We start from the raw sequence: 56,441 nt of genomic DNA, 5'->3' as shown, positions 1-56,441 counted from the left end.
GAAGGCGATGTCGTCGGGATTGTCGAGCGCATAGGCGGCGATCTGGGCAATGCGCTTGGGCAGGCTTTCGCGCCGATCGAGGATCGTGGCGCGCAGCGTCTCGAAGTCGCGAGGTACCCGTTCGTCCATCGTCGGCCCGTCCAAGCTCATCGGTGAAAGCGTCCTCTCTGCCTCATCATAGCGAGCCTGCGCAAGAACGCCATTAAAAATGAGGCAGACATTCCATTCCAGGACAAAATGGATTAATTCATCCACTCAGAATTCCAGGCAATGGAGAAAACGGAAGATGGTCGGCGTAGGTCTTATCGGCACGGGCTTCATGGGCAAATGCCACGCCATCGCGTGGAGCGCCGTCGGCGCCGTCTTTCCCGATGTCGCCAAGCCTCGGCTCGTCCATCTCGGCGAGGTCAACGAGGAATTGGCCCAGCGCAAGGCGGGTGAGTTCGGCTTCGCCAAGGCCTCCGGCGACTGGCGCGCCGTCGTCAACGACCCGGAGGTCGATATCGTCTCGCTGACCACGCCAAACCAGTTCCATCCGGAAATGGCCATCGCGATTCTCGAGGCCGGCAAGCATCTGTGGTGCGAAAAGCCGATGGCGCCGAGCTTTGCCGAAGCCGAGGCGATGGCCGCGGCGGCCAAAAAGTCCGGCAAGATCGCAGCACTTGGCTACAATTACATCCAGAGCCCGGCCATCCGTCACATTGGCGCGCTGCTCGACGAGAAGGTCATCGGCGAGGTCAACCATCTGCGCATCGAGATGGACGAGGATTTCATGGCCGATCCCGAGGCGCTGTTCTTCTGGAAGCACGAGGCCGCTTCCGGCTATGGTGCGCTCGACGATTTCGCCGTGCATCCGCTGTCGCTGGTCTCGGCGCTGTTCGGCCGCGTCGCCAGCGTCATCTGCGACATGGCCAAGCCCTATGCCGACCGCAAGGTGGCGAGCGGCGGACGCCGCGCGGTCGAGACCTATGATATCGCCAGCGTCTTGATGCATCTGGAAAACGGCATTGCCGGCACGCTGCTGGTCAACCGTTCGGCCTGGGGTCGCAAGGGCCGCATCGCCATCCAGATTTTCGGCTCGAAAGGGTCGATCCTGTTCGACCAGGAGCGGATGAACGAATTGCAGCTCTATCTCACATCCGATCGCCCGGCCGAACAGGGCTACCGCACCATCCTGATGGCGCCGCATCACCGGCCCTACGATGCCTTCCTGCCGGCGCCCGGCCACAATCTCGGCTTCAACGACCTCAAGATCATCGAGTGCCACGAACTGCTGGCGCGGCTTGCCGGCAGACCGGCGCGGCTCATCGAGTTCGCCGAGGGGCTGGAGATAGAGCGCACCGTGCACGCAATGGCGCGCTCCTTCGAGGACAAGCGCTGGGTGGATGTGCGGTAGCCGATCAAACCGCAAGGCAGTCATGGTCATCCATGCCCGGCATGTCCCTGAAGGACTGCCGCGGCCAATCGCCTGACACCTGGCGCCGCATCCTCGCTGTGAAGGGCGGAGAAGCCGAGAAGAAGACCGTGGCTGACATCAGGAGCCAGATGCATCGAAGAGATCGGCAGCACGGTGACGCCGGATCGGCGAGCGGCTTGCGCGATTGAGACATCGTTGAAGCCGGAAGGCAATCGGGCGAGGAGATGGACGCCTTGCATGGGCACTTCGATCCCGATTCCCGGCTGATCGATAAACTGTTCGCGCAACAGCGACACCAACATGTCACGCGACGCACGATATGTTTCCCGCAGCCGCCTGAGGTGGCTGGAAAATGCCCCTCGCTCAGGAAGTCGGCGACCACAAGCTGGTGAAATGGGGCGGGGAACCGGTCGAGCAGCACACGCATCGCACGGATGACCGGCACGAGCTCCGCCGGGACCACCAGATAGCCCAGCCGAAGGCCGGGCAGCAGCGCTTTGCTGAACGTGCCGAGATAGATGACCCTGTCGTACTCGTCTACACCTTGCAGCGCGGCCAGCGGGCGATCATCGTAGCGAAACTCGCTGTCATAATCGTCCTCGAGAATCCACGCGCCCTTCGCCGCGGCCCAATCGATCAAGGCCAGGCGGCGCGCCATCGAAAGCACCGTGCCTGTAGGATATTGGTGTGAAGGCGTCACATAGACGGCCCTGACGTTTTCCGTGCTTTCGGCCAGCACACCCACATTGATCCCGTGCGGATCGACCGGGATGGGAATGAGTTTGGCGCCGCCGGCCGTGAAGGCCAGCCGTGCCGGCGGGTAGCCCGGCTCTTCGATCGCAACATTGTCTCCCCGGTCTATCAGGGTGCGAATGGCAAGATCGATCGCCTGCTGCGAGCCGGAGGTGATGAAGACGCGGTCCGGATCGCAGCGTACGCCCCGAGCCGCCGCGAGATAGGTCACCACCTCGCTGCGCAGCCGTTCCTCGCCTTGCGGATCCCGATAGTGATCGCACAGAGCGTCAAGATGACGATGGCCTATGCGCTTGAGAATGGCACGCGTCCTGTCGTCCGGTGCGGCCCGTCCGGTGGCGAAAGGAACCTGGGGCTGCGGATCCAGCAACGCGCTGCCGATGACCGAGCGCGCGGCAGACGAGATGTCGCTTTTTGCGGTTGCACGTGCCGGAGCGGTTCGGCGCGCGCGCTCCGGCCGCCCCGGCACGTCAGCCGAAAACAAAGGTGCCGGACCCGTGCTGGCCGACGACATAGCTCTCGCTCAACAACGTATCATAGGCTTCGACCACGACACCGCGTGATACACCCCAAAGCCCGGCTGCCGCCCGCGTCGAGGGCAAGCGTGCGCCTGCTGGCATCCTGCCGGAGATGATCGCGTCGCGCAGAGCGAAATAGAGCTGCCGCCCGATCGAGGCCTGCGACGCGCGGTCGATGGCGATGTCGACCAGATGTGTGGCGCCTTCATGCCGGCGCGATGCCTTTTCGGCCATGGCGCTCCCTCCCAAGTGGTCCCCGAAGTCAGTTTCAAGAGGACCTGTAAGTCGATCGGAATTTGATAGATCGATATACCACATTGTCCGAAACATGCAGGACGCTATTTGGAAAGGTGCAGCTCCATGCGCACATTGCACGCCTATTTGCTCTTTATCGCCACCTTGCTCACATCGATGGGCTATGGCGCCACGTTCCTTCTCACCGAGCATTTTCGAGCACTAGGCGGCAGCGAGATCGAAACCGGCACGACGCTTGGAGGCGCCATGCTGGGCACGCTTGTCGGCGTTCCCCTCGTCGGCTGGTTTGCCTGGCGCCTCGGCGCGGGCCGCATGGCTGGGCTTGGCGCGGTGCTGGTTGCCTGCGGCTATCTCGGCCTGGCGGCGTTATCGACGCTGACGCCGTTGATCGGCGTCGCCGGCTTCTTCATCGGTCTTGGCTGGGGCATTTTCTTCCTGGCCGCGCCGATGGCGCTTTCGATGCGCGTGGCCGATCAGAATCGCGGCTTCTGGTTTACGCGCTATGGTGCGTTCCAGATGGGCGGAATTGGGCTGAGCCCGATCGTGGCGAGCGCGCTGATCAATGAGATCGGACTCACGACCGGGCAGGCATTTGGCGCCGTCACCTTGGTCTGCCTGCTGGCCGCATTGCTTTTGGCCGTGTTTGAAGCCATCGCGGTACGGCCGGTCGCGGCGGCGATCAAGGCAGCGGGCAACGCCTGGGTGCGGGCTCTGCCGGCCTTGCTGCGTACACGCGCAATGTACCCCATACTGATGGTCGGGCTTGGCGCCTGTGTGTTCAGCGGGCTGCTGACCTTTCAGACGTCGCTGGTCCGCGGCACCGGACTTCAGGCCAGCACATTCTTTGCCGTCTATGCAATCACTGTTGTCGCGTCCCGGTTCTTGCTTGCGCCGGTCATTGGCCGCGCCAAGGGCGATCATGTTGCTGTCATTCTGCTGGCGATCATGATCACCGGCGTCATTGTCGCCTTCGGCCTCGCCTATGGCGTGGTGGTCCAGATCGCCAGCGCGATCCTGCTGGGTGTTGGTTACGGCCTGGTCTATTCGGTCATCCAGACACAAGCGGTGAACGATGCTCCAGCCGAACACCGCAATGCCGCGCTGACATGGTTCGTCGTCGCCTATTTCCTGGGTATTTTTGGTTTCCCGATGCTCGGCGGTTGGCTGATCGTCCATGTCGGGACCGAGGGGTTCCTGGTCGCCGTTCTTCTGTTCGCGGTGGCCGAAATCGGACTGGCACTGCTGCGCGGCCAGCGTCTTGCCGCCGAAAGCGTCCAGGTGACATGAGACCCGCCCCTTCCTCAACCACCGGCAGCGGCGTTGATCTCCCAGCCGTTCACCCAGATCTGCCGCAGGCGATCGCCTTCGCCCTTGAAGCGTAGCCCAGTCGGCTGGCAATCCTCGATGCGGTCGCTGCGGAAATTGCGGATCGCCTGGCGCAGCTCGCACCAGGCGACGATGTTGGCGGTCTCGGCATAGTAGATCAGCGCGATCGGGCGGATGAGGCGCTCGGAGGCGCGGCCCATTTCGTCGCGATAGGAGAGGTCGAGCTTCTCCTCGTCGCGGATGGCGCGGCGCACCAGCGCCAGGTCGATCGTGCCGGCCGAAGGCGCGGCGAAACCCCAGGCATGCAGTGCATTGGCTTCGAATGTCTGACGCAAAGGCTGCGGCACCGCGCCGGCGATCTTGGCGCTGACGCGTTTGGCCGCCTGCTTGAGCTCGTCGTCGCCGGTGCGCTCCAGCAGCGCCAGCGACAGCACGATCGCCTCCATCTCCTCGATCGAAAACATCAGCGGCGGCAGGTCGAAGCCGGGGCGCAATATATAGCCGATGCCGCGTCCGCCTTCGATCGGCACGCGCATCGCCTGCAGGGCAGCAATATCGCGATAGATCGAACGAACAGTCACCTCCAGCTGCTCGGCGATCATTGCTGCCGTCACCGGCTGCCGCGCCAGCCGCAGGATCTGGATGATCTCGAACAGGCGTGACGCCTTGCGCATTTCCTCACCCGGCTCCGATCACAACTGACACTACACTGTCAGTTGGGTCGACCTATAGGACTGCCTATCGAATTGAAAATCAACAGGTTCCGCTGCGGCTTAGCGGAGCGAGGCGACAGGCAACTGACATGGGCTATGCCGAAAATCTCTGGCTTTTCTTTATCCTGCTGTTCGGCATCATCGTCGTTCCGGGCATGGACATGCTGTTCGTGCTGGCCAATGCGCTGACCGGCGGACGCGACAGGGGCCTGGCCGCAACCGGCGGCATCATGGTCGGCGGCATGGTGCATACGCTGAACGGCGCCATCGGCGTCGGCCTGCTGATGCATTTCGTGCCGATCCTGTTCACGCCGCTGCTGCTTGCCGGCGCCGCCTACATGGCCTTCATCGGCATCACACTGATGCGCAGCTCCATCACCGTCGGCAATGACGGGCCAGCCGGCAGCCGCTCCGCCTGGAAGGCATTTCGCCAGGGGCTGGTGACCTGCCTGATCAACCCGAAGGCCTATTTGTTCGTCCTTGCCGTCTATCCGCAGTTTCTGAAGTCGGACTACGGCCCGATCTGGGCGCAGGCGACAATCATGGGCCTGATGACGGTCATCACGCAGGCCGCGATCTACGGCGGGCTCGCAATCACTGCCGGCCGCAGCCGAAACCTTCTGATCGCCAATCCGCGGGCGACCATTCTTGCCGGCCGGGCGGCCGGGCTGCTGCTCTTTGCGGTCTCCGTGTTCACCGCTTGGGAAGGGTTGAGGGCGGCGTAATCTGCGTTAGATCAGGATGACGTTCGGTTGAATCGTCGTCCTAATCTAACTCTTTGTTGGAGCATGATCTCTGGACAAACGAAAACCGTTTGTCCGAGAAAACCGGTTCCCACTTTTCGGGATCATGCTCTAGCGCCGCCCTTCCCACATCGTCATTGTATCAGGCGGCGCCCTGCCGGTTTTCCAGCATGGCGCGGCGTGCCGACCGGCGCCACTCGACGGCACCGGCAAGGCCGTGCAGCACGGTCTCGGTGGTCGTCCAGTCGATGCAGCCATCGGTGATGCTCTGGCCGTAAACGAGCGGCTTGCCGGGCACCACGTCCTGCCGGCCGGCGACGAGATTGCTCTCGATCATCAGGCCGATGATGCGCTCGTCGCCTGCAGCGACCTGGCCCGCCACGTCGGCCGCGACCTTGGGCTGGTTCTCCGGCTTCTTGGCCGAGTTGGCGTGGCTGACATCGATCATCAGCCGGGGCGCGACGCCGATACGGGCGAGTTCGACGCTGGCCGCCTCGACGCTAGCCGCGTCATAGTTCGGCTGAACGCCGCCGCGCAGGATGACATGGCAGTCCTCATTGCCTGTGGTCGTCGCGATGCCGCTGCGTCCGCCCTTGGTCACCGCCATGAAATGGTGCGGCTGGGCGGCGGATTTCACCGCCTCGGCGGCAATCCTGAGATTGCCGTCTGTGCCGTTCTTGAAGCCGACCGGGCAGGACAGGCCGGATGCCAGTTCGCGGTGGATCTGGCTCTCGGTCGTGCGCGCGCCAATAGCGCCCCAGGCGACGAGGTCGGCAATGTATTGCGGCGTGGTCATGTCGAGGAATTCGGTCGCCGCCGGCAGGCCGAGATTGTTGACGGCCGACAGCACGTTGCGCGCCATCCGCAGCCCCTTGTCGATGTTGAAGCTGCCGTCGAGATCGGGATCGTTGATCAGGCCTTTCCAGCCGACCGTCGTGCGCGGCTTTTCAAAATACACACGCATCACAATCTCGAGCCGGTCGGACAGGGTCTCGCGCAGCGCCGCCAGACGGCTGGCATAGTCAACGGCCGCGACCGGATCGTGGATCGAACAGGGTCCGACGACGACAAGCAACCGGTCGTCGGTGCCGTTCAGGATGGCGTGGATGGCATTGCGTGAGGCGCTCACGGTGCGCGTCGCCGTCAGCGTGCGCGGAATCTCCCGCATCACCTGGTCCGGCGTACTCAGTTCTCGGATTTCCTTGACCCGAAGGTCATCTGTGGTGGTCAACACGGCTTTCTGCTCCTGGTTTAGGAGACCTGCCGGCTGAAACAAAAAAGCCGCCAGGTCTGGCGGCTGTTCGGATGTTGTTGCTGCAATCTTCAGATCGAGCGCAATCCTCCCGCCGCCAGCGAGCTCCTAAAGTACCAATACGTGGCGGACAGGTTGATCATGCGGCTCATATAGTCGATGCGGAGGCGTTTGTCACGTGCCCTTGACGACGGTCAATTCCGGGTAGGTCGAAGTCCCCGATTTCGTCATCCCAGGGCGAAGCAGGAGCGAAGCTCCGTCGCGGAGACCCTGGGATCCATGCCGCGACCTCTGCCGTCGAGTGAGCGGAGCAGAATTCTGGACCGTAGTGACGCTTCGGAGTCCCGGCATGGATCCTCGGGTCTGCGCCGCGTCGCTACGCTCCTTGCTCCGCCCGTGGATGACGAAGGGAAAGGCGCTGGGCTCGTCGCTGCTACTCGCCAACCACCCCGGCAATGTTCTGGTCGTAGTCGACCAGCGACCCGGTCATGACGCCGGCTTGCGGGCTGATCATGTAGGTGATCAGCCCGGCGAGCTGTGCCGGTTTCACCAGCTGGCCCATCGGTTGCGCGGCTTCGGCCTTTTCCAGCCAGTCATCCGGCGCGTCATGCCATTTCTTCTGCACGATCGCTTCGCCCTCGGTGTCCATCCAGCCGGGCAGCACCGCATTGCAGCGGATGCGGTTCTTTCGATAGGAGCTGGCGACATTCTTGGTCAGCGTCATCAGCGCGCCCTTGCTGGTCGAATAGGGCGTCAGGAAGGACTGGCCGGCATGCGCCGACATCGACAGCACGTTGACGATCGAGCCCGGTGCCTTGCGCTCCAGGAGATGTGCCACCAGGCCCTGCATCAGAAAGAAGGGTCCACGCACATTGGTGTCGAAGATCTGGTCGAAAAGCTCTTCCGACGTTTCGACCAGCGACCCGCGCGCCGACGTGGCGGCGGCATTGACCAGCGCGTTCAGCGTGCCGAAATGGGCGAGCGCGGTCGCGACCGCGCGCTTGCAGTCGGCCACCTTCGAGACGTCGGCGCTGATGAAGATGGCGTCGACGCCTGACTTCTTGAGGGTGGCGACCGCCTTGTCGCCCTTCTCCTGCGAGCGGCCGATGAGCGCCAGCGCCCGGCAGCCCTCGTCGGCCAGCGCCTCGGCGACGGCAAAGCCGATGCCTTGCGCGCCGCCGGTGACGATGGCGCGTGTTTTCGAATTGCGATCGGCTGATGCGCTCATCGCTTTGCTCCTGTGGCTTGGGTCCGGTTCTTACTTGTCGAGGCGCACGGTCTTGCCCGTGGTCGCCGACTTCAGCGCAGCATCCGCCAACTTCAATGCCACGAGGCCATCGGCGCCGCTCGGCGCCGCCTTCTTGCCCGAGGTCGCCGCGGCGATGAAGGCAGCAATCTCATTGGCGTAAGCGTCGAGGTAGCGGGTCATGAAAAAGTCGTGCAGCGGCGGGCGCGTATAGCCCTTCTCATTGGCCAGTTCGATCGACACCGGCCGCTGGTTTTCGGCAGCTATCATGCCTTTCGAGCCATGCACCTCGATGCGCTGGTCGTAGCCATAGGTGGCGCGGCGCGAGTTGGAGATGACGGCCTGCTTGCCGGAAGCGGTTTCCAGGATGACGCTGACGCTATCGAAATCGCCGGCAGCACCGATCTTCTTGTCGACCAGCACAGACGCATGCGCGCTGACCGCCACCGGCTCCTCGCCGAGCAGGAAGCGCGCCATGTCGAAATCATGGATGGTCATGTCGCGAAAAATGCCGCCCGAGCGGGCGATGTAGTCCAGCGGCGGCGGGCCGGGATCGCGCGAAGTGATGGTGACCATCTCGACGGTGCCGATGGCGCCGTCGTCGATCGCCTTGCGCACGGCGGCGAAATGCGGGTCGAAGCGCCTATTGAAACCGACCATCAGCGTTGCCTTGGCCTTCTCGACCACGGCCAGGCATTTTTCCACGCGCTTCACGCTGAGGTCGATCGGCTTCTCGCAGAAGATCGCCTTGCCGGCCTTGGCAAAGCGTTCGATCAGATCGGCATGGGTGTCGGTCGGCGTGCAGATGACGACGGCGTCGATATCCGCGGATTTTTCGATGGCGTCGATCGTACGCACCTCGGCGCCATAGGCCGATGCCAGTTCCTTTGCCGCCTTCTCGAAGGCGTCGGCGACGGCAACCAGTTTGGCCTGCGGATTGGAACCGACGGCGCGGGCATGGACCTTGCCGATGCGGCCGGCACCGAGGAGGGCGAAGCGGAGAGTCATGGAATGTCCTTTGAAGGTGGTTCGAAACTGTCGGCGCCGGTCATGGGCGCGGGTGATTTTCCGGTCAAGATGACATCGACAGGGAGGCGATGACCGCCGCCTCCACGCCCGGCTTTAGGCCGCGAGCTCCGCCTCTCCGGTCTTGGCGCCGGTGATGTAGGAGACGATATCCTGGCCGTCGGTGTTCTCCTTCCGCAGATTGGCGACGATGCGGCCGCGCCGGAAGACGACGATGCGGTCGCAAAGGTCGAACACCTGGCGCATATTGTGGCTGATCAGGATCAGCGGCTCGCCATTGTCCTTCAGCGTGCGGATGATGTTTTCGACCTGCGCCGTTTCCTGCACGCCAAGGGCTGCCGTCGGCTCGTCCATGATGATCAGCTTGGAGGCGAAGGTTGCCGTCCTGGCGATCGCCACGCACTGCCGCTGGCCGCCCGACATGTGGCGGATGGTGTTGGACAGATTGGGTATCTTCACCGCCGTGCGGATCAGCGCGGCTTCGGTTGCCTTGCGCATGTATTTGCGGTCAAGGATCGAGAACGGCCCGAGATTGAACAGCACCTTTTCGCGGCCGAGGAACAGGTTCGACGGCACGTCGAGGTCGTCGGCCAGCGCCAGGTTCTGGAACACGGTCTCGATGCCCGCCGTGCGGGCCTCGATCGGCCCGGCAAAATTCACTTCCTTGCCGTCGAACCAGATCTGGCCGCTGGTGCGTTGTTCGACAGCGGTGATCTGGCGCACGAAGGTCGACTTGCCGGCGCCGTTGTCGCCCATGATGGCGACATGCTCGCCCTTGCGCAACTCGAAGTTGGCGCCTTCCAGCGCATGCACGCCGCCGTAGCGCTTGGTCAGGTTTTCGGTCTTCAGGACGATGTCTGACATGGTCAAGCCCTCAATGCCCGCAGGCGTTGGCGCCACTGGTCGAGAACGACGGCACCGACGATGATCACGCCCTTGACCATCTCCTGGTAGTAGGCGTCGAGGCGCAGGAAGGTGAAGCCGGAGATGATGACGCCGAAGATCAGCGAGCCGATCACCGTGCCGACGATCGAACCACGACCGCCCGACAGCGAAACGCCGCCGATGACCGCCATGGCGATGGCGTCGAGTTCATACATCACGCCCATGCCGGACTGCGCGGTGAGGTTTTTCGAGCTCAGCACCACGGCGGCGAGCGCGGCAAGCACACCGGCGATGACGTAGACGAGGATCTTGTGGTTGGCGATCTTGATGCCGGACATGCGCGCGGCATCCTCGTTGGAGCCGATCGCATAACAGTGCTTGCCATACCTGGTGTAGGTCATGATCAGCTGGAAGAGGATCGCCAGCGACAGGAAGATGATCACCGGCATCAGGCCCTTGCCGATCGCCGCGAAACTGTCGGTGGGAAACGAGATCGGCTGGCCCTTGGACCACCATTTGGCGATGCCGCGCGCGGTCACCATCATGCCGAGTGTGGCGATGAATGGCGGAATGCGCGTGTAGGCGATCAAGGCGCCGTTGACCAGGCCGGCAAACAGGCCGCAGCCGATCGCCACCAGCACCGGCACGATGACCGGCAGGTCGGTCCAGCCTTGTGCCAGGAACATCGCCTTGGGGTTGGGATTGCCGTTGACGGTCGCCACCTGGGCGAAACTCATGGCGATCATCGCGGTCGCGCCGACGATCGAGCCGGAAGACAGGTCAATGCCGCCGCAAATGATCACTTGCGTCACGCCGATGGCGATGATGCCGACGATCGACACCTGCAGGATGATGATCTGCAGGCGGGCCTCGTTGAAGATCCCCGAGACGTCGCTGCGGGTGTTGAACAGGAAACTGTCGCCGAGAAAGAGGCGGCCGATCAGTTCGAAGATGACGACGAGGATGACAAGCGCCAGGAAGACGTTGAATTCGGCCGGCCATGTCCGCTTCTTCGCGTCATAGCTGACTCCGCCGACGCCATGGGATGTCTGTGACAATCTTCTATCCTCCGTCAGCCGCGGTCGTTCCTCAGCACCCGGAGGCGCTGAGGGAAGAGAAGCGGCGCTGTCTTTGCGCGAGAGCGCCGCTCCGTATGTCCGTGGCTCAGTTCTTCTTCATGAACTTGTCAATGTTCGCCGGCGTGACCAGCTGGAAGGGGATATAGACCTTGTGTTCGACCTTCTCGCCCTTGGCCAGCTTCAGCGCCGCGTCCAGGGCGCCTGCGCCCTGGCCAGCCGCATCCTGGAACACGGTCGCATCAAGGTCACCCGCCTTCATCGCCACAAGCGCGTCCTGGGTGGCGTCCACACCACCGACGACAACGGTCTTCATGTCGATATTGGCGGCCTTCATCGCCTGGATGGCGCCGATGGCGCTTTCGTCATTGTTGGCGATGACGCCATCGAACTTCTTGCCGGTCGACAGCCAGTTTGTCATCAGGTTCTGGGCTTCGTCGCGGTTCCAGTTCGACGTCTGCTTGTCGATGATCTTGATGAAGCTGCAATCCGGCGTCGCGATCACGTTGTCGATGTCCTTGGTGCGCTGCACGGCGGCCTGGTTGGAGAGCTCGCCCATGATCACATAGACATTGGCTTCCTTCTTGCCGGCTTCCTTGAACAGGCGGCAGACTTCCTTGGTCTCGAGCGTGCCGGAATCGGCCTCGTTCGAGGCGACGAAGGCCTGGTTGTCGGGCAGCGTGTTCACATTGACCGGCTCGCGGTTGACATAGACCAGCGGGATTTTCGCTGCGGCGGCAGCGTCGGACATGGCCTGCGTGGCCGAGGTGTCGACCGGGTTGACGATGATCGCGTCGACGCCCGAAGCGGCGAAGTTCTTGATCTGGTCCAGTTGCTTGGCGACGTCGTTCTGCGCGTCCTCGACCTGCAGCTCGACGCCGCTCATGCCCTTGGCCTGCGCGATCATGCCGTTGCGCAGCACGGTGAGGAAGTTGTCGTCGAACTTGGCCATCGATACGCCGATCTTGGCGGCCATGGCCGATGAACTCATCAGCGCCGCGAAGGCGACGCCCAAAAGCAGTTTCTTCATTGTATCTCTCCTCCACTTTTGGTGTCCGGTTGCACCGATCTATCCGGAATCCCCGATCTCCCCGGGGAAATCTCTCCCTGATATCGTTTCGTTCCGCATTCCCTGCTTCGGCTGGAACGCCAACCCTCTGTTTGAAACAGACGTTCCGGAACGAAAGAACCAAAATATACAGCTAGTGAAATATTTATTCCATTTCGCCACGAGGCGTCAAGGGCGATTCCAAAACCGGATGCGCGTTTTTGGTGTCGATGCGGGCAAGCTATGCGCGAAGCCGCCGGCCACGCGCCGATTGTCCGGCCGATCGCCGGACGATGCTGCCCCATCAGTGATGATGGATTCTTTCATCCGTAGACAGGGTAGGATCTGCGTGTGGGAAATCGCTAGATATTTTCGGGCAGGTAGATGTCGAACGGCAAGAAGGTCTGTCCTGGCGCGTTGGCAGCGCCCGCCTCGATGGCATGGGCCATCAGGTCGACCAGTTCGCGGCAAAGGGCCGCCAGCGGCGTGGAGATCACCATCGTCAGGATGCCGTCCGCCAGCGCCGAACGCGAGACCGCCGTGATCTCGTTGCAGATGACCGCTGGCATCTCGGCGGGCCTGGCCTGCCGCAGCGCCGCGACCGCGCCTTCCATGCCACCGCCGGCAACGTAACAGCCGACCAGATCCGGATGGCGGCCGAGAAGCTCGAGCAGCGTGTCCTGCGTGATCTGGTTGGCTTCCAGATTGACCAGCGTTTCGAGCAAGGTGAAGTCCGGCGCCTGTTCGCGGAAGAAGGAGCGGAAGCCGATCTCGCGCAGCTCATGCCCGTGGAAGCGGTGGCTGCCGACAAAAAGCGCGACCTTGCCCGGCCGCTTTGCCGCCTTCGAAATCATCCAGGCCGCGGTGCGGCCGACCTTGCGGTTGTCGAGGCCGACATAGCCCTCGCGAATGCCGGCGGCGAAATCGGACAGCAGGGAAAACACCGGCAATCCTTTTGCCTTCATCTCCTCGACCGCGACCGTCAGTGTCGGGTGATCCGGCCCGACCAGTGCCACGGCCCGGCACTTGGTCGCCAGTTTGCGCGCTCGCTCGACGATCTCGTCGGGCGCCAGCGAGTCGGCAAAGTCGATGATGGCGACGCCGCGAAAACGCGGCGATCGCGACATGGCCAGTTCAAGCTCGCGTGCGAACTCGCTGTAGAAGACATAATTGCCCCTCAGCAGCAGGAAGCCGAGCCGGTACTCCGGCAATTCATGGCGCATCCGCTGCTTGATCAGGCCGGCTGCGTGGTAGCCGATCTCGGTCGCTGCCTCGTAGACGCGGCGCGCCGTGTCCTCGCGGACCGGCAGGCGGCTGTTGAGAACGCGGTCCACCGTGGCAACACTGACGCCGGAGATGCGCGCCAGATCGGTGATGGTCGGCCGTTTCGCCATGCTCGCCTCAATGCAGTGGTCGAGCCTTCCTACATCATTCTGATAGGAAATGATAGAAACTATCTTTGTGATGTTGAGTCTATCATTCGCTCGCGCTATTTTTCAGCCTCAAGGTGAAGGGCTAGCGGGCATTTGCTCTGGCTGATGCTCTTGCCGAGGGAGGCAATCATGTCCACAGCGCCGTCCCGGCGTGACTACAGCCTGATCGGCCGCGACGCCAAGCTCGCCGTCGAGAACGGCCTGTCGGCGGCCGAGTGGTATCACACCGATATTCCCCGCAAGCAGATGAAGGAGCTGATGCAGCGCTCCGACGGGCCGGCGATCCGCGACACGGCGATCTGGATTGCCGCGTTGGTCGTCAGCGGCACCGGCGGCGCCTTGTTGTGGGGCACATGGTGGTGCGTGCCCTTCTTCTTCGTCTATGGCGTTCTCTACGGCTCATCCACGGATTCACGCTGGCACGAATGCGGTCACGGCACGGCGTTCCGGACGCAGTGGATGAATGATGCGGTCTATCAGATCGCCTGCTTCATGATCATGCGCAATCCGGTGACCTGGCGCTGGAGCCACACGCGCCATCATACCGACACCATCATCGTCGGCCGCGACCCGGAAATCTCGGTCATGCGGCCGCCGGATTTGGCTCGCGCCGCCCTCGGCTTTGTCGGCGTGCTCGATGCCTGGCATGCGATGTCGGACATGCTGCGCAACGCCGTCGGCAACATCAGTCCGGCCGAAAAGACCTTCATTCCCGAGCAGGAACAGGGCAAGGCGATCCGCATTGCCCGAATCTGGACCGCAATCTATGCCGCAACCATCGCGCTGGCACTGTATTTCGGTTCATTCCTACCCTTGATGCTGGTCGGCCTGCCCAGGCTCTATGGCGCCTGGCATCACGTCATGGTCGGCCTGTTGCAGCATGGTGGCCTTGCCGACAACGTCACCGATCATCGGCTGAACAGCCGCACCGTCTACATGAACCCGATCAGCCGTTTCATCTACTGGAACATGAATTATCATGTTGAGCATCACATGTTCCCGATGGTGCCGTATCATGCGCTGCCGAAGCTGCATGCGCTGATCAAGCATGATTTGCCGGCGCCGACGCCGTCGATCCTGGCCGGCTACCGCGAGATGATCCCGGTCTTCCTGCGCCAGCTGCGCAACGAGGATTATTTCCTCAAACGCGAACTGCCGCCGACCGCCAGGCCGTACCGCGAGGAATTCCACAACGACGCCGTCGCCGCCGCGGCCGAGTGATCGTGCAATCGAGATTTGCCGGGAGGACTGAATGAGCGACTGGGTCGAGGCCTGTGCTGCTGATGACATCGACGAAGAGGATGTGATGCGCTTCGATCATGGCGGGCGCACCTTCGCCATCTACCGCAGCCCCGACGACGAATTTTTCGCCACGGACGGGCTCTGCACGCATGAGAAGGTGCATCTCGCCGACGGTCTGGTGATGCACGACATCATCGAATGCCCCAAGCACAATGGCCGCTTCAACTACAAGACGGGCGCGGCCAGGGGCGCGCCCGTCTGCGTCAACCTGAAAACCTATCCGGTCAAGGTCGACGCCGGCAAAGTCCTCGTTCAGATCGGGTGATGGATATGGCGCGGGGCATGATCATCATCGGGGCCGGCGAATGCGGCGGGCGCGCAGCGCTCACGCTGCGCGATCTCGGCTATGACGGGCCGGTGACGCTGGTCGGCGACGAGCCGCATCTACCCTACGAGCGCCCGCCTCTGTCCAAGGACGCGATGATCAGCGATGCGCCTGAAATCAAGGCGATCGCCAGCGACGCGATCTTGGCCGAGAAATCGATCCGGCATATCCATTCCGTCCAGGCCGTGGCGATCGATCGCGCGGCGCATACGGTGCGCCTGGCGGATGGTTCGGTGCTTGCCTACGACAAGCTGCTGCTGGCCACCGGCTCGACCCCGCGCAAGCTGCCGATGCCTGGCCTCGGCGCGCGCTGCGTCTATCTCAGAACCTTTGCCGACGCGCTGGCCATCCGCGCCCATCTCAGCGCCGGCAACCGCATCGCCATCGTTGGCGGCGGCTTCATCGGTCTCGAACTCGCCGCCGCGGCCCGCAAGCTCGGCGCTGCCGTCACCGTCATCGAGGCACAGCCCCGCATCCTGATGCGCGGCGTCCCGGCCGAGATCGCCGAAATCATCCACAATGCGCATGTTGCCGAGGGTGTAGATATCCTGTGCGGCGACGGCATCGCGTCCATCGCCGATGACGGCAAAGAGGTGCGCGTGACGCTTGCCGGCGGGCGCGAAATATCAGCCGATCTCGCCATCATCGGCATCGGTGCCGTGCCGGTGGCCGGGCTCGCCGCCGAAGCCGGCCTGACTATCGACAATGGCATCGCGGTCGACGCCGAGCTGCGCAGCAGCGATCCCGACATCTTTGCCGCCGGCGACTGCTGTTCGTTCCCGCTTGCCGTCTATGGCGGCCGCCGCGTGCGGCTCGAAGCCTGGCGCAATGCACAGGAACAGGGCGCATTGGCGGCGAAAAACATGCTTGATGCCGGCGAGGCGCATGCGGCGGTGCCGTGGTTCTGGTCGGATCAGTGTGGCCTGTCGCTGCAGATCGCGGGGCTTTCCGATGAGGGCCGCAGCACCGTGCGCCGCGATCTCGGCGACGGCGCTTTCATCCTTTTCCATCTGGCTGAGGACGGCAGGCTGGTGGCGGCCAGCGGCATCGGTCCCGGCAATGCGGTTGCCCGCGACATCAGGCTGGCCGAAATGCTGATCGGCAAGCAGGCCAGGCCGGCGCCGGAGGCGCTGGGATCACAGGCCGTCAAGCTGAAGTCGTTGCTGGCGGCTTGAGGCCGTCGCGCCAATTATCGAGGTCTGCGCTGCCCCTCATCTGCCTGCCGGCATCTTCTCCCCGTGAAAGGGGAGAAGGGGGCGGGCGCAGCCTCGGCGCTCATCTTGCGGCGTTGAAAATTGGCGAAAACGTTGATGAAGGCATCTTTCTCCCCGTCACTATACGGGGAGAAATGCCCGGCAGGGCAATGAGGGGCGGCGCAAACCTTGGGAAGGGCCGGCTCGAGCTTCGGCTCGCGACGGGCCTGAACCTCAGCTCGTTAGAACAGCGCCTTCAACTCCGGCAGCTTGTCGTTGACCAGCCAGCCGTAATAATTCTCCTCCGGCAGTTTTTCCGGCTCACCGGCGGCGCGGCGCTTGTCGTTCTCCGCCTTCAGCGCATAGGCGCGCTGCTCCGGGTTGCCGACATTGTAGAGCGTGGCGGTCAGCCCCGGATTGCCGGAAATGTCGAAGCCGGCAATGCTCTTATAGGCATCGATCGATTTCCGGATCGTCGCCGCGACATAGGGCAAGGTCAGGTCCGGATCCATGATCGTCTTGTAGACCGAATTGGGATCGCCGACATCGAGCTTCGGCAGGCCCGACACCTTGTGCACGAGATCGCTCATCTGCAAGGCGGTCAAAGGGTTGAGCTGGCCGAGCCCAAAAGTCTGGCCGGCATAATAGGGCTGGAAGAAGGTGGCGCCGAAACGGTCGTCGGGAAAGTCCTCGCCGCCAACATTCTTGCCACGAAACGCATGGTTCCACACCTGCTCGCGGCATTCCCACAGATCATAGCTGTCGGACATTGCAGCGCATTTCTTGAATTCCGGCCGCTGCACGAAATCCGTGATGTCCTCGCCGTCATAGGCGAATGACAGCTTGCTGGAGAGATAGGAGATCGCCTTGACGTAGTAGGTCTGCAGCCGGTCATAGGCGTCGACATTGTAGGTGTGCTCGCCGACAATGGCGCCGACGATGTGCATGGGATCGATGCCGTAGGCGGAAGCGGCATTCTTGATCTTGGCACGCAGGTCGGCGTCGTTCTGCAGCAAGGCATAGACCTTGCGGTATTTCGCCTGGAAGGTGGTGTTGGTCGCCTGCGTGCGCCGGCTCGAGGCGCCCGGAATGTCGGGCTGCTCGGCATTGCGGTTTCCCGGCGGCACCAATGTCGCCGCATCGGCGGCGAACAGCGTCGCCGCCAGCGTCAAGCCGAGAATGACCAGGATCAGTTTTTTCATGCGCCGCCGCCTAAAGAATTGCCGCGCAAACTAGGTAAAGCTCTTGGTTGAGTCGAGAGCGCCTCTTCACCCGGCAAGACGAAAGATGGCCAGATGGTACCATCTGGCCACACATGGTTCTGTGCCGGAACACGTTGCCTGAACCGACGCCGGACCAAGCCGGCGCCGTGCTTTAAAGGATAAATCGCGACAAATCTGTGTTTCGCGACAGGTCGCCGACATGCTTTTCCACATAGGCGGCGTCGATGGTGACCGATGTGCCGTTACGGTCGGGTGCGTCATACGAAATCTCGTCCAGCACCCGCTCCATCACCGTCTGCAGCCGTCTGGCGCCGATATTCTCGACGCTGGCATTGAGGTCGACGGCGATGCCGGCCAGCGAATCGATGGCGTCGTCGGTGAAGGTCAGGTCGACGCCCTCGGTCTTCATCAGCGCGATATATTGCTTGATCAGGCTGGCCTCGGTCTCGGTCAGGATGCGGACGAAATCGTCCTTCTCCAACGCGCGCAGTTCGACGCGGATCGGCAGGCGGCCCTGCAATTCCGGCAACAGGTCGGACGGCTTCGAGACATGGAAGGCGCCGGAAGCGATGAACAGGATATGGTCCGTCTTCAACGGCCCGTATTTGGTCGCTACCGTCGTGCCTTCGATCAACGGCAGCAGGTCGCGCTGCACGCCTTCACGCGAAACGCCGGCGCCCATGCCGCCTTCACGCGACGCGATCTTGTCGATCTCGTCGAGGAAGACGATGCCGTCATTCTCCGTGGCATCGAGTGCTCGGCGCACCACCTCGTCCTGGTCGAGCAGCTTGTCGGACTCGTCATTGACCAGCAGCGCGTAGGATTCCTTGACGGTCGTCTTGCGCGACTTGGTCTTCTTGCCGCCCATCGCCTTCGACAGCATCTCGTTGATGTTCAGCACGCCGATATTGGCGCCCGGCATGCCGGGAATCTCGAAGCCGGGCATGCCGCCAGTGCCGGTGTCGGCCACTTCGATCTCGATTTCCTTGTCGTCGAGTTCGCCATCGCGCAATTTCTTGCGGAAGCTGTCGCGCGTCGCCGGGCTCGCCGTCTTGCCGACCAGCGCTTCCAGCACGCGTTCCTCGGCATTGATATGGGCACGCGCCTTGACGTCTTCGCGCATCTTCTCGCGCACCAGCCCGATGGCGATTTCGACCAGGTCGCGGATGATCTGCTCGACATCGCGGCCGACATAGCCGACCTCGGTGAACTTGGTGGCCTCGACCTTGACGAAAGGCGCACCGGCCAGACGCGCCAGGCGGCGCGAGATCTCGGTTTTGCCGACGCCCGTCGGCCCGATCATCAGGATGTTCTTCGGCATCACCTCTTCACGCATCTGGCCTTCCAGCTGCTGGCGGCGCCAACGGTTGCGCAAGGCGATGGCCACGGCGCGCTTGGCGTCCTTCTGGCCGATGATGAAGCGGTCGAGTTCCGAAACGATTTCGCGGGGAGAAAATGTCGTCATGTCACTAAATTCCACTTTGCCACTGCTTGATGGCCTCGAACGGATGCAGCAGCATGATCACGTTGAGTGTCAGATTGTCCCGGATGAGATAGCCGGTACCGAGTTCGAAAAGGATGGCGAGGCTGACGATCACCCATATAGGTAGCCTTCGCGCCATCACAAATCCCAGCACCATGGCCAGTGTGTCGGACACCGAATTGATGATGCTGTCGCCGTAATAATCGAGCGAGATGGTGCCGGCGCGGTAGCGGTCGATGATGAACGGGCTGTTTTCGAGCAGCTCCCAGCCACCTTCGATGAGGACGGCGAATGCCAGCCGCAAGCCGATCGGCGAACGCGGGAACAGAAACCGTGCCAGCGCATAGAACAGGAAGCCGTGGATGATGTGCGAGAAGGTGTACCAGTCGGTAATGTGCTGGGAATTCTCCGAACTGTTCACCACGCCATTCCATAGCTTGACGTAGCCGCAGGTGCAGATCGGCGTCCGGCCCATCAAATAGAGCGTCACCGCCTGGACGATGATCAGGCCGGCAACGATCAGCAGCCCCATCCGCCAGCTGTTTTCGTAGGCCGAGAGGTCCTTGTCCTCGCCGGATGCGTTCATGCTTTATTGCCCCTCTTCCCTGCCTTCTTCGGCATCGATCGCCATCAGAACGACGCCGCCATAGACCGACTGCCTGCGATCAATGGCCCGGAATCCCGCCTTTTCATAGGCACGAATGGCTCTGAGATTGGCCGGATCGGGGTCGATGATGACGCGCGGCACGCCTTCCTCGAACAGATCCTCGACGAACTGGCGCACGATTGCCGAACCGTGTCCGATGCCGACCAGTTCCGGCCGGCCGATCGACAGGTCAATGCCGAGCGTGCCGAACGGCTGGTCGGCATAGGGATGGTCGTCTTCCAGATGCGGGTCGTAGCTCTGCAGATAGGCGATCGGCTTGCCGTCGAGCTCGACGATCAGCGGCTCGACCGAAACCGAGTCGATATGACCGCGAATCTCGGCGATTTCCGTCTCCGGATCGTCCCACCACTGGGCCACATGCGGCTGGGCGAGCCAGCTGGCGATCATCGGCAGGTCTTTTTCAGTGACCGGCCGAAAATCGTAGAGCACCACCTTCTCAGGCGGCATCGAGCGTTTCGATGACGAAATTGTTGTTGGTGTAGACACAGATGTCGGAGGCGATCTGCATCGCCTTGCGGGCGATCTCCTCGGCATCCTTGTCGGTGTCCATCAGCGCGCGGGCAGCCGCCAGTGCGTAATTGCCGCCCGAGCCGATGGCCATGACGCCAAATTCGGGTTCGAGCACGTCGCCGGTGCCGGTCAGCGCCAATGAGACCGACTTGTCGGCGACCAGCATCATCGCCTCCAGCCGGCGCAGATAGCGGTCGGTGCGCCAGTCCTTGGCGAGCTCGACGCAGGCGCGCGTCAGCTGGTCGGGATATTGTTCGAGCTTGGCTTCCAGCCGCTCCAGCAGCGTGAAGGCGTCGGCGGTGGCGCCGGCGAAACCGGCGATCACATTGCCGCCCTTGCCGATCCGGCGGACCTTGCGGGCGTTGCCCTTCATGATGGTCTGGCCAAGGCTGACCTGGCCGTCGCCGGCGATCACCACCTTGTTGCCCTTGCGCACCGTCACGATGGTCGTGGCGTGCATGGTCAGTTCATTTGACATTCCTGGCTCCGATTCGCGCGATCCCAAGGAGGCGATTGGCGCGGTACGAGTAACTTTGATCGGCCATATGTATGCATGGGACCAATGATTGCAAACCGCTCGATAGCGGCCGGGATGGCAACTGGCAATCGCCGGATCATGCTGCTAGAAGGCTTTCGTTTTCAAGCCGGTGAATGCTCGAAGCTCGTCGCTCGAGCTTTGAACCCTGAGACAAGGACAAGGTCATGGCGCCCCGTTCCGCCGAAGCCAGCCGCAAGACCAAGGAAACCGACATCTCGGTGTCGGTCCATGTCGACGGTTCGGGCAAATCCGATATCGCCACGGGCGTCGGCTTCTTCGACCACATGCTGGACCAGCTTTCGCGTCATTCGCTGATCGACATGACGGTCAGGGCGAAGGGCGATCTGCATATCGACGACCACCACACGGTCGAGGACACCGGCATTGCGCTCGGCCAGGCCTTGACCAAGGCGTTGGGCGAGCGGCGCGGCATCATGCGCTATGCCTCGATCGACCTTGCCATGGACGAGACGCTGACGCGCGCGGCGATCGACGTGTCCGGCCGGCCATTCCTGGTCTGGAACGTGTCCTTCTCGTCGCCCAAGATCGGCACTTTCGACACCGAACTGGTGCGTGAATTTTTCCAGGCGCTGGCGCAGAACGCCGGCATCACGCTGCATGTCACCAACCATTATGGCGCCAACAACCACCATATCGCCGAGACCTGCTTCAAGGCGGTGGCGCGCGCGCTGCGCGCTGCACTCGAGCACGACCCGCGCCAGCCGGACGCGGTTCCTTCCACCAAGGGTTCGCTGAAGGGGTAACGCCATGGCCGCCTATGTCGTGATGGAACCGCCCGGCCGCAGCGAGAAGGTCGACACAACGGCCTTTGTCCGCGACGGCTTCACCTGGATCGGTCTGCTGGTGCCGCCGCTATGGTTCGCCTGGCACCGGTTGTGGATAGAAGGTGGGATCGCCTTCGTCGTCATGGCCGCGCTTTCGATGCTTGGCCAAAACCTTGGCCTTGGATTGGCCAGTTCGCTGCTGTCGCTGCTCGTCTCGCTCTATGTCGGCCTGGAAGGGCAGGGCTTGCGCATCGCGGCGCTTCGCCGGCGCGGCTGGCATGAATGGGGCGTGGTTCAGGCCGGCCGGCTCGACGACGCCGACATACGCTATGCCCGGGAGGTCGAGGAGCAGGCGGAAGAAGCGCTGCCCGCGCCGCGCATCGTCCCCGATGCAGCCCTGGCCCGCCCGACGCAGCCCGGCATGGCGCTGGGGCTGACCCACATCCCGGGACGGCCCTGACATGCGGGTAGCAATCATCGACTACGGTTCGGGCAATCTGCGCTCGGCCACCAAGGCCTTCGAGCGCGCCGCGCGCGAAGCCGGCATATCGGCTGAGATCGACCTGACGGCCGATGCCGACCGGGTGCGCACGGCCGACCGCATCGTCCTGCCCGGCGTCGGCGCCTATGCCGACTGCGCGGCCGGCCTGCGTGCCGTCGACGGCATGTGGGAAGCGGTCGAGGATGTGGCCATCGCCAAGGGCCGGCCGTTCCTCGGCATCTGCGTCGGCATGCAGCTGATGTCCGAGCGCGGCCTGGAAAAGACCGTCACCAACGGCTTTGGCTGGATATCAGGCGACGTCAAGGAGATCACGCCCACCGATCCGGCGCTGAAAATCCCGCAGATCGGCTGGAACACGATCGAGCTTCGGCGTGAGCACCCGCTGTTTGCCGGCATTCCGACCGGGGCGGCGGGGCTGCACGCCTATTTCGTCCATTCCTACCATCTCGACGCGAGGAAGCCGGACGAGGTTCTGGCTGAAGCCGACTATGGCGGCCCGGTGACGGCCACCGTCGCCCGCGACAATCTCGTCGGCACCCAGTTCCATCCGGAGAAGAGCCAGGCGCTGGGCCTGGCGCTGATCACCAATTTCCTGAAGTGGAGGCCCTAAATCATGAGCAAGAAGGGCTACTGGATGGCGATGATCGATGTTCGCGATCCCGAGGTTTATAAGCACTATATCGAGGCAAATGCTGTTGCCTTTGCCAAATACGGCGCCAAATTCATCGTGCGGGCCGGCCGCTACGAGAATCCGGAACAGCCGACGGGCAATCGCCATGTCGTGGTCGAGTTCGAATCCTACGACAAGACAGTGCAATGCTATCATTCATCAGAATATCAGCATGCCGCGAAATTCAGGCTGGCCGGATCGACGGGCCATTTCGTCATCGTTGAGGGCGCTTGAATCGTGATCCTGTTTCCAGCCATCGACCTCAAGGACGGCCAATGCGTGCGCCTGAAGCACGGCGACATGGCGACCGCGACCATCTACAATGATGACCCAGCCGCACAGGCAAAAGCCTTCGAGGACCAGGGCTTCGAATGGCTGCATGTCGTCGACCTCAACGGCGCCTTCAAGGGCCAGAGCGTCAACAGCGCGGCGGTTGGCGCCATCCTCAAGGCGACGAAAAACCCGGTGCAGCTCGGCGGCGGCATCCGCACGCTGGAACAGATCGAAGACTGGCTCGACCGTGGCCTCGCCCGCGTCATCCTCGGCACGGTGGCGGTGCGCGATCCCGATCTGGTCAGGCAGGCCTGCAAGGCTTTCCCAGGCAAGGTGGCCGTCGGCATCGACGCCAAGGGCGGCAAGGTGGCGGTCGAGGGCTGGGCCGAGGCGTCGAGCCTCGGCGTCATCGAACTGGCGCGGAAATTCGAGGGCGCCGGCGTTGCCGCCATCATCTACACCGACATCGATCGCGACGGCGTGCTGACCGGCATCAACTGGGACGCCACCATCGACCTCGCCGAAGCGGTGTCGATCCCGGTCATCGCTTCGGGTGGCCTTGCCTCGATCGCCGACATCGTGCGCATGACCATGCCCGACGCACAGAAGCTTGAAGGCGCCATCTCGGGCCGCGCGCTCTATGACGGCCGCATCGATCCGACTGAGGCGCTGGCGATCCTGCAGGGTCGGCCGGTGGCGGAGGCGAAATCGTGAAAATTACCATCATCCTCGCCTCCTATGACAGCGGCCACTATCACGGCGGCATGGGCCAGGGTCCGGATGCGCTGATTGCAGGCGGTCTCGTCGACGCCCTGACCATGGCTGGCCACGACGTGGCGGTCGAGGATATCGGCAGGGTCGGCCCCGACCAGGAGCGCGAGATCGCCACCGGCTTTGCCGTCTGCAACGCCGTCTCGGGCGAGGTCCGCATTGCCATCGACAGGGGACGGTTCCCCATCGTGCTGGCCGGAAACTGCCTGACGTCAGCCGGTGCGGTCGCCGGCGAGGGGGCCGATGCGATCATCTGGGCCGACCAGCATGGCGATCTCAACACGCCCGAGACGTCGGTATATGGCTTTCTCGACGGCATGGCGCTAGCGACCGTGCTCGGCCTGTGCTGGCGCCCGATGGCAGGGGCCATTCCAGGCTTCAAGCCGATCGATCCGTCGCGCTGCGTGCTTGTCAACGCCCGCGATCTCGATCCGGCGGAGAAAAAACTTCTCGAGACCTTGCCGGTGACCCGCACGGAATGTCCTGGCGTTGCGCAAGCGACGCAAAGGCTGCAGGCCGCAGGCGCCAAAAGCGTGCACATGCATCTCGATCTCGACGTGCACGACCCCAAGGAATTGCAGGCCAACCGCTATGTCACGTCAGGCGGGCCGAGCCCCGAACAATTGCGCGACGCGGCTTGCGCCATGGCGCTTGCGGTGCCGGTCGTCGGCATCACCGTTTCCGCTTACGATCCGGCTTTTGACGCGCAGTCCGACGTGCCGCCGGTGGTCGGCCAGCTGCTCAACGATCTCATCGCCACGATAGAGGGCCGCTGATGCTGAAAGCCCGCGTCATCCCCTGTCTCGACGTCAAGGACGGCCGTGTCGTCAAGGGGGTCAATTTCGTCGATCTCATCGACGCAGGCGATCCGGTCGAGGCAGCCAAGGCCTATGATGCCGCCGGTGCCGACGAGCTCTGCTTCCTCGACATCACGGCCTCGTCCGACAACCGTGAAACCATCTTCGATGTCATTGCCCGCACCGCCGAACAGTGCTTCATGCCGCTGACCGTCGGCGGCGGCGTGCGCCAGGTCGCCGACATCAGGAAGCTGCTTTTGGCCGGCGCCGACAAGGTGTCGATCAACACGGCGGCGGTGAAGAACCCGGATTTTGTCGCCGAAGCCGCCGACAAGTTCGGCAATCAGTGCATCGTCGTCGCCATCGACGCCAAGAAGGTCTCCGGTGCCGGCGAGGCCGACCGCTGGGAGATCTTCACCCATGGCGGACGCGAGAAGACCGGCATCGACGCGGTCGAATTCGCCCAAAAAATGGTCGATCGCGGCGCTGGCGAGATCCTCTTGACCTCGATGGACCGCGACGGCACCAAGGCCGGCTACGACATCGCGCTGACGCGCGCGATCGCTGATGCGGTGCGCGCCCCGGTCATCGCTTCGGGCGGCGTCGGCACGCTGGATCACCTGGTCGAAGGCATTCGCGATGGCCATGCCGGCGCGGTGCTGGCGGCCTCGATCTTCCATTTCGGCACCTACACCATAGCGCAGGCCAAGGCGCATATGGCTGAGGCCGGCCTGCCGATGCGGCTGGACTCCTCAGGTGATCGGCCCTAGAGGCTGTCCGGCTAAGAAAAAGGCTCTCAGGCGCCATGGCTGAATTTTCGCTGTCCGATCTGGAAAAAATCGTCCACGAGCGCGCCCATTCCGGTGATCCCGACTCTTGGACTGCCAAGCTGTTTGCGCGCGGCATCGACAAGGCGGCGCAAAAACTTGGCGAGGAGGCGGTCGAGACGGTGATTGCCGCCGTCAAGGGCGACACACAGGGCCTCGTTTCCGAAAGTGCCGATCTTATATATCATTGGCTTGTCGTTCTCGGCCTTTCGGGTGTTCCGTTGAGCGACGTGCTCGAGGAGCTCGAAAGCCGTACCGGGCGTTCGGGCATCGCCGAGAAGGCGTCACGGCCCAAGGGCTGACCGCGAGGGAGGGCAGGTATCTCGATGGATCAGCTCGCGCCAACCGAGAAATATTCCCCTTTTCGTTTTTTCTCGGCCGAGCAATGGTCGCGATTCCGCGCCGACACGCCGCTAACGCTGAGCGATGACGAATTCCGCCGCCTGCGTTCGCTCAACGACCCGGTCGACCTCGAAGAGGTCAAGCGCATCTATCTGTCGCTGTCGCGGCTTCTGTCGGCCCATGTCGAGGCGAGCCAGCTTCTGTTTAGGCAGCGTCAGGCCTTCTTCAATGCCGTCGATATCGTCAAGACGCCGTTCATCATCGGCATCGCCGGTTCGGTCGCGGTCGGCAAATCGACCACGGCGCGCGTGCTGAAGGAACTTCTGGCGCGCTGGCCGTCGAGCCCCAAGGTCGATCTCATCACCACCGACGGCTTCCTGCTGCCCAATGAGGTGCTGCGCCGCGAAAACCTGATGGAACGCAAGGGCTTCCCCGACAGCTACGATGTCGGCGCGCTGCTGCGTTTCCTGTCAGGCATCAAGTCGGCGCTGCCCGATGTCCGCGCGCCGGTTTACTCGCATCTCACCTATGACGTCATTCCGGGCGAGTTCGTCACCATCGACCGGCCCGATATCCTGATCTTCGAAGGCATCAATGTCCTGCAGCCGGGCAAGCTGCCGCAGGACGGCAAGATCGTGCCTTTCCTGTCCGACTTCTTCGACTTCGCCATCTACATCGATGCCGACGAGAAGCTGATCCACGAATGGTACATCTCGCGCTTCATGCGACTTCGCGAGACCGCCTTCCGCAATCCGGACTCCTTCTTCCACCGCTATTCGCAGCTGTCGGAGGATTCGGCGCGCGCCATCGCCGAAGGCCTGTGGACCAACATCAACCTGAAGAATTTGCGCGAGAACATCCTGCCGACGCGTGCCCGCGCCGACTTGATCCTGCGCAAGGGCGCCGACCACCTGATCGAGGAAGTAGCACTGCGCAAGCTCTGAGGCTCAGGCCGCGTTCAACTGGCAGTTAGAACGCCCTTAACTGCCTGTTTGCTAGATATCCTGCTCGACTGCTGCTTTGGTGGTGAGGATAGCTGGCATGGACGCGCCATTCGTTGCTTCCGAAGAACCGGCTGGGTTGCGTTCCGTCACGGCCGCAACTGCCGTTCGGCTCGGCTGGCCTGTGGCCGCGACACTGCTGATTGCCGCCTATGCCATCATTGTCTCGTTGCTTGTCATGCCCGGCAATGTCGACGTGTCCTGGCTGCTGACGATCGGCGAACGCGTGCTCGACGGCGAGCGCCTCTCGGTCGACATCATCGAGGTCAATCCGGCCTTTTCCGCCTGGCTCTATTTGCCTTTCGTGCTGCTCGAGCGGCTGACCGGGCTTTCGGCGGAATTCTGGGTGAGCATCGGCGTGACCGCGCTGGCGATTGCGTCGGTCTGGTTTTCAGCCCGCATTGCCGCGCGGGCGGACGAAACGCTGAAACGGCATCTCTGGATGCTGCCGGCCGCGGTATTCTTCGTGCTGTTCCTGTTTCCGATCGATTTCGGCCAGCGTGAACAGATAGCCGTCATCGTCCTGCTGCCGTGGCTCGCCCTGTTTTCCGCACGCGACAGGACCATCGATTTTCGCGCCGGCCACATCACCGAGCGGACGATTGCCGGCATCGGCGCCGGTATCTTCGTCATGATCAAACCGCCCTACAGCGTGCTCGCCCTGGCGGTGCCGGCCCTGGTCATCGCGCTGCAGCGGCGCTCGCTGCATCCGCTTTTGACGACGGAGAATGTGATCGGCGCCATGCTCACCGTCGCCTATTTGATTGCGCTCGCCATCTTCATGCAGCCCTTCTTCACCGACGTCATGCCCTTGCTGCGTCAGGTCTATCTGCCGATGCGCATGCCTGTGATTGACGTGCTGATGCTGTGGCAGGTCACGATGTTCGTGGCCATGGCGGTCGCCACGCTGGCCATGGCCTCTCCGGGCCGGCTCGATCGCGACGCGAGCACGATGCTGCTGGCCGGGGCCGCCTATGTTCCGGCTTTCGTCATCATGGGCAAGGGCTGGACCTATCAGGCGTTGCCCTTCCTGACGCTCGGCGTCCTGGCATTGATGCTGCAATATGTCAGGCTGAAGCCGCTCCGAAGCCAGCCGCTGCCGGTCAAGGCCGGTGCGGCGCTCGGCCTGTTTTCGATCGTGCTTTTGACGGCGTTGCAGCAAGGCATGGCCTTCGCCCAGTCGCGCCGCGACCTGGATGCCGCCACAGCCGCGATCGTGCGTACCGTCGATCATCCGACCATGATGTCGATCGCGTCGCAATTGCAGTTCAGCAACCCGCTCGCCCGCATGGTCGGCGCCCATTTCGTGGCACGCCAGCAATCGGGCTGGATGGTCAATGACGCGGGCATATTGATGGGGCTGGAACAGGACCCAGCGCGACGCCAGGATCTGGCCGCCCTCAGGGAAAGATACACGGCGTCTATCGCAGGCGAACTTGCCGCGAAACGACCTGACATCATCGTCGATGACGGCACAAACGGACCGCGCGCGCCGGTGTTACTCAACGTAGAGAACCAGCACCCTATGCCGCCGCTGCACGATGCGCCCGGCATTGCCGAGGTGCTGCGCAACTACCGCGTTTTGCATCAGGACGCTTCGGTGACGGTGCTCATCCGCGCCGATATCGCCGCTCGCGAATAAGGCGCTTCCGGAGCGGCCGATCCGTCACCGCCTGGCGACAGACCGGCCGCATCCGCATGTCATGTCCGCGCGGCGTCTCAGCCGTTGGCGAACGGCACGGCGACATAGATCTGGCCGCCGTCGCGTTCAACCAGCAGCAGCACCGATTTGCGGCCCGACTTGCTGGCCTGGGCGATCGCCTGGGTCACCTGTTTGGCGCTCTTCACCGGAACCTGGTTGACGGCGGTGATGATATCGCCCGGCTGGATGCCGGCAGCGGCCGCCGCCTTGTCGGGATTGACGCGCGCAACCACCGCGCCATGCTCATTGTCGGCGAGGTTCATCTGCTGGCGAATGTCTGATGTGAGGTCCATCAGGCCGAGGCCGATCGCCGGTGCGCGCGAGCCCTGTTCGGCGCTCGGCGCGTTGGAGTCATCCGTCGATGCCGTCTTCACATCGTCGCTGTTTTGCCCGACATCGACGGAAATCTGCATGGCCTTGCCCTTGCGCCAGACATCAAGCGGCTCCTTGGCGCCAGGCGCCACATCGGCGACAGCCCGCGACAGATCCTTGGGGTCCTTCACGTCCTGCCCGGCGAAGCCGGTGATGACGTCACCGGTCTCGACGCCGGCGCTGGCCGCGGGCGAGCTGTCATTGACCTTCGAAACCAGCGCGCCGCCGGCATGATCGAGTCCGATGGCGCTGGCCACATCCGGCGTCACCGGCTGGATCTCGACACCGAGATAGCCGTATTGGATCGAGCCGTCCTTCTCGAGTTTGGCGACGACCTTCTGGGCCTGGTCGGACGGGATGGCGAAGCCGACACCGACACTGCCGCCATTGGGCGAATAGATCGCCGCGTTGATGCCGACGACATTGCCATTCACATCGACCAGCGGGCCGCCGGAATTGCCGTGGTTGATCGGCGCGTCGATCTGGATGAAATCGTCGAACGGTCCGCTGTGCAGGTCGCGGCCGCGTGCCGAAACAATGCCCGCTGTGACGGTGGTGCCGATGCCGAACGGATTGCCGATCGCCAGCACCTGGTCGCCGGTCATCAACTTGTCGGAGTCGCCCCATTTGACTGTCGGCAAGGGCTTGTCGGCTTTGATCTTGAGCACGGCAAGGTCGTTCTTGGCGTCGCGGCCGACGAGTTTGGCGGGAAGTTCGGTGCCGTCATCGAGCGTCACCTTGATCGAGGAAGCGCCGTCGACAACGTGGTTGTTGGTGACGATAGTGCCGTCAGCATCGACGATGAAGCCGGAACCGAGTGCCTCGGCGCGTTGCGCCTGTTGCGGCGGTGTCTGCGGAGCGGGCATGCCCTGGTCACCGAAGAACTGGCGGAAATATTGGTCGAATGGCGAGTTGCCGAGAGGCATCCCGTCATCGGCGTTTGCCGGCTGTGCTTTCATGACGGTGGTAATCGTCACCACTGCAGGCTTGTCGGCCGCTACGATCGGCGCAAAGGAGCCGTTGGGGGCGGTGATACCGGCGACGGGGGTCTGGGTCGTCGCGACAACGTTGCTCACGCCTGTATTGCCGGCACTTTGAGCAAACGAAACGACGAAGGGGCTGACGATGAGGGCGGCGCCCAGCAATGCGGCGACGCGATGTCTGCGAAGAATGTTGAGAGATGACATGGTCGTTGTCCGTGCGAGACATTGGGTTCGGCGCCGTGGCCTTGGGAGGGGAGCGGCCCATTCGGCGTACCGGCCGTCGCGGCTGCCTGTCTCGCTTCATGCGGCAGCCGTTCAGGTCGATGAAACCGGAATCTAGGGTGCGGATGCGGGCGAATTAGGTTTTTTCGATTATATTACAAAGATTTAATTCTTTGTGAGCCGATGAGCACCCGACCGTCTTGCGATCATTCCTGCCAGCGCACGGTCTTCGCGAAGGTCAGATATCGCCGGTCTGTCTGATGTAAGCCGTTGCAATCTCACGCATACGTCTGCCGTCGAAGCTCGGCCCGTGGCCGCCATGACCGACTCGGATCGGCAGGTCGAGCAGCCGCTGCATGGTGCTGATATAAGCGGCGCGGTCGGAATCCGGCAGGCTGTCGATCAGCGTGTCGTCGTAGATGGCATCGCCGCTGAAAACAGGCCGTCTGCCTCGTCGAACAGCGCGATCGAATCCGGCGAATGCCCGGGCAGATGCAGGACGCGGAATTGCCGGTCGCCGAGATCGATCACGTCGCCCTCATCGAGGGTTCGCGTCAGCGGCGCCGGCGGGATCTTGTAGTCGGACGACTTCCAGCCCGGCGCCGGCAGTTTCGAAACGGCACCTTCGAGATCGTGGAACATGTAGGCGTAGGTCGCCGCCTCATCCATGCTCTCGAACTGTGCCGCACTCATCTTCGGCCCCGCCCGCCAGGGAAATTCATGCAGCGAGCCGACATGGTCGAGATGGATATGCGTGGCGAAGACCAGCAGCGGCTTGCCCTGCGGCGTCTCGATCTCCGGCGCCAGCGGACAGATGCCCATGCCCGTATCGACCAACAGGTCGGCGTCGCGGCCGCGCAGATGCCAGATGTTGGCGCGCACATAGTCATGCACGAACGGTTCGGTCAGCATCGTCGTCTTGTCGTCGACGATGCTCTTGCTGAACCAGTGAGCCTGCATCAGACGAACGGCTTCCCGACCTTGTACTTTTCCGGCACCAGCCGCTTGAGATAGGCCATGCCGGCCTCGGACAGCTGGTTGACGTCGGGCTTCATGAAGTCGTCGGGCATGTGGCGGGTCTTGCCGGCGACGTTCTTCAGCGGCACCTTCTTCAGCACGGTCTTTGAGCCATCATATTGCAGCGCCACCGAGCCGCCGCCCTGTTCGGCGACGGAGACGGCGAAGGCGCCGGCATCGAAGGCCTCCTGTGCGTCGACCGCGCTGATGGCGCCGATATAGCCGCGCGGCATGTAGCCCAGCGCGTCGACGCGAGCCCGCTTGCCCGGCAGGCCTTCGGCCAGCGCGCGCTCAAGTGCGGCCGGCAGGTCGCTGCCCGACAATTTGACGTTGCCATGCGCGTCGCGCTCGAGCTTGTCCGGCGGCACCAGGCTTTCGACCAGCGCCTTGCCGTCGGCGGTGCTCACCCCTTCCGAAACGGCAACGATGCAGCGCTTGTGACGGTCGAGCGTGGCGCGCACGTCGTCGATGAAGGAGGCCGCCGAGAACGGCCGCTCCGGCACATAGACCAGGTGCGGGCCGCTGTCGGGGTCGAGTTGCCAGGCCGCGGCCGCGGCGGTCAGGAAGCCGGCGTGCCGGCCCATGACGATGCCGACATAAATGCCGGGCAAAGCGCGAAAATCGAGATCGACCGACAGAAAGGCACCGGCGACGAACTCGGCGGCCGAGATGAAGCCCGGCGTGTGGTCGTTTTCCTCCAGATCATTGTCGATCGTCTTCGGCGCATGGACGAAAGCGATGGAGCCGCCGGCGGCATCGGTCAGGATCTGCTGCGTACCCGACGTATCGTTACCGCCAATATAGATGAAGGCATCGGCACCGGCCTTCTTCAAGCCGTTGAGGATGACATCGCAATAGGCCGCATCCGGCTTGTCGCGCGTCGAGCCGAGTGCTGCACTCGGCGTTCCGGCAATCAGCCGCAGCCGATCCTCGGGTATGGCGGAAAGGTCGACATAATTGCCGTCACGGATGCCGCGCACGCCATGGATGGAACCCAGCACCTTGGCGCCGGGATGCCGCTTGCGGATCTCCAGCGTGGCGCCGACCACGGTCTGGTTGATGACGGCGGTCGGGCCGCCGCCCTGCGCGATGACAAAAGTTCCGGCCATTCCTGACGTCTCCCGAGGCGATGGTTTTCAAGGCACCTTGGCCTGTCTTGTCGCATCGCGCAACGGGGGAGTCGGGAGTGTGATCTCGAAAAACATGCCCTCGGGCCTGACCCGAGGGTGGAAACCGGTTTCGGCCAAGATCCTGCTCGAACGGGACGATAAAGCGGCCGCGGCGACCACCCAAACGATCACATGACGACGACCGGGTTTTTCTTCGAAACGCGGCTGTAGAGATCGATGATGTCCTGGTTGATCAGGCGCACGCAGCCCGACGACATCGCCTGGCCGATGCTCCACCACTCCGGCGAGCCGTGGATGCGGTAGCCGGTGTCCTTGCCGTCCTGGTAGATGTAGAGCGCGCGCGCGCCGAGCGGGTTGGTGAGGCCGCCGGGCTGGCCACCTTGCCACTTCACCAGTTCGGGCTTGCGCTGGATCATCTCCGGCGGCGGCGTCCAGACCGGCCATTCCCGGCCATACTGGATGTTGGCGCGGCCCGACCAGCGGAAGCCGTCCTTGCCGATGCCGACGCCGTAGCGGATGGCGTCGCCGCCCGGCTGGACGAGATAGAGCATGCGCTCCTTGAGATGGACGACAATGGTGCCGGGCGCCTCGCCGGTGGTGTCGACGACGATCTGGCGGCGGAATTCCGGCTTGACCTTGAGATAGGGTACTTCCGGCACGTTGAAGCCGTTGTCGGTCAAGGCGGCATACATGACATCGGCGCTGGTGATGTTCTTGTCGACGCTGATCGCGGGCCGCATCGGCGGCACTGAACCGGTGACCGTATTGTCGAGCTGGAGCATCGGCATACCGCCGTCGCCCGAGGTCGAACAGCCGGCGGCGCTGAGCAGTGCCAGCGCGCCTGCCCCGGACAGGATGGCGCGGCGGGAAAGATGATGATCGGTTTCGATTGCGTCGCCGTTTCGTGGCGGCGTCAGACCTTGCGGCAACTCACGCATATACCCAAACCCTACGCTGTCGGCGGGAAGCACGGTCCGGCCGGATAGCGGGCATTTTCATCATTCATGGTTGATAAAGCGTGAATGCCTTGCGCTGCCTGCATTTGCGCGGTTCCTGGCGGCATCAGGCCGTGCTGGCTGACCGCCAGCCGAGCGTTCCTGCACAAAAAGACCTAGCTCGGGTCATAATCCCGGCACCGGCCTCTCCTACCCATCGGGCGATCAGCGAGGGGTTTCCATGTGCAAGACGTTAAGAACCGACATCAAGCTTTTCGGCGCTGCCATTGTCGCGGCCGCATTGGTTCTCGGTGCCGATGTCAGCCTAGCCGATATAGTGAGCACGCTGGGCGGCGCGAACTGACGCCGACCTGCCTTTGGCGCAATTGATAGCGCGGCAACTCCAGGAAAGGCGTGTGGCGGTCTTCCGCCCGCATTGCGTAAAAACGAAAATCAGACCTCTTTACATTCTCCCGGGCTTCAGGATTTATCCTTTTCCTTAACCCAAGGGAGAACAGACATGTCCTTCGAAAACTGGGCCGCTTTCGCCGCCGCGTCGACCATCCTCCTCATCATTCCGGGTCCGACCATCCTGCTGGTCGTGTCCTATGCGCTGGGCCAGGGCTGGCGCACCGCTCTGCCGATGGCGGTCGGCGTGGCGCTCGGCGACTTCACCGCCATGACCTTGTCAATGCTGGGCATCGGCGCGCTGCTCGCCGCTTCGGCTGGTGTTTTCACCGTCCTGAAACTGATCGGCGCAGGTTATCTGATCTATCTCGGCGTAAAGCTGTTCCGCGCCGGCGGCGCGCTGAAGGCAGAACCGCGCACCGACGCGGTATCGTCGGCCAAGATGATGGCGCATGCCTGGCTGGTCACCGCGCTCAATCCGAAAAGCATCACCTTCTTCGTTGCCTTCCTGCCGCAGTTTCTCGACCGGCATGCCGATTTCTGGACGCAGATGCTGATCTTCGAGACGACCTTCCTGGCGCTCGCTTTCGCCAATGCCTTCGGCTACGCGCTGATCGCGGCGCGTGCCCGCAATGTCGTGCGCAATCCCAAGGCGATCCGCATCTTCAACCGCACCGGCGGCACGCTGCTGGTCGGCGCCGGCATCGCCACCGTGGCGATGCGTTCGGGCAATTGACGTTCCGACGTGGACGCAGGTGAGGCCCGGAGGGCTTCACCATTTGACGCTGAAACCCAGATTGCCCTCAAGAATGCGGCGCTTGTCGCCGCCGAGATTGGTGGTGTAGTCGCCGGTGGCGAAGAGGCTGACCTTGTCCGTGACCTTGGCGACGACACCGCCGCCGAATTCGAACGAGGTCGACCGGCCCTCGGTCGAGATGTCGGTGGTGTCGAAGCGGACAGTGTCGGTGCCGCCGAAATCATGCCAGATGTTGGCCTTGAGGTAGGGCTGCAGCGCCATGCCGTTGATCGTTGTCTCGCCCTGCAGCCGTACACCCAGCCGACCGCTGACGCTGTCGTCGGTGCCGAACGATACCGACGAGAAGCGGTCGTTGGTGTCGTCGAGCGACAGATGTTGCCAGACCAGTTGCGCCTGTGGTTCGAGCGTCCAGCCCTGCGCCAGCGCTATGGGATAGCCGCCTTCCAGCGAAGCGGTGACACCGGCGCCGCCGATATCGATGCCGATATCGCGCGACGATGTCGCGTCGCCGCCGAAGAAGGTGGCCATGAGGACACCGTCAAGATACCAGCCGCCCTGGCCGATGCGGGTCCAGTAGCCGCCAACGCTGGTGCCGCTGACGTCGAGCCTGCCGACGGACAGATCGTTCCATCCCAGCGCCTGGCCGCGCACGTCGCCCTTCATGCTGGCATAGGCGATGAACAGGCCGGCGCGATCGATTCCGCCCGAGGCGGTCTCGCGGCCGAACACGTCGAAGCCTGCCTGAAGGCCGAACAGCGTGCCGTCGAAGGAGGGCGACACCGTTCCCGACCAGCCCATCTCAGCGTCCTGGCCAAAAATGCGGCCCCAGACCGGCGACAGCTCCGGGTCGGACAACAGGCTCTGCTCACCCCGCCGTTCGTGGAAGGTGCCGAGGGTCGTCATCGCCAGGTGCTCGGCGACCGGCGGCAGGGCCGAATAGACGGGCACCTCGATGCGGTAGAGCGGGATCACGGCTGCCTGCACCGCGGTCGCGCCGGGTGTCGGCGGCGTCGGCTGGACCGGCGGCGGGCCCGGCAGCGTTGGCACGGGAAGCACGGGCGCTTCTGTCGGAACGACCGGCGGTGGCGGTGGCGGGTCCGCGGGTGGCGCCGGCGGTGGTGGCGGCGGCGGCTCCGGTTCCGGATCGCTAGCCCGCACCGGTGGTGTCGGGTCGACCGGCGGGGTGTTGATATCGCCCTCGCTCGGCGGCGGCGTCGGTGGCAGTTCGGAGGCCGGCGGGGGCGGTGGCTCGGCTGCCGGCGGCTCGGGTTCCGGCGGCGGCGTGGGTTCGAGCGCCGGCGGGGCCGGAGCCGGTGTCGCCGGTGTGGTCAGCGTCGAGCGCAGATACCAGTTTTCGTCGCTGCCGGCGCTGACGCCGCCCTTGAACAGATAATATTCGAAGGCGCCGGCGGCGACCGGGGCGTCGAGCGCGAATGTGGTGGCGCCTGAAGTGGCGCCGTTGATCGCCTGGACGACCATGATGCCGTCCTGCGTGGTTGAAGCACCCGCGCCGCCGACATTGACCACGGAAATGCCGGTCGACCCGGACGCCGTGCCGCCCGACAGGACCAGCCTGTCGGAAGCGGAGGAATCGTCACCGAGTTCGGTCTGGACAAGCAGCAGGCCGCCGGCCCCGACATAATTGCCTGAAATCGTCAGCCTGTCGGTCGCGCCCGTGCTGCCGTTGGTCAGGTCGATGCGCCCGGCATTGGTGACCTGCGCCAGCTGGCCAGCCGTGAAGGCCTGGATCGCCGAATTGAAGCCGCCGCCATAGAGCGTGCTCGAAGTATCGACGCTGAGCGAACCCGTGCCGGTGCCGCTGTCGCCGAGCTTGAGAGTGCCGTCGAGCGTCAGTTCGGTGTCGTTGGTGGCGTCGACCGTTTCCCAGTCCTGAACCCGGCTGATCCCGTCCAGCTTGACGTTGTCGAAGGTGAGCGCGTCGGTACCAAGGCCGCCATTCAGGGCATCCGTGCCGCCGAGATTGGCGTTGGTGAGGTTGCTGAGCTTGGCGGTATCGTTGTCGCCGCCAAGATCGACCGCGCCATAGATGATGCCGCCGCCATTCCAGACGAAACTGTCGGCGCCAAAGCTCATCAACACATCGCCACCGACCGTGCCGCCGGTGATTGTCACGCTGTCATTGCCGCCGCTGACGCTGATGTTGCCGCCGATCGTGCCGCCCGAGAGGATGATCGTGTCCTGGTCGAAGCCGGTGACGAGGTTGCGGTCGATGGTGCCGCCGGACATGTTGAAATAGTTCTTGTCGAGCTTCATGTTGACCCGGCCGATGCGCCCGCCGGTCATCACCGCATGATCGCCATCGTCGAAGAAATCGACGATACGCCCTCCCGTCATGGTGAAGGTGTCCAGCCCGTCGCCCTGGTTGAGCGATCCGATCTGGCCGCCGCTCATGTTGAAGTCGTCGATGCCGGCGCCCTGCTGGACATTGCCGGCGACGGTGCCGCCACCGATGGTGAAGAAGTCCGTGCCGTCGCCCTGGTCGACCGTGCCGGTGATGGTGCCGGACTGCATGTTGATGCGGTCCGCGCCGACGCCGAAGGCGACGCTGCCGCTTATCTGGCCGGTGCCGCCGGCGGGAAAATTCAGCGTGTTGTCGCCGCTGGTATCGGTGAGGCTACCGCCCGAATCGCCGCTGTCGCAGGTGAAGGTGGTGTTCCCCGCCGATGGAACCAGCACGCAGGCTGCCAAGGCTGCGGAATTGGGTAGCAACGCCAGCGCTGTAGTTGCAAGTAAGCTAATAAACCATGGATGGATTTGCCGCGGCTTTCGCCGCAACAAAGCAATATCCTCGCCCGCGTGCTCCGAGCGGCTGTTCGGAAGCTGTATTTCAAAATGCCGCATCGCGTCCCCTCTCAGATCGCGATTACAAGCCCTCCGTCGCGCCGCAATGAAGCCACAATTCGTTCGATTTTACAAAGCCTAATCTGCCAGTCATGGTTGATGAACTGCAAAATCTACTGAAGTAGACGCGCGCAGTGCATGGTTGGCGCGTCTGTGGCCCATGCTTTATGATCGCCTTGGACCGAGGGCATCGTGCCCACAACACGCCGGTCAAAGGAAATTGCATGCCAATCAAGGACACATTCGGCCTGGCATTCTCGGGCGCGACGGAAGCGGGGTTCACGCCCTACAGCGAGGCGGTACGCCAATTGCAGTGCTTCATCGGCGATCCCGTCGGCTCCGTCGATCGCGCCATCGCGGAAAATCCCGGATTTGTCATGGCGCATGTCTTCAAGGGCTACCTCTTTGGCCTTGCCACCGAGCGGGACGCGACGGCGGTGGCCAGGGCCTGCCATGAGACGGCCCTGCCGCTTGCCGCGACAACGCGCGAACAGGCGCATGTCTTGGCCCTTGGCCATCTCGCCGGCGGGCGCTGGCATGACGCCGCCCGCATTCTCGAGGACATCGCCATCGACGCCCCGCTCGACGCGGTGGCGCTGCAGGTCGGGCACCAGATCGACTTCTTCACCGGCAATGCCCGGTTGCTGCGCGACCGCATCGCCCGCGCCTTGCCGTCCTGGCAGAACGACATGCCGGGCTACCACGCCATGCTCGGCATGCAGGCCTTCGGGCTGGAGGAGATGGGCGAGTACGCATTAGCCGAAAAGCTCGGCCGCACGGCGGTCGGGATCGAGCCGCGCGACGGCTGGGCACAGCATGCCGTGGCGCATGTCATGGAAATGCAAAGCCGGCAAAGGGATGGCATCGCCTGGATGCGCGCCGACCCCGAGGCTTGGACGAAGGACAGTTTCCTCAAGGTGCACAATTGGTGGCACCTGGCGCTGTTTCACTATGACCTTGGCGAGATCGACGAGGTGCTGGCGATCTATGATGGGTCGATCTACGGCACGCCATCAACAATGGCGCTGAACATGGTCGATGCCTCGGCGATCCTGTGGCGGCTTTATCTCGGCGGCGTCGATGTCGGCGACCGCTGGACGGCGCTCGCCGCCAACTGGCCCAAGGCCGGCGCCGGGGACTATGCCTTCAACGATGCGCATGCGATGATGGCCTTTGTCGGCGCCGGGCTCGACGCCCCGGCCCGCACCTTGCTCGAGGCGCAGCGCGAGGCCATGCGCGGCAATGACGACAACGCCGCCTTCACTCGCGATGTCGGCCATCCCCTGACGCTGGCGATCAAGGCCTTCGGCGCGGGCAACTACAGCGAGGCCATGCGCCTGATCCAGCCAATCCGGGCGATCGCCCATCATTTCGGCGGCAGCCATGCACAACGCGATGTCATCGACCTGACGCTGATCGAAGCAGCCTTGCGGGCCGGTGACGGCGCGTTGGCCAGGGCGCTCACCGCCGAGCGTTCGACGGCACGGCCGGACAGTCCACTGTCGGCGCTGTTCTCACGACGCGCGGCCGATTTGTCAGAGAATTGACCGCAAGCCGATCTTGCCTTAAAAACTGGCTCGGCCAGATTTTTTCGGGATCCGAAAAAATAAGGACGTGGGAGGAAAACATGTATCTCGGCCTCGACCTGGGCACGTCGGGCGTCAAGGCGCTGCTGATCGATGCCGGGCAGACTGTCGTCGGCTCCGGCCATGGCGCGCTTGATGTCTCGCGGCCACATCCCGGCTGGTCCGAGCAGGATCCGTCCCACTGGATACGCGCCTGCGAAGACGCGATCGCCGAACTGAGGGCCTCTTATCCCAGGCAGTTCGCGGCGGTGAAAGGCATCGGCCTGTCGGGCCAGATGCATGGCGCCACCTTGCTCGATGCGGCCGATCATGTGCTGCGCCCCTGCATCCTGTGGAACGACACGCGCAGCCATGTCGAGGCGGCCGCACTTGACGCCGATCCGCGCTTTCGCGCGCTGACCGGCAACATCGTCTTTCCCGGCTTCACCGCGCCAAAGCTCGCCTGGGTGAAGAACAATGAGCCTGCTGTCTTCGCCAAAGTTGCGAAGGTGCTGCTGCCGAAGGACTTTTTGCGGCTTTGGCTGACCGGCGAGCACATTTCGGAAATGTCCGATTCTGCCGGCACATCCTGGCTCGATGTCGGCAAGCGCCGCTGGTCGCCGGATCTGCTCGCTGTCACCTCGCTTGACGAGAGCCAAATGCCGTCGCTGGTCGAGGGCACTGAGAAGGCCGGCGGGCTGCGTGCCGAGCTGGCGTCGAAATGGGGCGTCGAGGCCGGCATCCCCATTGCCGGCGGCGCCGGCGACAACGCGGCCTCGGCCTGCGGCATGGGCACGGTCGGCGCCGGCCATGCCTTTGTCTCGCTCGGCACGTCGGGCGTGCTGTTTGCCGCCAACGCGTCCTATCTGCCCAACCCGGCAAGTGCTGTCCACACATTCTGCCATGCGCTGCCCAACACCTGGCACCAGATGGGGGTCATCCTGTCGGCGACCGATTCGCTCAACTGGCTGTCGGAGATCACCGGCAAAGGCGCCGGCGAGCTGACCGCTGAACTGGGTGACACACTGAAGGCGCCGACCGGCGTGTCCTTCCTGCCCTATCTCTCGGGCGAGCGCACGCCGCACAATGATTCCGCCATTCGCGGGTCCTTCACCGGGCTTGCGCATGAATCGAGCCGCGCGGTGCTGACGCAGGCGGTGCTCGAAGGTGTCGCCTTCGCTTTCCGCGACAGCCTCGAAGCCCTGAAGACGGCCGGCACCACATTGACGCGCGTGACCGCGATCGGCGGCGGCTCCCGCTCGCGCTACTGGTTGAAATCGATCGCCACCGCGCTGCAGGTGCCGGTGGATATTCCCGCCGACGGCGATTTCGGCGCCGCCTTTGGCGCCGCCAGGCTCGGGCTGATCGCGGCGACCGGCGCCGATCCGCTGGCCGTGTGCTCCGCGCCAAGGACGGATGCCACGATCGAGCCGGATGCCGCGCTTGGTGGGGCGTATGCGGACGCGTATCATCGCTATCGCGCGCTGTATCCGGCGATCAGGGGCGTTACGGCGTGAGTCAGTGCGAGGCACCCCCCTCTGCCCTGCCGGGCATCTCCCCCTCTAGGGGGGAGATTGGCGGTGTCGACGACTGTGCCAGTCTTGCAGGGTTGGTGGTTGGCGAAGGTAGAAAAATCAGCCAATCTCCCCCCTTGAGGGGGAGATGGCCGGCAGGCCAGAGGGGGGCGCCTCGCGTCCACCCAGCCAGCAAAGCCTCACTGCGCCGGCACCTTGTCCAGAAATCCGGTGACGCTCTTCAGGCGGCCGTTCTCGATGACGCCGATATCGGTGCCTTCGATGACCGAAGGGACACCCTCCGGGCCGAGATTCCAGGAGAAGCGGATCTTGTCGGCAAAGCCGTCCGGCGTGCCCTTCAGCGAGAACCTGAAGCCGGCAAAGCGCTGTTGCACGCCGTCGATCAGCGCGGCGACGCCTTCATGGCCGTCGCCCTGCATCAGCGGATCGCGATAGCTGACGTCTTCGGTGAAGGTCGCCTTGAGCAATTCGGCGCGGCGGGCGACATCGCTTTCGTTCCAGGCGGTGATGTAGCCATCGGCGATTGCGTTGAGGTCGGTCATGGTCTGTCTCCTTTGTTTGGTGGCTTTGACATCGGCTTTTTCGACCAGCCCAGGACCTAAACCAATTACGCCTGAGGTAATCAGGGCGAACTATTCGAGAGAGGACAGAAATCATGAGCAGCGGATTTTTCGGCGACATCCAGAAGATCAAATATGAGGGGCCGGATTCGACCAATCCGCTGGCCTACCGGTTCTACAATCCGGACGAGGTCGTGGCCGGCAAGCGGCTGGAAGACCATCTGCGCTTCGCCGTCGCCTACTGGCACTCCTTCGCCTGGCCGGGCGGCGATCCCTTCGGCGGCCAGACCTTCGACCGTCCCTGGTTCCCCAAGGCCGGCGGCATCGATACGATGGAACTGGCAAAACTCAAGGCCGACGTCGCCTTCGAGATGTTCTCGCTGCTCGGCGCACCCTATTTCTGCTTCCACGACGCCGATGTGCGGCCGGAGGGCAAGGATTTCTCCGAAAGCGCTGCCCGTCTCGACGAGATCGCCGATTACTTTGCCGGCAAGATGAAGCAGACCGGCGTCAAGCTGCTCTGGGGCACGGCGAACCTGTTCTCCAATCGCCGCTTCATGTCGGGCGCCGCCACCAATCCCGATCCGGATGTCTTTGCCTATGCGGCGGCGACTGTGAAAAGCTGCATCGACGTCACCAAGCGGCTGAAGGGCGAGAACTATGTGCTGTGGGGCGGGCGCGAGGGCTATGAGACGCTGCTCAACACCGACCTTGCCCGCGAGCAGGAACAGGCCGGTCGCTTCCTCAGCCTCGTCGTCGACTACAAGCACAAGATCGGCTTCAAGGGCACCATCCTGATCGAACCGAAGCCGCAGGAGCCGACCAAGCATCAGTACGACTACGACGTCGCCACCGTGTATGGCTTCCTCAAGCGCTTCGGCCTGGAGAAGGAAGTAAAACTCAACATCGAACAGGGCCATGCCATCCTCGCCGGCCATTCCTTCGAGCACGAACTGGCGCTGGCCAATGCGCTCGGCGTCTTCGGCTCGATCGACATGAACCGCAACGACTATCAGTCCGGCTGGGACACCGACCAGTTCCCCAACAACGTGCCGGAAATGGCGCTCGCCTACTACCAGGTCCTGCAGGCCGGCGGCTTCAAGACCGGCGGCACCAATTTCGACGCCAAGCTGCGCCGCCAGTCGCTCGATCCGCAGGATCTGCTGATCGGCCATATCGGCGGCATGGACTCTTGCGCACGCGGTCTGAAGGCAGCTGCCCGCATGGTCGAGGACAAGGCGCTGTCGGCTCCGCTGGCTGAACGTTATGCCGGCTGGAACACGGCCGAGGGCAAGGCGATGCTGTCCGGCAAGCGCACGCTGGAGGACATCGCCGAGCGTGTGGTGAAGAAGAAGATCGAGCCGCAGCCGCGCTCCGGCCGCCAGGAATTGCTGGAAAACATCGTCAACCGCTACGTCTGAGGCGGAGGGCCGATTCGTATGCTCGAGGGGCGGCTGGATAACACTCCTGCCGCCCTGGAACGGCTTTGCGCCAAAGGGCGCATCCGGCGACAAGGTTTTGCCCCTTCGCGCCCCTCAATCACCTCGCTCTTGCCTTCAAACTGCCGTCACGTATCTCGTATAAGAGTGACCTTGTGGCGGGTGAAAAGGAAGGAGGCGAACCGATATGCAGCACGAACGCGAAATCGACGCCCTACTGTCATCCGGCGAGACCGGATCGATCATCGACCGGCTGATGGCGCTGCCGCGGCCGACCGACAATGTGAAGAACGAATGGGATCGCGCTGTCAGCAGCCGATTTGAAGTCCGTCTGGCGAGGCAGATGCGCTCGCAGATGGACGCCGGTAGCGATCGACAGAACGCCGCGTAATCCCCTGGACATGATTATCCTCGGCGAAGCCTGACCGGGGCTTCGCCAAAAGCTCTTGAAAACGCTCTGGAAAATGCCGCGGCGGACGAGAATCCCGTCCGCCCGGCAGTATCGGCCATGGCCACACGCGTGTCGACCACCAGCCGGCGCGCCGCGCCCAGGCGCAGCCTCAGATAATAGGCGCCCGGCGTCTCGCCGATCGACTTGCGAAAGATGCTTTCCAGTGTCCGCGCTGTCACCCCGGCACGCTTGGCTATAGCCTCTATGGTCAGCGGCTGGTCGACATGCGCCTCCATCAGCCGGATGGCCTGCGCCAGGCGTGGATCGTAGCCGTCGAGCCGGCCGAGCGAGACCAGCGGCTGCGCATCGGTCGCCACGCGCGCCTGGTCGTAGATGAACGCGCTTGCCACATCCAGCGCCACGGCCATGCCGAGCCGGGTGCGGATCAGGTGCAACATCAGGTCCAGGGTCGGCGACGCACCGCCCGTGGTGAACACCGGCCCATCGATGATGTAGCGATCGGGGCGCACGTCGACGCCTGGAAAGGCCGACGAAAAATCCTCCATGTCCTCCCAATGGGTGGTGGCGCTGCGCCCCTCCAGCAAGCCGGCGCGCGCCACCAGCCATGTGCCTGCCTCGACGCCGCCGCAGGCGCGGGCCGACCGTGCCGCGCGGCGCAGGCCGGCGAGCAAGGCAGACGTGACATAGTTCTGCGTGCCGAAGCCTGCGACCACGACAAGGACATCGGTCGGCTCCGTCGCATCGAACCGGCCGCTGACCGCCACCGGCAGGCCGCATGTCGTGACCGGCGCCTCCCCGGTCACCGAAACCAGTTTGAAGTCGAACAGGGTTTCGCCGGCGATGCGGTTGGCGGCGCGCAGCGGATCGACGGCGCATGCCACGCACATGATGGATGCTCCGGAAAACACCAGCATCGTAACCTTGAGCGGCGACTGCTCGACGCGAAAGATTGTCGTTTTTTCGTTTTTCATCATGTGACCTTCGTAAAACGCAAAACAGTTCCCGGCAAGTCGCGCAATGTTGTGCGGGTTCCTGTGCATGTCGTTGTCCCAAAACCGGTTCCCACTTTTGGGCGACATGCGTGGCTGTTTCGACTAGGAGGAGAATTCCATGCCGCTTGCGATGAACCGCGAGGTTTTCATTACCTGTGCCGTGACCGGATCCGGCGGCTCGCAGGATCGCAGCCCCCATGTGCCGCGCTCGCCCAAGCAGATCGCCGATTCGGCCATCGATGCGGCCAAGGCCGGTGCTGCCATCGTCCACTGCCATGTGCGCGACCCCGAGACCGGCAAACCGCGCCGCGATGTGCATCTCTACCGTGAAGTGACCGAGCGCATCCGTGACGCGAACGTCGATGTCATCCTGAACCTGACCGCCGGCATGGGCGGCGACATGGTGTTCGGCTCGCCGGAAGCGCCGCTGCCGCTCAACGAAAAGGGCACCGACATGGGCGGCGCCACCAACCGCATGGAACATGTGCGCCAGTGCCTGCCGGAAATCTGCACGCTCGACTGCGGCACCATGAACTTCGCCGAGGCCGACTATGTCATGACCAACACGCCCGGCATGCTGCGCGCCATGGGCGGCATGATGACGGCGCTCGGCGTCAAGCCCGAGATCGAGGCTTTCGACACCGGCCATCTCTGGTTCGCCAAGCAGCTGGTCGAGGAAAAGGTGCTCAACCCCGACGCGCTGGTGCAGCTCTGCATGGGCGTGCCGTGGGGCGCGCCTGACGATCTCAACACTTTCATGGCCATGGTCAACAACGTGCCGTCGACCTGGAACTGGTCGGCCTTCGCCATCGGCCGCAACCAGATGGCCTATGCGGCGGCGGCCGTGCTCGCCGGCGGCAATGTCCGCGTCGGGCTGGAAGACAATCTGTGGCTCGACAAGGGCGTGCTCGCCACCAACGCGCAACTGGTCGAGCGCGCCGCCAGCATCGTCACCAATCTCGGCGCCAGGATCCTCGGCCCGGAGGAAGTGCGCAAGAAGCTCAACCTGACCAAGCGGGCGCCGATCGCAGCCGCGGCTTAGAGCGGGAGGCAGTCATGACAACTGTCAAGTTCACCGCGATGAAGGATGGCGACAAGGACGACTATGAGTTCCTGACCGCCCATGAAATCGACTATGCCGCCAAGACCGGCGATCGGCTGCTCGACGCGCTGGTGCAACTCGATGAAGGCCTGTCGGGCTACAAGATCACCCGGCTCGGCCATTCGCTGCAGGCGGCGACGCGCGCCTGGCGCGACGGCGCCGACACCGACTGGATCGCCTGCGCGCTGCTGCATGACATCGGCGACATCTACGCGCCCTACAACCACGACGAATATGCCGCTTCGATCTTGAAACCCTTCGTGCGCGAGCAATGCACCTGGGTGGTGGAAAAGCACGGCGACTTCCAGCGCCTCTATTACGCCCATCATCTCGGTGGCAACCGCCATGCCCGCGACCGTTTTGCCGGCCACGCCTATTTCGACGATTGCGACCAGTTTTGCGAACGCTGGGACCAGTCGAGCTTCGACCCCGATTACGAAATGCTGCCGATCGAGTTCTTCCGGCCCTTCGTGCTCGAAGTCTTTGCCCGCAAGGCCTACGACGCATCCGTGATCCGCGCTGGCGAGCGCGTGCCTCTCATCGATCCACAGACAGCCAAGACAAGAACCGGAGCTTCCGCATGAGCATCATCAACAAGGCGGCCGCCATTGGCGGCGGTGTCATCGGCGCCGGCTGGGTGGCGCGCCTGCTGCTCAACGGCATCGACGTGTCGATCTTCGATCCCGATCCCGAGGCCTCGCGCAAGGTCTCGGAAGTGATGAAGGGCGCGCGCCGCGCCTATAAGCAGATGGTGCCCGGCGGCCTGCCGAAAGAGGGCAAGCTGACCTTCGCCAAGACCATCGCCGAGGCGGTGGCCGATGCCGATTTCATCCAGGAAAGCGTGCCGGAGCGGCTCGATCTCAAGCACAAGGTCCTTGCCGAGATCGACGCCCACGCGCCGGCCAACGCCATCGTCGGCTCGTCCACATCAGGCATCAAGCCGACCGACATGCAGGTGGCGATGAAGAAGCACCCGGAGCGGCTGGTCGTCGGCCATCCGTTCAATCCGGTCTATCTCCTGCCGCTGGTCGAGATCGTCGGCGGCGAGCAGACTTTCCCTGAAGCCATCGAGGTCGCCAAGGAGATCTATGCCTCGATCGGCATGAAGCCTGTCGTCATCCGCAAGGAGATCGAGGCTTTCGTCGGCGACCGCCTGCTTGAGGCAGCGTGGCGCGAGGCGCTGTGGCTGATCAAGGACGGCATCTGCACCGTCGAGGAACTCGACGACATCATGCGCTACGGCTTCGGCCTGCGCTGGGCGCAGATGGGCATGTTCCAGGTCTATCGCGTCGCCGGCGGCGAGGCCGGCATGCGCCACTTCATGGCGCAGTTCGGGCCGTGCCTGAAATGGCCGTGGACCAAGCTGATGGACGTGCCGGAATTCAACGACGAACTGGTCGACCTGATCGCCACCCAGTCGGATGATCAGGCGCACGGCCTGTCGATCCGCGAGCTTGAAAAGATCCGCGACGACAATCTGGTCGCGATCATGGATGCGCTGTCGAAGCAAAACAAGGGCAAGGGCTGGGGTGCCGGCGCGCTGCACAAGGACTATACCAAGCAGCTCGCAAAGCTGGCGGCGAAGAAGCCGGCGGCTTCAAAAGCCGCCGAGAAGGCCAAGGCCACCAAGCCGGTGAAAAAGGCTGAGAAGCCGAAGAAAAGAAGAAAGGCTGAGACCATGGATTTCGGTCTTTCGGAGGAACAAAAACTCATCGTCGAGACGACGCGCGCCTTCGTCGAGAACGAGCTTTATCCGCATGAGCGCGAGGTGGAGCGCACCGGCGTGCTGCGCCGCGAGCTGATCGAGGAGATCAAGGCCAAGGCGATCGAAGCCGGGCTCTATGCAGCCAACATGCCGGCGGACGTCGGCGGCGCGGGCCTCGATACGGTGACCTGGCTGCTCTACGAAAAAGAACTCGGCCGCGCCAATTACGCACTTCACTGGACCTGTGTGGCGCGCCCCTCCAACATCCTTTTGGCCGGCACGCCGGAGCAGCGCGAAAAGTATCTGTTCCCGTGCATTCGCGGCGAGAAGTGGGATTGCCTGGCGATGACCGAGCCGGGCGCCGGCTCCGATCTGCGCGGCATGAAGGCGACAGCGGTGCAGGATGGCGACGACTGGGTGCTGAACGGCACCAAGCATTTCATCAGCCATGCGGATCTCGCCGATTTCGCCATCGTCTTCATGGCTTCCGGCGAAGAGGATTCGCCGCGCGGAAAACGCAAGAAGATCACCGCCTTCTTCGTCGACAAGGGCACCAAAGGCTTCACCGTGCGCGACGGTTATCGCAACGTCTCGCATCGCGGCTATACCAACGCCATCCTCGAATTCGACGATTGCCGGCTGCCGGCAAGCCAGGTTCTCGGTGAGGTGCACAAGGGCTTCGACGTCGCCAATTCCTGGCTCGGCGCCACCCGCCTGCAGGTTGGCGCCACCTGTCTCGGCCGTGCCGAGCGGGCGCTGGGCCATGCCGTCGAATATGCCGCGCAGCGCCAGCAGTTCGGCCAGCAGATCGGCAAGTTCCAGGGCGTATCGTTCAAGCTCGCCGACATGGCGACCGAACTGAAAGCCGCCGACCTGATGGTGTTCGAAGCCGGCTGGAAGTACGATCAGGGCACCGTCACCGACCAGGACATGGCCATGGCCAAGCTCAAGGCCACCGAGATGCTCGCTTTCGTCGCCGATGAAGCCATACAGGTCCATGGCGGCATGGGACTGATGGACGACCTGCCGCTGGAGCGCATCTGGCGCGACGCCCGCGTCGAGCGCATCTGGGAAGGCACTTCGGAGATTCAGCGACATATTATTTCGCGGGCGCTGCTGCGTCCGTTCGGAGCTTAGAGCATGATCGCCCAAAGTCGGGATTCGGCTTTGTCGGACAAACGAGATCGTTTGTCCTGAGATGATGCTCAAACGAAAAGATGACCATGCATAAACTCGAACGTCTCCTGCGCCCGAAATCGATCGCCGTCTTTGGTGGCGTGCAAGCGGCCGCCGTCGTTGCGCAGTCGATCAAGATGGGTTTTGCCGGCGAAATCTGGCCGGTGCATCCGACCAAGGAAGAGGTTGCCGGACGCAAGGCCTATCGTTCGGTCGCCGATCTGCCCGGCGCGCCGGATGCCGCCTTTGTCGGCGTCAACCGGCACCTGACCATCGAGGTCATCAAGGCGCTGGCCGAGCGCGGCGCCGGCGGCGCCGTCTGCTTTGCCGCCGGCTTCCTCGAAACCGAGGCCTATGACGATGATGGCGAGCGGCTGCAGGCCGAACTGGTCGCCGCTGCCGGCCAGATGCCGATCATCGGGCCGAACTGCTACGGCCTGATCAACTATGCCGACGGCGCACTTTTGTGGCCCGACCAGCATGGCGGCATCAGGCTGGAGGAGGGCGGCAAGGGTGTCGCCATCATCACCCAGTCCTCCAACATCGCCATCAACATGACGATGCAGAGGCGTGGCCTGCCGATCGCCTTCCTGATGACCGCCGGCAACCAGGCACAGACCGGCCTCTCCGAAATGGCGCTCGGCCTGATCGAGGACGATCGGGTGACCTCGCTCGGCTTGCACATCGAGGCTTTTGACTCCGTAGCCGGCTTCGAACGATTGGCGGCCAGGGCGCGCGAGCTAAGAAAACCGATTATCGCCATGAAGGTCGGGCGTTCCGAGCAGGCGCGACAAGCAACCGTCTCGCATACCGCCTCGCTCGCCGGTTCGGACGCGGCCTCGGGCGCTTTCCTGAGGCGGCTCGGCATTGCGCGCGTCGATTCCATTCCTGCCTTCATCGAGGCGCTGAAGCTTCTGCACATCACCGGACCGCTGCCCGGCTACAGGCTGTCGTCGATGAGCTGTTCGGGCGGCGAAGCGTCCGTCATGGCCGACAGCGCCGAAGGCCGTTGGGTCAACCTCCCGGTGCTGACCGACACCCATCGCGCCCATGTCAAATCGACGCTCGGGCCGCTGGTCGCGGTCGCCAACCCGCTCGACTACCACACCTTCATCTGGAACAACGAGCCGGCGATGACCGCCACCTTCACCGCCATGGTGTCGGGCGGCTTCGATTTGAACATGCTGGTGCTCGACTTCCCGCGCCCGGACCGCTGCTCGGTCACCGACTGGTGGGCAACGCTGCGCGCCTTCGAATCGGCGCTGAAGACCAACAAGGCGCACGGCGCGATCGTCTCCTCGCTGCCGGAAAACCTGCCGGAGGAATACACCGCCGAACTGATGGCGCGCGGCATGGTGCCGCTGTTCGGTATTTCCGAGGCGATGGATGCCGCAGGCGCAGCAGCCTTCATCGGCTGGGCGTGGGCCGAACCGCAGGCGCAGCCAATCGACACGTCTGCCTCCGGCGCTGCCGGCGGCGATCATGTCACGCCAGACGAGGCCGAGGCCAAGGCGAGGCTGATCAAGGCCGGTCTGCCGGTGCCGAAGGGCGAGCGCGCCGGCAATGCGGTCGAGGCGGTGATCTCGTCTATGGCGTTGGGCTTTCCCGTCGCCCTGAAGGCGCTGGGTGTCGCCCACAAATCCGAGGTCGGCGCTGTCAGGCTCAACCTCAAGGATGCGGAATCCGTCAGCACGGCGGCGCATGATCTGCTGCCGCTCGGCACCGGGCTCTATGTCGAGCGTATGGTGCGCGACGGTGTCGCCGAGCTGATCGTCGGCTTCACCAGGGATCCGATGTTCGGCGCGGTGATGACGCTCGGCACCGGCGGCGTGCTGGTTGAATTGCTGCGCGACAGCGTCACCTTGATGCTGCCAGCGACGCGCGACGACATCGAGGCCGCATTGCGCGGCCTCAAACTGTTCCCGCTGCTCGAAGGCTATCGCGGCCGGCCCAAGGCCGACGTCGCGGCAGCCATCGACGCCATCGCCGGCATTGCTGCTTTCGTGCAGAAAAATGCCGGCGAGATCGAGGAACTCGACATCAACCCGCTGATCGTCTGCGTCGAAGGCAAGGGCGCCTGGATCGCCGACGCGCTGCTGGTGCTGGGAGAGAACAAGAATGTCTGACGTCATTTCGACCCGCCGCGAAGGCTCGATCCTCGAGGTCACGCTCGACCGACCCAAGGCCAATGCCATCGACCTCAAGACCTCGCGGCTGATGGGCGAGACCTTCAAGGCGTTCCGCGACGATCCGGAATTGCGCGTCGCCATCGTCAAGACATCAGGCGACAAGTTCTTCTGCGCCGGCTGGGACCTGAAGGCGGCCGCCAGCGGCGATGCGGTCGACGGCGACTATGGCGTCGGCGGCTTTGCCGGCCTGCAGGAACTGCGCGACCTCAACAAGCCGGTCATTGCTTGCGTAAACGGCATGGCGGTCGGCGGCGGCTTCGAGCTGGCGCTGTCCTGCGACCTCATCTACGCCGCCGATCATTCCTCCTTCGCGCTGCCCGAAATCCGCGCCGGCACACTGGCCGATGCGGCGACGATCAAGCTGCCGAAGCGCATTCCCTACCATGTCGCCATGGACCTCTTGCTCACCGGCCGCTGGATGGATGTCGCCGAAGCGCATCGCTGGGGCCTGGTCAACGAAGTGCTGCCCAAGGAAAAGCTCGAGGACCGCGTCTGGGAGATCGCCCGCCTGCTGGCCAGCGGCCCGCCGCTAGTCTTCGCGGCGATCAAGGAGACGGCGCGCGTGGCCGAGGCGCTGACCTTCCAGGACGCCATGAACCGGGTGACGCGCCGCCAGTTGGCGACGGTCGATGCGCTCTATGGCTCGGAAGACAACATGGAAGGGTTCCGCGCCTTTGCCGAAAAGCGCGACCCGGTGTGGAAGGGGAAGTGACTCTGCGGAAATGACAGCGCGAAGCACCCCCTCTGCCCTGCCGGGCATCTCCCCCTCAAGGGGGGAGATTGGCAGCTTCAGTCTCGGCGCTCTTCTTGCGACGCAGAAGATTGGCGAAAGCATTCGCTACATCCGATCTCCCCCCTTGAGGGGGAGATGTCCGGCAGGACAGAGGGGGGTGCCTGGGCTCAACCTTCGAAGTTGGCCCAGACGCCATGACCGACTACAAAACCCTCATCGACGCCGAGACCTGGGCCTTCATCGAGCGCACCAACTCCTACTATCCGCCCGATACGATCGACTACACGATCGCCCAGCAGCGCGCGATCTACGACCGCATGTGCCGGGAATTCTTTGCCGGCTATCCCGTGGGCGTGACAGTCGAAACCTCGGCCATAGCGACATCAACGCATAACATCCCGATCCGCATCTACCGCACCGCGCCGCAAGCCGCGGCAACAGTGCTCTACATCCATGGCGGGGGCTTCATCCTCGGCGGGCTGGACAGCCATGACGACGTCTGCGCCGAGCTCTGCGCCCGCACCGGCTACGAGGTGGTCTCCGTCGACTACCGGCTGGCGCCGGAGCACATGCATCCGGCCGCTTTCGACGATGCGATGACCGCCTTCGCATGGGCTGCGTCCACTCGCGACCATCCCATCCTGCTCTGCGGCGACAGCGCCGGCGGCAATCTCTGCGCCGCCGTTGCTCACGCCACGCGCAGCCACGCGAAACGGCCGGTTGGCCAGGTGCTGATCTATCCCGGCCTTGGCGGCGACCGCTCGAAGGGTTCCTATCTCACGCATGCCGAAGCGCCGATGCTGACCATGCGCGACCTCGAATTCTACAAGCATATCCGCACCGGCGGCGCGGACTGCACTGGCGACATCACCCTGTACCCGCTCGCCGATGCTGATTTCGCCAAACTGCCGCCAACGGTGCTGATCACTGCCGAATGCGACCCGCTGTCTTCCGACGGCGAGACCTATCGCGATCGGGTCGTCGCGGCGGGCGGGCGAGCCACCTGGTTCGAGGAGCCGGGTTTGGTGCACGGCTATCTCAGGGCCCGGCACACGGTCGGCCGCGCCCGCGAAAGTTTCACGCGGATCGTCGATGCGGTAGCCGCACTTGGACCGGGCGATTGGCTCTGGTGAACGTGGCCCCACTTTAGTCTAGCGTCAGACCGCGCAGGTTCCGCGGTTCATTCGCACGCGGCGTAATGCAGGCGCAATGCTGGGCGGGCAGACCCAACCCGTGGGTGGCCAACAGCAAGGAAACAGCTGCAATCATGACCAGGCTCGGAAGCGCGTTGGCGCTCATCATCTGCGCCGCGACGCTCAGCGCATGCGTCGATACGGACGATTATCGCGACCGCCCCTGGCGCGACCACCATTGGCGCGACCGTGACCACCGACCCGACAGGCCGTGGAGGCCGGACAGACCTTGGCGCCCCGACAGACCTGATAGGCCGGATCGCCCCGACAGGCCCGACTGGCCGGGCAGGCGAGATCGCCCGGATCGACCCGATCGACCCGACAGGCCGGACCGACCCGATAGGCCGGACCGTCCCGATTGTGGCGGACCAGCAATCGATTGCGCGCCACGGCCGGACATGCAACCCGGCGGCCCCGACTGCGCTGGCGGTCCGGCGACGACGCCGTCGCCCGACTGTATCGAGCCGCGCCGGCGCCGGAATCCCTGATCGGGCAGACATATGCGGCCTTTATAACTCTGGCCAAAACCTGCTCTCGAATTCCTATGCAGCCAGCGACTATGTAGTGCCGGGCCGTCAATTTAGCTGGCGGCCCGACCAACAACTGGCTTCAGACGACCATGAAATCACATTCAGCCTGGCTGACCTTCGGCGTCAACCACAGGGTGCCGACCGAGTATTTCGTCCTGGCAAACCTCAGGGAACAAGGCGCAATTATCGGCCAGCTCGCCGATCACCCGATCGCCGATACGGTCGTCGATGCGAGCGGACTGCGATATCATTTCGTCGGCGTCGCATTGCGCGACCGCACGGGGCGCTTCGATGTCGAAGCGCTCCGCACCGGTGAATGGATCGTCCAGCCGGGGCTGGTTTACGCCGTCGATGGCAAGGCGCCTCCGTCAAAGCCGCCGCTGCGTGGGCGAGGCAGGCACCGCTCCTGATTGCACGACGCCGGCACTACCGCCATTCAGCGTCAACATGGCCTCGCGTATCGCGACCTCGGTTTCAGGGCGAACAGCTGTCATCGGCAAGCGGACATCTGGGCTCAGCCCCAGCGCCAGGCTCAGCGCATATTTGACCGGCACGGGATTACTCTCCAGTTCAAGCGCCGCGATCAGCGGCCGCAAGCGATGATGGATGGCACGGGCGGTGTGGTGGTCGCCCTGCCGGCACGCATCATGCATCTCGACGCACAGTCGCGGCACAACGTTGGAGACCACCGAGATCGTCCCGCGCCCGCCCATCGTGTTGAAGCCGAACGCCGTCGCGTCATGGCCGGAGAGGCAGATGAAGCGACGCCTGAGCACGGGCGGAAGCGAAGATAGCCGGCTTACATCGCCGGTGGCGTCCTTGATGCCGATGATGGTCGGGATCTGCGCCAGGCGCTCGATCGTCTCCTGCGACAGGTCGACGCCAGTTCGTGCCGGCACATTGTAGACGATGATCGGTATCCTGACCTTGGCCGCGACTGCCTCGAAATGGCGAAAGATCCCTTCCTGGCTCGGCCTGTTGTAATAGGGCGTCACGATGAGGGCAGCGTCGGCGCCAAAGGCTTCGGCGGCTGTCGAAAAGGCGATCGTCGTCTCGGTGCTGTTCGTTCCAGTGCCGGCGATAACTGGCACCCTGCCGCCGGCGATCTTTACGCACAGCGCAATGATGTCCAGGCGCTCCTCCCACGACAGGGTCGGCGCCTCACCTGTGGTGCCGCATGGGACCAGCCCGTTGATCCCTTGTTCGATCTGCCAGCGCAACAGCGCGGTCAGCTGCTTCAGATCGACCTCGCCGTCGGTGAACGGCGTTACCAGCGCGGTCATCGCTCCGGTCAGGCGCATTCGGGCTTGTTCTGGTGTCATGGCAATCAGAGTCTCCTGAGTGAATTCTTGGACGCACCGTCTTTTTGAGGTGCGAGGAAAGCAGGGCCGACAGAAGTGCGGCAGCCAGGTCCACATGGTCTGCTTCGATCGCGGCGGCCCGAGCCGTTGTCCCTACGGATGTGATTTGAATGGAACAGAGCCAGCGCTCGCCGACCCTGCTGATGGAAGACACCGAGAGCTCCGGCTTCGACGACGCGACCAGCAGGAGGACGGCGTCCAGGATGGCGCCGACCTCCATCAGACCGGCAAATCGCCGGCCTTGCCGGGACGATCTGTCGAGCGACAGGGCGCGTGCCGCCTCCCAAAGCTGGTGCTCGAGCAGCCTGCCGACATGCGGCAGGCGATCAAGCAATCCGATGAGGTCGGCGCTGGTTGGCCCAGCAGGGTCGTTGGAATTGTCCATGGCCAGATCGTTCCGATCAATTCGGAACAGGTGCGGCTCAGTTGAACAGGGAAAGCCGCACGCTTGCCGGCGCGAAGCGGATCGCACCGGCGCGATGGCCGCTTTCCATCGTGGCGAAACGCACAGCGGAATTCCTGTCGGCAAAAACGCCGCCGGTCTGGCCTTCCTCGTCGCGCGCGATCCAGTGGCCTTCGCCATCGCGCCCGACGACAAAGCGGTGAAGGGCGTTTCCGTCGGGGGGATAGGGGAGCTTTGCATGGTCATCTCCTGCCTTTCAGGAAAGCTGGGCAGCGATCGCGGCGGCGGCCACCAAGGCGCCGACGACCAGGAGCCACCATGTCGGTGTGAAGGGCGCGACCAGGCTGACCGGCCGGCGATTGCTGTTGGCCGCACGCCTGATCTGTTCGACCTGCGACGCCGGCAAAGGGCGATGGGTGGGCAGATAGAGCCCGTCTGAGAGGAACATCGAAGACTTCCTTCTTCTGGTACCGCCGCCACGAGGTGGCGGCTGCCTGCAGCGGCTCAGGACCGGTTGCACTCAGAAAGATAAAAGCATCGGCATTTGTATTCGAGGCGGGCGAAATCTGAAAAATATAAAAAAGTCATATGTTTATCGCCCGGGCGCATAGGAGCCCAAATGGGGGATGGCCGGCGCCAGCGATCCCATTTCACGCCCTGGGATGGAACGCTCGCCGCGGCAAGGGCCACACAAACGAAACAGTCCCATAGGGATCTGGACAGATGGACTTTTGAGAATAGCGTTTCAGGGTACGCGAGTCTCGCCAGGTAGCGTTGGAGCGACAGCTCCTCCCATACCGAAATAAAGTGAGGGATTGGCCTCTACATCGGCCAGCGCGGTTGTCGATAACGGAGCCTGTCGGGTTGCGACGCAGTTATTCGTTGTCACAGTGATACTCAGGTCAGCATGGGCTGTGACGTCGACAATCGGCCCCTTGCAGGCAGGAAATGCAGAAATATCGATCACAGGCGTGAGAAAAGTGCCATCCGCCGTATTCACGAGTCGGATCTGACTAGCTGCACTGATGGCGAGTATTTCCCTGTCCTGGGAGTAAGTGATCGCGATCGGGACGTTGCCGGGCAGTCCGACTTCGGGCGTAGTCCACAAGTTTGCCAATGGCGGCTCTGCTGGAGGAGCCAGCCATGGCAGCACCGACCCGGCCCATGCTAGCGGGCTTGTATCCGAGGAAATCTTCAAGGAGGCAATTTCCTGGAAGACGGAAGCCAGGACGAAAGACCCACCGCTAGCGATCAACAGTGTCGCATCGTGGATATTTGTATCGCTATCTTCTGGGAGCACGAAACTTTCAGGTGGCTGGATGAGCTGGCGAGCCAGGAGTTCGGGGATACCGTCGGTCAATTTGTAGGCCCAGAGCTCCAAGGCGCCGCGGGGAGCTGCAGCCGGCGCCGCGACCAGAACGGCATCATCGGTCATTGCGACCGCACTAACGCGAGTAAGAGGGAATACCGTCGGCGCCACCACAACCATGTTCTGCAGGTCAATGAAGGACCATGAATTCCCTATGCCCTCGCTGGCATCGCCCGCGAGGGCCAGATAGCGGCGGTTCGGAGACATCGAGAGGTCTCCCTTGGCCAGATAGTAGAACCCGGCTTCAACACACCGACCAACATCGACTTCCGTTCGAAGTTCACAGATAAGCCATTCGGCCCACGCTTTGCCCATGACCTTGCTAAGTGCGATGTAGTTCGTGGCACCCGGCCCTTGAAAGGCGTAGATGCAGCTCCCGTCATTAAACGACAAGTCGTTGACCGAAGGATCGTCCGTCGTGCTGTCGTCAAACCGCAGCTTACCGTCTTCGCGGAGATCGTGAGTAAAAAGCACCCCGCCAGAGGCGCACCCAGAGGCCGACGGATCATTCTGGGCAAGGGGGGTGCTAACGACGGACGACCAAACATTTGGCTCCGACGAAACTGCTGGAAAGCGAAATGGCGGGGGAACTTCTGTCGACAACGGGAGAAGACAGGTTTTCGTGCGTGCGCTTTGCTCATCCAACTTCGCCTGAGCCGCCTTGTATTGCTCGGGTGTCAGGTCATCATCATCATTGTCCGGCAACCCAAGCACGGGTTCGATAGAGGCACAGTCCGCGCTCGCCGCCGGGTGGCCACCAAAATAGGTCCCATCGCCCTTATCCAAGTCCACATCCATCACATAGTGAGGAGTGTGATCCTCCTCAGGCTGCTCGACGTCAAAATCCACCGCAACGTGGCTACTGCCCTTCAATCGCCACATGTGCACA

Annotated in this window: 53 protein-coding genes and 1 pseudogene (2 of these 54 only partly in view); 28 read left to right on the top strand and 26 right to left on the bottom strand. The window is 63.4% G+C overall.

The window, feature by feature from the left end; genetic code table 11:
- Positions 1-129, bottom strand: partial view of a MurR/RpiR family transcriptional regulator gene (locus AC0V7N_RS03200; protein ID WP_475460185.1) — the 5' portion only. It extends 717 nt beyond the left edge of the window; the window shows 129 of its 846 coding nt (coding positions 1-129); its start codon is at positions 127-129; the stop codon falls past the left edge of the window.
- 157 nt (positions 130-286) lie between these two features.
- Here AC0V7N_RS03200 and AC0V7N_RS03195 point away from each other — a divergent pair, with 157 nt between their 5' ends.
- The gene (locus tag AC0V7N_RS03195) at positions 287-1,396 is read left to right on the top strand and encodes a Gfo/Idh/MocA family oxidoreductase (RefSeq protein ID WP_496627702.1); all 1,110 of its coding nucleotides are present in this window, start codon (positions 287-289) and stop codon (positions 1,394-1,396) included.
- Between the two features lie 4 nt (positions 1,397-1,400).
- Here the strand turns inward: AC0V7N_RS03195 and AC0V7N_RS03190 are convergent, their stop codons facing one another.
- Together AC0V7N_RS03190 and AC0V7N_RS03185 are read right to left on the bottom strand one after the other, a co-directional pair.
- On the bottom strand, positions 1,401-2,540 hold the full coding sequence (locus AC0V7N_RS03190; protein WP_496627701.1) for an aminotransferase class I/II-fold pyridoxal phosphate-dependent enzyme: 1,140 nt from the start codon (positions 2,538-2,540) through the stop codon (positions 1,401-1,403).
- Between the two features lie 100 nt (positions 2,541-2,640).
- Positions 2,641-2,922 carry a GntR family transcriptional regulator gene (locus AC0V7N_RS03185; protein ID WP_496627700.1) on the bottom strand — a complete coding sequence of 94 codons (282 nt, stop codon included), beginning with the start codon at positions 2,920-2,922 and terminating at the stop codon, positions 2,641-2,643.
- A 126-nt stretch (positions 2,923-3,048) separates the two neighbouring features.
- Here AC0V7N_RS03185 and AC0V7N_RS03180 point away from each other — a divergent pair, with 126 nt between their 5' ends.
- Positions 3,049-4,230: an MFS transporter gene (locus tag AC0V7N_RS03180; protein WP_475454625.1), complete on the top strand. Its 1,182-nt coding sequence runs from the start codon at positions 3,049-3,051 to the stop codon at positions 4,228-4,230.
- A 14-nt stretch (positions 4,231-4,244) separates the two neighbouring features.
- Here AC0V7N_RS03180 and AC0V7N_RS03175 read toward each other — a convergent pair whose 3' ends face one another.
- Positions 4,245-4,943 (bottom strand): helix-turn-helix transcriptional regulator, encoded by a 699-nt coding sequence (locus AC0V7N_RS03175; protein WP_475454623.1) that lies wholly within the window; start codon positions 4,941-4,943, stop codon positions 4,245-4,247.
- 128 nt (positions 4,944-5,071) lie between these two features.
- On the opposite strand from AC0V7N_RS03175, the gene AC0V7N_RS03170 reads away from it, so the two are divergent.
- Positions 5,072-5,707, top strand: coding sequence for a LysE family translocator (locus AC0V7N_RS03170; RefSeq protein WP_475454621.1), 636 nt, complete (start codon positions 5,072-5,074; stop codon positions 5,705-5,707).
- A gap of 160 nt (positions 5,708-5,867) precedes the next feature.
- Here the strand turns inward: AC0V7N_RS03170 and AC0V7N_RS03165 are convergent, their stop codons facing one another.
- From AC0V7N_RS03165 to AC0V7N_RS03135, 7 genes are all read right to left on the bottom strand, one after another.
- Entirely contained in the window at positions 5,868-6,959 is a 1,092-nt protein-coding gene (locus tag AC0V7N_RS03165; RefSeq protein ID WP_475454619.1) for a 3-deoxy-7-phosphoheptulonate synthase, read from the bottom strand.
- A 451-nt stretch (positions 6,960-7,410) separates the two neighbouring features.
- Positions 7,411-8,205, bottom strand: coding sequence for an SDR family oxidoreductase (locus AC0V7N_RS03160; RefSeq protein ID WP_475454617.1), 795 nt, complete (start codon positions 8,203-8,205; stop codon positions 7,411-7,413).
- A 30-nt stretch (positions 8,206-8,235) separates the two neighbouring features.
- Entirely contained in the window at positions 8,236-9,231 is a 996-nt protein-coding gene (iolG, locus tag AC0V7N_RS03155; RefSeq protein ID WP_475454615.1) for an inositol 2-dehydrogenase, read from the bottom strand.
- A gap of 114 nt (positions 9,232-9,345) precedes the next feature.
- On the bottom strand, positions 9,346-10,113 hold the full coding sequence (locus AC0V7N_RS03150; protein ID WP_027040720.1) for an ATP-binding cassette domain-containing protein: 768 nt from the start codon (positions 10,111-10,113) through the stop codon (positions 9,346-9,348).
- Positions 10,114-10,115: 2 nt separating this feature from the next.
- A complete protein-coding gene (locus AC0V7N_RS03145; RefSeq protein WP_475454612.1) occupies positions 10,116-11,192 on the bottom strand; it encodes an ABC transporter permease in 1,077 nt (358 codons plus the stop codon).
- A gap of 106 nt (positions 11,193-11,298) precedes the next feature.
- A complete protein-coding gene (locus AC0V7N_RS03140; protein WP_095203101.1) occupies positions 11,299-12,240 on the bottom strand; it encodes a sugar ABC transporter substrate-binding protein in 942 nt (313 codons plus the stop codon).
- A gap of 380 nt (positions 12,241-12,620) precedes the next feature.
- Complete coding sequence (locus AC0V7N_RS03135) at positions 12,621-13,652, bottom strand: LacI family DNA-binding transcriptional regulator (protein ID WP_475454610.1); 1,032 nt, start codon at positions 13,650-13,652, stop codon at positions 12,621-12,623.
- A gap of 168 nt (positions 13,653-13,820) precedes the next feature.
- Here AC0V7N_RS03135 and AC0V7N_RS03130 point away from each other — a divergent pair, with 168 nt between their 5' ends.
- From AC0V7N_RS03130 to AC0V7N_RS03120, 3 genes are read left to right on the top strand one after another with little or no spacing between them, the layout of a single operon-like run.
- Entirely contained in the window at positions 13,821-14,912 is a 1,092-nt protein-coding gene (locus AC0V7N_RS03130; RefSeq protein ID WP_475454608.1) for a fatty acid desaturase family protein, read from the top strand.
- Positions 14,913-14,943: 31 nt separating this feature from the next.
- On the top strand, positions 14,944-15,258 hold the full coding sequence (locus tag AC0V7N_RS03125) for a Rieske (2Fe-2S) protein (protein WP_475454606.1): 315 nt from the start codon (positions 14,944-14,946) through the stop codon (positions 15,256-15,258).
- 17 nt (positions 15,259-15,275) lie between these two features.
- The gene (locus AC0V7N_RS03120; RefSeq protein WP_496627699.1) at positions 15,276-16,493 is read left to right on the top strand and encodes an FAD-dependent oxidoreductase; all 1,218 of its coding nucleotides are present in this window, start codon (positions 15,276-15,278) and stop codon (positions 16,491-16,493) included.
- Between the two features lie 260 nt (positions 16,494-16,753).
- Here AC0V7N_RS03120 and AC0V7N_RS03115 read toward each other — a convergent pair whose 3' ends face one another.
- From AC0V7N_RS03115 to hslV, 5 genes are all read right to left on the bottom strand, one after another.
- Entirely contained in the window at positions 16,754-17,713 is a 960-nt protein-coding gene (locus AC0V7N_RS03115) for a DUF1402 family protein (protein ID WP_475454604.1), read from the bottom strand.
- Positions 17,714-17,885: 172 nt separating this feature from the next.
- Complete coding sequence (gene hslU / locus AC0V7N_RS03110) at positions 17,886-19,199, bottom strand: ATP-dependent protease ATPase subunit HslU (protein WP_475454602.1); 1,314 nt, start codon at positions 19,197-19,199, stop codon at positions 17,886-17,888.
- Between the two features lie 4 nt (positions 19,200-19,203).
- Positions 19,204-19,803, bottom strand: coding sequence for a DUF2585 domain-containing protein (locus AC0V7N_RS03105; protein ID WP_475454600.1), 600 nt, complete (start codon positions 19,801-19,803; stop codon positions 19,204-19,206).
- Positions 19,804-19,806: 3 nt separating this feature from the next.
- Positions 19,807-20,331 carry a GNAT family N-acetyltransferase gene (locus AC0V7N_RS03100; RefSeq protein ID WP_475454598.1) on the bottom strand — a complete coding sequence of 175 codons (525 nt, stop codon included), beginning with the start codon at positions 20,329-20,331 and terminating at the stop codon, positions 19,807-19,809.
- The gene (hslV, locus tag AC0V7N_RS03095; RefSeq protein WP_477441558.1) at positions 20,321-20,872 is read right to left on the bottom strand and encodes an ATP-dependent protease subunit HslV; all 552 of its coding nucleotides are present in this window, start codon (positions 20,870-20,872) and stop codon (positions 20,321-20,323) included. Before hslV ends, AC0V7N_RS03100 begins: the two co-directional genes overlap by 11 nt.
- A gap of 224 nt (positions 20,873-21,096) precedes the next feature.
- Between hslV and hisB the strand changes: the two genes are divergently transcribed.
- From hisB to AC0V7N_RS03045, 10 genes are all read left to right on the top strand, one after another.
- Positions 21,097-21,696, top strand: coding sequence for an imidazoleglycerol-phosphate dehydratase HisB (hisB, locus tag AC0V7N_RS03090; protein ID WP_027040708.1), 600 nt, complete (start codon positions 21,097-21,099; stop codon positions 21,694-21,696).
- Between the two features lie 4 nt (positions 21,697-21,700).
- On the top strand, positions 21,701-22,177 hold the full coding sequence (locus AC0V7N_RS03085; protein WP_475454594.1) for a DUF2628 domain-containing protein: 477 nt from the start codon (positions 21,701-21,703) through the stop codon (positions 22,175-22,177).
- 1 nt (position 22,178) lies between these two features.
- The gene (gene hisH, locus AC0V7N_RS03080) at positions 22,179-22,829 is read left to right on the top strand and encodes an imidazole glycerol phosphate synthase subunit HisH (RefSeq protein WP_475454592.1); all 651 of its coding nucleotides are present in this window, start codon (positions 22,179-22,181) and stop codon (positions 22,827-22,829) included.
- A gap of 3 nt (positions 22,830-22,832) precedes the next feature.
- A complete protein-coding gene (locus tag AC0V7N_RS03075; RefSeq protein WP_475454590.1) occupies positions 22,833-23,123 on the top strand; it encodes a DUF1330 domain-containing protein in 291 nt (96 codons plus the stop codon).
- Positions 23,124-23,126: 3 nt separating this feature from the next.
- Complete coding sequence (gene hisA / locus AC0V7N_RS03070) at positions 23,127-23,876, top strand: 1-(5-phosphoribosyl)-5-[(5-phosphoribosylamino)methylideneamino]imidazole-4-carboxamide isomerase (protein WP_475454588.1); 750 nt, start codon at positions 23,127-23,129, stop codon at positions 23,874-23,876.
- Positions 23,873-24,709, top strand: coding sequence for an arginase family protein (locus AC0V7N_RS03065; protein WP_475454586.1), 837 nt, complete (start codon positions 23,873-23,875; stop codon positions 24,707-24,709). Before hisA ends, AC0V7N_RS03065 begins: the two co-directional genes overlap by 4 nt.
- A complete protein-coding gene (gene hisF, locus AC0V7N_RS03060; protein WP_475460183.1) occupies positions 24,706-25,500 on the top strand; it encodes an imidazole glycerol phosphate synthase subunit HisF in 795 nt (264 codons plus the stop codon). The genes AC0V7N_RS03065 and hisF overlap by 4 nt, the downstream gene beginning before the upstream one ends.
- A gap of 35 nt (positions 25,501-25,535) precedes the next feature.
- Entirely contained in the window at positions 25,536-25,859 is a 324-nt protein-coding gene (locus AC0V7N_RS03055) for a phosphoribosyl-ATP diphosphatase (protein ID WP_475454584.1), read from the top strand.
- A gap of 24 nt (positions 25,860-25,883) precedes the next feature.
- Complete coding sequence (gene coaA / locus AC0V7N_RS03050; RefSeq protein ID WP_475454582.1) at positions 25,884-26,843, top strand: type I pantothenate kinase; 960 nt, start codon at positions 25,884-25,886, stop codon at positions 26,841-26,843.
- A gap of 97 nt (positions 26,844-26,940) precedes the next feature.
- Positions 26,941-28,542: a hypothetical protein gene (locus tag AC0V7N_RS03045; RefSeq protein WP_475454580.1), complete on the top strand. Its 1,602-nt coding sequence runs from the start codon at positions 26,941-26,943 to the stop codon at positions 28,540-28,542.
- Between the two features lie 77 nt (positions 28,543-28,619).
- On the opposite strand, the gene AC0V7N_RS03040 is transcribed toward AC0V7N_RS03045, so the two are convergent.
- From AC0V7N_RS03040 to AC0V7N_RS03025, 4 genes and pseudogenes are all read right to left on the bottom strand, one after another.
- A complete protein-coding gene (locus AC0V7N_RS03040) occupies positions 28,620-30,161 on the bottom strand; it encodes a DegQ family serine endoprotease (RefSeq protein WP_475454578.1) in 1,542 nt (513 codons plus the stop codon).
- Between the two features lie 256 nt (positions 30,162-30,417).
- Positions 30,418-31,139: pseudogene (locus AC0V7N_RS03035) on the bottom strand (MBL fold metallo-hydrolase).
- Positions 31,139-32,305: a diphosphate--fructose-6-phosphate 1-phosphotransferase gene (locus tag AC0V7N_RS03030; RefSeq protein WP_475454574.1), complete on the bottom strand. Its 1,167-nt coding sequence runs from the start codon at positions 32,303-32,305 to the stop codon at positions 31,139-31,141. The pseudogene AC0V7N_RS03035 and the gene AC0V7N_RS03030 overlap by 1 nt, the downstream one beginning before the upstream one ends.
- Before the next feature lie 188 nt (positions 32,306-32,493).
- Complete coding sequence (locus AC0V7N_RS03025; RefSeq protein ID WP_475454572.1) at positions 32,494-33,264, bottom strand: L,D-transpeptidase; 771 nt, start codon at positions 33,262-33,264, stop codon at positions 32,494-32,496.
- Between the two features lie 517 nt (positions 33,265-33,781).
- Here AC0V7N_RS03025 and AC0V7N_RS03020 point away from each other — a divergent pair.
- Positions 33,782-34,405, top strand: coding sequence for a LysE family translocator (locus AC0V7N_RS03020; protein ID WP_027040694.1), 624 nt, complete (start codon positions 33,782-33,784; stop codon positions 34,403-34,405).
- Positions 34,406-34,441: 36 nt separating this feature from the next.
- Here AC0V7N_RS03020 and AC0V7N_RS03015 read toward each other — a convergent pair whose 3' ends face one another.
- On the bottom strand, positions 34,442-37,288 hold the full coding sequence (locus tag AC0V7N_RS03015; protein ID WP_475454569.1) for an autotransporter family protein: 2,847 nt from the start codon (positions 37,286-37,288) through the stop codon (positions 34,442-34,444).
- 224 nt (positions 37,289-37,512) lie between these two features.
- Here AC0V7N_RS03015 and AC0V7N_RS03010 point away from each other — a divergent pair, with 224 nt between their 5' ends.
- Both AC0V7N_RS03010 and xylB read left to right on the top strand, forming a co-directional pair.
- Positions 37,513-38,835, top strand: a complete 1,323-nt coding sequence (locus AC0V7N_RS03010; protein ID WP_475454568.1) for a tetratricopeptide repeat protein — start codon at positions 37,513-37,515, stop codon at positions 38,833-38,835.
- A gap of 80 nt (positions 38,836-38,915) precedes the next feature.
- Positions 38,916-40,370: a xylulokinase gene (gene xylB, locus AC0V7N_RS03005; protein WP_475454566.1), complete on the top strand. Its 1,455-nt coding sequence runs from the start codon at positions 38,916-38,918 to the stop codon at positions 40,368-40,370.
- 197 nt (positions 40,371-40,567) lie between these two features.
- On the opposite strand, the gene AC0V7N_RS03000 is transcribed toward xylB, so the two are convergent.
- On the bottom strand, positions 40,568-40,930 hold the full coding sequence (locus tag AC0V7N_RS03000; RefSeq protein ID WP_475454564.1) for a nuclear transport factor 2 family protein: 363 nt from the start codon (positions 40,928-40,930) through the stop codon (positions 40,568-40,570).
- Between the two features lie 113 nt (positions 40,931-41,043).
- Here AC0V7N_RS03000 and xylA point away from each other — a divergent pair, with 113 nt between their 5' ends.
- Positions 41,044-42,369 carry a xylose isomerase gene (gene xylA / locus AC0V7N_RS02995; RefSeq protein WP_475454562.1) on the top strand — a complete coding sequence of 442 codons (1,326 nt, stop codon included), beginning with the start codon at positions 41,044-41,046 and terminating at the stop codon, positions 42,367-42,369.
- A 205-nt stretch (positions 42,370-42,574) separates the two neighbouring features.
- The gene (locus AC0V7N_RS02990; RefSeq protein ID WP_475454560.1) at positions 42,575-42,778 is read left to right on the top strand and encodes a hypothetical protein; all 204 of its coding nucleotides are present in this window, start codon (positions 42,575-42,577) and stop codon (positions 42,776-42,778) included.
- 14 nt (positions 42,779-42,792) lie between these two features.
- Here AC0V7N_RS02990 and AC0V7N_RS02985 read toward each other — a convergent pair whose 3' ends face one another.
- A complete protein-coding gene (locus tag AC0V7N_RS02985) occupies positions 42,793-43,773 on the bottom strand; it encodes a GlxA family transcriptional regulator (RefSeq protein WP_475454558.1) in 981 nt (326 codons plus the stop codon).
- A 136-nt stretch (positions 43,774-43,909) separates the two neighbouring features.
- Between AC0V7N_RS02985 and bcoG the strand changes: the two genes are divergently transcribed.
- From bcoG to AC0V7N_RS02950, 7 genes are all read left to right on the top strand, one after another.
- Positions 43,910-44,833 (top strand): 3-dehydrocarnitine:acetyl-CoA trimethylamine transferase BcoG, encoded by a 924-nt coding sequence (gene bcoG / locus AC0V7N_RS02980; RefSeq protein WP_475436700.1) that lies wholly within the window; start codon positions 43,910-43,912, stop codon positions 44,831-44,833.
- Positions 44,834-44,847: 14 nt separating this feature from the next.
- On the top strand, positions 44,848-45,477 hold the full coding sequence (locus AC0V7N_RS02975; protein ID WP_475454556.1) for an HD domain-containing protein: 630 nt from the start codon (positions 44,848-44,850) through the stop codon (positions 45,475-45,477).
- Positions 45,474-47,735, top strand: a complete 2,262-nt coding sequence (locus AC0V7N_RS02970) for a carnitine 3-dehydrogenase (RefSeq protein WP_496627698.1) — start codon at positions 45,474-45,476, stop codon at positions 47,733-47,735. The genes AC0V7N_RS02975 and AC0V7N_RS02970 overlap by 4 nt, the downstream gene beginning before the upstream one ends.
- 86 nt (positions 47,736-47,821) lie before the next feature.
- Positions 47,822-49,900, top strand: coding sequence for an acetate--CoA ligase family protein (locus AC0V7N_RS02965; protein WP_475454550.1), 2,079 nt, complete (start codon positions 47,822-47,824; stop codon positions 49,898-49,900).
- On the top strand, positions 49,893-50,675 hold the full coding sequence (locus tag AC0V7N_RS02960; RefSeq protein ID WP_475454548.1) for a carnitinyl-CoA dehydratase: 783 nt from the start codon (positions 49,893-49,895) through the stop codon (positions 50,673-50,675). Before AC0V7N_RS02965 ends, AC0V7N_RS02960 begins: the two co-directional genes overlap by 8 nt.
- A 215-nt stretch (positions 50,676-50,890) precedes the next feature.
- On the top strand, positions 50,891-51,829 hold the full coding sequence (locus AC0V7N_RS02955; RefSeq protein WP_496627697.1) for an alpha/beta hydrolase fold domain-containing protein: 939 nt from the start codon (positions 50,891-50,893) through the stop codon (positions 51,827-51,829).
- 679 nt (positions 51,830-52,508) lie between these two features.
- Positions 52,509-52,829, top strand: a complete 321-nt coding sequence (locus AC0V7N_RS02950) for a hypothetical protein (protein ID WP_475454546.1) — start codon at positions 52,509-52,511, stop codon at positions 52,827-52,829.
- Here AC0V7N_RS02950 and dapA read toward each other — a convergent pair.
- From dapA to AC0V7N_RS02935, 3 genes are all read right to left on the bottom strand, one after another.
- Entirely contained in the window at positions 52,788-53,741 is a 954-nt protein-coding gene (gene dapA / locus AC0V7N_RS02945; RefSeq protein ID WP_496627696.1) for a 4-hydroxy-tetrahydrodipicolinate synthase, read from the bottom strand. The genes AC0V7N_RS02950 and dapA overlap by 42 nt on opposite strands.
- A gap of 698 nt (positions 53,742-54,439) precedes the next feature.
- Positions 54,440-54,631: a hypothetical protein gene (locus tag AC0V7N_RS02940; protein ID WP_475454540.1), complete on the bottom strand. Its 192-nt coding sequence runs from the start codon at positions 54,629-54,631 to the stop codon at positions 54,440-54,442.
- Between the two features lie 297 nt (positions 54,632-54,928).
- A protein-coding gene (locus tag AC0V7N_RS02935) for a hypothetical protein (RefSeq protein WP_496627695.1) crosses the window boundary here: on the bottom strand, positions 54,929-56,441 show its 3' portion. 1,196 nt of this gene lie beyond the right edge of the window; 1,513 of the gene's 2,709 nt are visible here — the last part of the coding sequence; its start codon lies off the right edge, out of view; it ends in the stop codon at positions 54,929-54,931.

This window comes from Mesorhizobium kamtschaticum (assembly GCF_056174585.1).
Note: the sequence above shows the minus strand (reverse complement) of the source record. Positions and strands in the feature narration are given on the sequence as shown.

Excerpts from the sequence above, each read along its gene's own strand:
- AC0V7N_RS03195 (WP_496627702.1), top strand. The coding sequence starts at position 287 with ATGGTCGGCGTAGGTCTTATCGGCACGGGCTTCATGGGCAAATGCCAC.
- AC0V7N_RS03185 (WP_496627700.1), bottom strand. The coding sequence starts at position 2,922 with ATGGCCGAAAAGGCATCGCGCCGGCATGAAGGCGCCACACATCTGGTC.
- AC0V7N_RS03180 (WP_475454625.1), top strand. The coding sequence starts at position 3,049 with ATGCGCACATTGCACGCCTATTTGCTCTTTATCGCCACCTTGCTCACA.
- AC0V7N_RS03175 (WP_475454623.1), bottom strand. The coding sequence starts at position 4,943 with ATGCGCAAGGCGTCACGCCTGTTCGAGATCATCCAGATCCTGCGGCTG.
- AC0V7N_RS03170 (WP_475454621.1), top strand. The coding sequence starts at position 5,072 with ATGGGCTATGCCGAAAATCTCTGGCTTTTCTTTATCCTGCTGTTCGGC.
- AC0V7N_RS03160 (WP_475454617.1), bottom strand. The coding sequence starts at position 8,205 with ATGAGCGCATCAGCCGATCGCAATTCGAAAACACGCGCCATCGTCACC.
- iolG (WP_475454615.1), bottom strand. The coding sequence starts at position 9,231 with ATGACTCTCCGCTTCGCCCTCCTCGGTGCCGGCCGCATCGGCAAGGTC.
- AC0V7N_RS03150 (WP_027040720.1), bottom strand. The coding sequence starts at position 10,113 with ATGTCAGACATCGTCCTGAAGACCGAAAACCTGACCAAGCGCTACGGC.
- AC0V7N_RS03140 (WP_095203101.1), bottom strand. The coding sequence starts at position 12,240 with ATGAAGAAACTGCTTTTGGGCGTCGCCTTCGCGGCGCTGATGAGTTCA.
- AC0V7N_RS03135 (WP_475454610.1), bottom strand. The coding sequence starts at position 13,652 with ATGGCGAAACGGCCGACCATCACCGATCTGGCGCGCATCTCCGGCGTC.
- AC0V7N_RS03130 (WP_475454608.1), top strand. The coding sequence starts at position 13,821 with ATGTCCACAGCGCCGTCCCGGCGTGACTACAGCCTGATCGGCCGCGAC.
- AC0V7N_RS03125 (WP_475454606.1), top strand. The coding sequence starts at position 14,944 with ATGAGCGACTGGGTCGAGGCCTGTGCTGCTGATGACATCGACGAAGAG.
- AC0V7N_RS03120 (WP_496627699.1), top strand. The coding sequence starts at position 15,276 with ATGATCATCATCGGGGCCGGCGAATGCGGCGGGCGCGCAGCGCTCACG.
- AC0V7N_RS03115 (WP_475454604.1), bottom strand. The coding sequence starts at position 17,713 with ATGAAAAAACTGATCCTGGTCATTCTCGGCTTGACGCTGGCGGCGACG.
- hslU (WP_475454602.1), bottom strand. The coding sequence starts at position 19,199 with ATGACGACATTTTCTCCCCGCGAAATCGTTTCGGAACTCGACCGCTTC.
- AC0V7N_RS03105 (WP_475454600.1), bottom strand. The coding sequence starts at position 19,803 with ATGAACGCATCCGGCGAGGACAAGGACCTCTCGGCCTACGAAAACAGC.
- AC0V7N_RS03100 (WP_475454598.1), bottom strand. The coding sequence starts at position 20,331 with ATGCCGCCTGAGAAGGTGGTGCTCTACGATTTTCGGCCGGTCACTGAA.
- hslV (WP_477441558.1), bottom strand. The coding sequence starts at position 20,872 with ATGTCAAATGAACTGACCATGCACGCCACGACCATCGTGACGGTGCGC.
- hisB (WP_027040708.1), top strand. The coding sequence starts at position 21,097 with ATGGCGCCCCGTTCCGCCGAAGCCAGCCGCAAGACCAAGGAAACCGAC.
- AC0V7N_RS03085 (WP_475454594.1), top strand. The coding sequence starts at position 21,701 with ATGGCCGCCTATGTCGTGATGGAACCGCCCGGCCGCAGCGAGAAGGTC.
- hisH (WP_475454592.1), top strand. The coding sequence starts at position 22,179 with ATGCGGGTAGCAATCATCGACTACGGTTCGGGCAATCTGCGCTCGGCC.
- AC0V7N_RS03075 (WP_475454590.1), top strand. The coding sequence starts at position 22,833 with ATGAGCAAGAAGGGCTACTGGATGGCGATGATCGATGTTCGCGATCCC.
- AC0V7N_RS03055 (WP_475454584.1), top strand. The coding sequence starts at position 25,536 with ATGGCTGAATTTTCGCTGTCCGATCTGGAAAAAATCGTCCACGAGCGC.
- coaA (WP_475454582.1), top strand. The coding sequence starts at position 25,884 with ATGGATCAGCTCGCGCCAACCGAGAAATATTCCCCTTTTCGTTTTTTC.
- AC0V7N_RS03045 (WP_475454580.1), top strand. The coding sequence starts at position 26,941 with ATGGACGCGCCATTCGTTGCTTCCGAAGAACCGGCTGGGTTGCGTTCC.
- AC0V7N_RS03040 (WP_475454578.1), bottom strand. The coding sequence starts at position 30,161 with ATGTCATCTCTCAACATTCTTCGCAGACATCGCGTCGCCGCATTGCTG.
- AC0V7N_RS03030 (WP_475454574.1), bottom strand. The coding sequence starts at position 32,305 with ATGGCCGGAACTTTTGTCATCGCGCAGGGCGGCGGCCCGACCGCCGTC.
- AC0V7N_RS03025 (WP_475454572.1), bottom strand. The coding sequence starts at position 33,264 with ATGCGTGAGTTGCCGCAAGGTCTGACGCCGCCACGAAACGGCGACGCA.
- AC0V7N_RS03020 (WP_027040694.1), top strand. The coding sequence starts at position 33,782 with ATGTCCTTCGAAAACTGGGCCGCTTTCGCCGCCGCGTCGACCATCCTC.
- AC0V7N_RS03015 (WP_475454569.1), bottom strand. The coding sequence starts at position 37,288 with ATGCGGCATTTTGAAATACAGCTTCCGAACAGCCGCTCGGAGCACGCG.
- AC0V7N_RS03010 (WP_475454568.1), top strand. The coding sequence starts at position 37,513 with ATGCCAATCAAGGACACATTCGGCCTGGCATTCTCGGGCGCGACGGAA.
- xylB (WP_475454566.1), top strand. The coding sequence starts at position 38,916 with ATGTATCTCGGCCTCGACCTGGGCACGTCGGGCGTCAAGGCGCTGCTG.
- AC0V7N_RS03000 (WP_475454564.1), bottom strand. The coding sequence starts at position 40,930 with ATGACCGACCTCAACGCAATCGCCGATGGCTACATCACCGCCTGGAAC.
- xylA (WP_475454562.1), top strand. The coding sequence starts at position 41,044 with ATGAGCAGCGGATTTTTCGGCGACATCCAGAAGATCAAATATGAGGGG.
- AC0V7N_RS02990 (WP_475454560.1), top strand. The coding sequence starts at position 42,575 with ATGCAGCACGAACGCGAAATCGACGCCCTACTGTCATCCGGCGAGACC.
- AC0V7N_RS02985 (WP_475454558.1), bottom strand. The coding sequence starts at position 43,773 with ATGATGAAAAACGAAAAAACGACAATCTTTCGCGTCGAGCAGTCGCCG.
- bcoG (WP_475436700.1), top strand. The coding sequence starts at position 43,910 with ATGCCGCTTGCGATGAACCGCGAGGTTTTCATTACCTGTGCCGTGACC.
- AC0V7N_RS02975 (WP_475454556.1), top strand. The coding sequence starts at position 44,848 with ATGACAACTGTCAAGTTCACCGCGATGAAGGATGGCGACAAGGACGAC.
- AC0V7N_RS02970 (WP_496627698.1), top strand. The coding sequence starts at position 45,474 with ATGAGCATCATCAACAAGGCGGCCGCCATTGGCGGCGGTGTCATCGGC.
- AC0V7N_RS02965 (WP_475454550.1), top strand. The coding sequence starts at position 47,822 with ATGCATAAACTCGAACGTCTCCTGCGCCCGAAATCGATCGCCGTCTTT.
- AC0V7N_RS02960 (WP_475454548.1), top strand. The coding sequence starts at position 49,893 with ATGTCTGACGTCATTTCGACCCGCCGCGAAGGCTCGATCCTCGAGGTC.
- AC0V7N_RS02955 (WP_496627697.1), top strand. The coding sequence starts at position 50,891 with ATGACCGACTACAAAACCCTCATCGACGCCGAGACCTGGGCCTTCATC.
- AC0V7N_RS02950 (WP_475454546.1), top strand. The coding sequence starts at position 52,509 with ATGAAATCACATTCAGCCTGGCTGACCTTCGGCGTCAACCACAGGGTG.
- dapA (WP_496627696.1), bottom strand. The coding sequence starts at position 53,741 with ATGACACCAGAACAAGCCCGAATGCGCCTGACCGGAGCGATGACCGCG.
- AC0V7N_RS02940 (WP_475454540.1), bottom strand. The coding sequence starts at position 54,631 with ATGTTCCTCTCAGACGGGCTCTATCTGCCCACCCATCGCCCTTTGCCG.